Annotated in this window: 59 protein-coding genes and 1 other annotated feature (2 of these 60 running past the window's edge); of the genes, 3 read left to right on the plus strand and 56 right to left on the minus strand. The window is 36.8% G+C overall.

Annotation, left to right across the window (positions count from 1 at the left end):
- The 8 genes from fabD to JR050_RS12525 form a co-directional block, all read right to left on the minus strand.
- A protein-coding gene (fabD, locus tag JR050_RS12490; protein ID WP_204203827.1) for an ACP S-malonyltransferase crosses the window boundary here: on the minus strand, positions 1-153 show its start. The gene continues 789 nt to the left of window position 1, outside the view; the window shows 153 of its 942 coding nt (coding positions 1-153); the start codon lies at positions 151-153; the stop codon falls past the left edge of the window.
- Positions 154-180: 27 nt separating this feature from the next.
- Positions 181-1167: a phosphate acyltransferase PlsX gene (plsX, locus tag JR050_RS12495; RefSeq protein ID WP_204203828.1), complete on the minus strand. Its 987-nt coding sequence runs from the start codon at positions 1165-1167 to the stop codon at positions 181-183.
- Positions 1168-1186: 19 nt separating this feature from the next.
- Positions 1187-1765: a transcription factor FapR gene (gene fapR, locus JR050_RS12500; protein ID WP_204203829.1), complete on the minus strand. Its 579-nt coding sequence runs from the start codon at positions 1763-1765 to the stop codon at positions 1187-1189.
- Between the two features lie 191 nt (positions 1766-1956).
- Positions 1957-4005 (minus strand): ATP-dependent DNA helicase RecG, encoded by a 2049-nt coding sequence (gene recG / locus JR050_RS12505; RefSeq protein WP_204203963.1) that lies wholly within the window; start codon positions 4003-4005, stop codon positions 1957-1959.
- Positions 3998-4885, minus strand: a complete 888-nt coding sequence (gene sdaAA / locus JR050_RS12510; protein WP_204203830.1) for an L-serine ammonia-lyase, iron-sulfur-dependent, subunit alpha — start codon at positions 4883-4885, stop codon at positions 3998-4000. Before sdaAA ends, recG begins: the two co-directional genes overlap by 8 nt.
- A 51-nt stretch (positions 4886-4936) precedes the next feature.
- Positions 4937-5599, minus strand: coding sequence for an L-serine ammonia-lyase, iron-sulfur-dependent subunit beta (sdaAB, locus tag JR050_RS12515; protein WP_204203831.1), 663 nt, complete (start codon positions 5597-5599; stop codon positions 4937-4939).
- Positions 5600-5699: 100 nt separating this feature from the next.
- Positions 5700-7382, minus strand: a complete 1683-nt coding sequence (locus JR050_RS12520; RefSeq protein WP_204203832.1) for a DAK2 domain-containing protein — start codon at positions 7380-7382, stop codon at positions 5700-5702.
- Between the two features lie 15 nt (positions 7383-7397).
- Positions 7398-7760 (minus strand): Asp23/Gls24 family envelope stress response protein, encoded by a 363-nt coding sequence (locus JR050_RS12525; RefSeq protein ID WP_204203833.1) that lies wholly within the window; start codon positions 7758-7760, stop codon positions 7398-7400.
- 346 nt (positions 7761-8106) lie between these two features.
- On the opposite strand from JR050_RS12525, the gene rpmB reads away from it, so the two are divergent.
- Positions 8107-8295: a 50S ribosomal protein L28 gene (gene rpmB / locus JR050_RS12530; protein ID WP_149219258.1), complete on the plus strand. Its 189-nt coding sequence runs from the start codon at positions 8107-8109 to the stop codon at positions 8293-8295.
- A 135-nt stretch (positions 8296-8430) separates the two neighbouring features.
- On the opposite strand, the gene spoVM is transcribed toward rpmB, so the two are convergent.
- The 16 genes from spoVM to JR050_RS12610 form a co-directional block, all read right to left on the minus strand.
- Positions 8431-8511 carry a stage V sporulation protein SpoVM gene (gene spoVM, locus JR050_RS12535; RefSeq protein ID WP_149219458.1) on the minus strand — a complete coding sequence of 27 codons (81 nt, stop codon included), beginning with the start codon at positions 8509-8511 and terminating at the stop codon, positions 8431-8433.
- An 81-nt stretch (positions 8512-8592) separates the two neighbouring features.
- A complete protein-coding gene (locus JR050_RS12540; RefSeq protein WP_204203834.1) occupies positions 8593-9243 on the minus strand; it encodes a thiamine diphosphokinase in 651 nt (216 codons plus the stop codon).
- A gap of 223 nt (positions 9244-9466) precedes the next feature.
- A complete protein-coding gene (rpe, locus tag JR050_RS12545; protein WP_204203835.1) occupies positions 9467-10114 on the minus strand; it encodes a ribulose-phosphate 3-epimerase in 648 nt (215 codons plus the stop codon).
- A 1-nt stretch (position 10115) separates the two neighbouring features.
- Positions 10116-10997, minus strand: a complete 882-nt coding sequence (rsgA, locus tag JR050_RS12550; protein WP_204203836.1) for a ribosome small subunit-dependent GTPase A — start codon at positions 10995-10997, stop codon at positions 10116-10118.
- A gap of 19 nt (positions 10998-11016) precedes the next feature.
- Positions 11017-12960, minus strand: coding sequence for a Stk1 family PASTA domain-containing Ser/Thr kinase (pknB, locus tag JR050_RS12555; RefSeq protein ID WP_239454344.1), 1944 nt, complete (start codon positions 12958-12960; stop codon positions 11017-11019).
- The gene (locus JR050_RS12560) at positions 12960-13718 is read right to left on the minus strand and encodes a Stp1/IreP family PP2C-type Ser/Thr phosphatase (RefSeq protein ID WP_204203965.1); all 759 of its coding nucleotides are present in this window, start codon (positions 13716-13718) and stop codon (positions 12960-12962) included. The genes pknB and JR050_RS12560 overlap by 1 nt, the downstream gene beginning before the upstream one ends.
- A 4-nt stretch (positions 13719-13722) precedes the next feature.
- Entirely contained in the window at positions 13723-14838 is a 1116-nt protein-coding gene (rlmN, locus tag JR050_RS12565; RefSeq protein ID WP_204203837.1) for a dual-specificity RNA methyltransferase RlmN, read from the minus strand.
- Positions 14817-16178 carry a 16S rRNA (cytosine(967)-C(5))-methyltransferase RsmB gene (gene rsmB, locus JR050_RS12570; RefSeq protein WP_204203838.1) on the minus strand — a complete coding sequence of 454 codons (1362 nt, stop codon included), beginning with the start codon at positions 16176-16178 and terminating at the stop codon, positions 14817-14819. The genes rlmN and rsmB overlap by 22 nt, the downstream gene beginning before the upstream one ends.
- Positions 16162-17124, minus strand: a complete 963-nt coding sequence (gene fmt / locus JR050_RS12575; protein WP_204203839.1) for a methionyl-tRNA formyltransferase — start codon at positions 17122-17124, stop codon at positions 16162-16164. Before fmt ends, rsmB begins: the two co-directional genes overlap by 17 nt.
- The gene (def, locus tag JR050_RS12580; protein ID WP_204203840.1) at positions 17125-17598 is read right to left on the minus strand and encodes a peptide deformylase; all 474 of its coding nucleotides are present in this window, start codon (positions 17596-17598) and stop codon (positions 17125-17127) included.
- 15 nt (positions 17599-17613) lie between these two features.
- Positions 17614-20031: a primosomal protein N' gene (priA, locus tag JR050_RS12585; protein ID WP_204203966.1), complete on the minus strand. Its 2418-nt coding sequence runs from the start codon at positions 20029-20031 to the stop codon at positions 17614-17616.
- Positions 20028-21227: a bifunctional phosphopantothenoylcysteine decarboxylase/phosphopantothenate--cysteine ligase CoaBC gene (gene coaBC, locus JR050_RS12590; RefSeq protein ID WP_204203841.1), complete on the minus strand. Its 1200-nt coding sequence runs from the start codon at positions 21225-21227 to the stop codon at positions 20028-20030. Before coaBC ends, priA begins: the two co-directional genes overlap by 4 nt.
- Positions 21228-21393: 166 nt before the next feature.
- On the minus strand, positions 21394-21630 hold the full coding sequence (gene rpoZ, locus JR050_RS12595) for a DNA-directed RNA polymerase subunit omega (protein WP_204203842.1): 237 nt from the start codon (positions 21628-21630) through the stop codon (positions 21394-21396).
- A 1-nt stretch (position 21631) separates the two neighbouring features.
- Entirely contained in the window at positions 21632-22246 is a 615-nt protein-coding gene (gene gmk / locus JR050_RS12600) for a guanylate kinase (RefSeq protein WP_204203967.1), read from the minus strand.
- A gap of 12 nt (positions 22247-22258) precedes the next feature.
- The gene (gene remA / locus JR050_RS12605; protein WP_149219269.1) at positions 22259-22522 is read right to left on the minus strand and encodes an extracellular matrix/biofilm regulator RemA; all 264 of its coding nucleotides are present in this window, start codon (positions 22520-22522) and stop codon (positions 22259-22261) included.
- Positions 22523-22581: 59 nt separating this feature from the next.
- A complete protein-coding gene (locus tag JR050_RS12610; protein ID WP_346726750.1) occupies positions 22582-23463 on the minus strand; it encodes a YicC/YloC family endoribonuclease in 882 nt (293 codons plus the stop codon).
- Positions 23464-23679: 216 nt separating this feature from the next.
- On the opposite strand from JR050_RS12610, the gene JR050_RS12615 reads away from it, so the two are divergent.
- The gene (locus JR050_RS12615) at positions 23680-24375 is read left to right on the plus strand and encodes a cyclic nucleotide-binding domain-containing protein (protein WP_204203843.1); all 696 of its coding nucleotides are present in this window, start codon (positions 23680-23682) and stop codon (positions 24373-24375) included.
- 259 nt (positions 24376-24634) lie between these two features.
- On the opposite strand, the gene hmpA is transcribed toward JR050_RS12615, so the two are convergent.
- From hmpA to JR050_RS12630, 3 genes are all read right to left on the minus strand, one after another.
- The gene (gene hmpA / locus JR050_RS12620) at positions 24635-25879 is read right to left on the minus strand and encodes an NO-inducible flavohemoprotein (RefSeq protein WP_204203844.1); all 1245 of its coding nucleotides are present in this window, start codon (positions 25877-25879) and stop codon (positions 24635-24637) included.
- A 164-nt stretch (positions 25880-26043) separates the two neighbouring features.
- Entirely contained in the window at positions 26044-26331 is a 288-nt protein-coding gene (locus JR050_RS12625) for a hypothetical protein (RefSeq protein ID WP_204203845.1), read from the minus strand.
- A 252-nt stretch (positions 26332-26583) separates the two neighbouring features.
- Entirely contained in the window at positions 26584-29265 is a 2682-nt protein-coding gene (locus tag JR050_RS12630; protein ID WP_204203846.1) for a calcium-translocating P-type ATPase, SERCA-type, read from the minus strand.
- A gap of 173 nt (positions 29266-29438) precedes the next feature.
- On the opposite strand from JR050_RS12630, the gene JR050_RS12635 reads away from it, so the two are divergent.
- On the plus strand, positions 29439-31148 hold the full coding sequence (locus JR050_RS12635) for an Rqc2 family fibronectin-binding protein (protein WP_204203847.1): 1710 nt from the start codon (positions 29439-29441) through the stop codon (positions 31146-31148).
- A gap of 63 nt (positions 31149-31211) precedes the next feature.
- Here JR050_RS12635 and JR050_RS12640 read toward each other — a convergent pair whose 3' ends face one another.
- From JR050_RS12640 to spoIIGA, 29 genes are all read right to left on the minus strand, one after another.
- Positions 31212-31439, minus strand: coding sequence for a hypothetical protein (locus tag JR050_RS12640; RefSeq protein ID WP_204203848.1), 228 nt, complete (start codon positions 31437-31439; stop codon positions 31212-31214).
- Between the two features lie 68 nt (positions 31440-31507).
- Complete coding sequence (locus JR050_RS12645; protein ID WP_204203849.1) at positions 31508-32305, minus strand: hypothetical protein; 798 nt, start codon at positions 32303-32305, stop codon at positions 31508-31510.
- A gap of 131 nt (positions 32306-32436) precedes the next feature.
- Positions 32437-32892, minus strand: a complete 456-nt coding sequence (locus tag JR050_RS12650) for a hypothetical protein (protein WP_204203850.1) — start codon at positions 32890-32892, stop codon at positions 32437-32439.
- 25 nt (positions 32893-32917) lie between these two features.
- Positions 32918-33058 carry a cysteine peptidase family C39 domain-containing protein gene (locus tag JR050_RS12655; protein WP_204203851.1) on the minus strand — a complete coding sequence of 47 codons (141 nt, stop codon included), beginning with the start codon at positions 33056-33058 and terminating at the stop codon, positions 32918-32920.
- A 27-nt stretch (positions 33059-33085) separates the two neighbouring features.
- The gene (locus tag JR050_RS12660; protein WP_239454349.1) at positions 33086-33523 is read right to left on the minus strand and encodes a GNAT family N-acetyltransferase; all 438 of its coding nucleotides are present in this window, start codon (positions 33521-33523) and stop codon (positions 33086-33088) included.
- 389 nt (positions 33524-33912) lie between these two features.
- On the minus strand, positions 33913-34554 hold the full coding sequence (pyrE, locus tag JR050_RS12665; protein WP_204203852.1) for an orotate phosphoribosyltransferase: 642 nt from the start codon (positions 34552-34554) through the stop codon (positions 33913-33915).
- On the minus strand, positions 34551-35270 hold the full coding sequence (gene pyrF / locus JR050_RS12670; RefSeq protein ID WP_204203853.1) for an orotidine-5'-phosphate decarboxylase: 720 nt from the start codon (positions 35268-35270) through the stop codon (positions 34551-34553). The genes pyrE and pyrF overlap by 4 nt, the downstream gene beginning before the upstream one ends.
- Positions 35240-36184 (minus strand): dihydroorotate dehydrogenase, encoded by a 945-nt coding sequence (locus JR050_RS12675; protein ID WP_204203854.1) that lies wholly within the window; start codon positions 36182-36184, stop codon positions 35240-35242. Before JR050_RS12675 ends, pyrF begins: the two co-directional genes overlap by 31 nt.
- A complete protein-coding gene (locus tag JR050_RS12680; protein ID WP_204203855.1) occupies positions 36181-36960 on the minus strand; it encodes a dihydroorotate dehydrogenase electron transfer subunit in 780 nt (259 codons plus the stop codon). The genes JR050_RS12675 and JR050_RS12680 overlap by 4 nt, the downstream gene beginning before the upstream one ends.
- On the minus strand, positions 36957-40169 hold the full coding sequence (gene carB, locus JR050_RS12685) for a carbamoyl-phosphate synthase large subunit (RefSeq protein WP_204203856.1): 3213 nt from the start codon (positions 40167-40169) through the stop codon (positions 36957-36959). The genes JR050_RS12680 and carB overlap by 4 nt, the downstream gene beginning before the upstream one ends.
- Positions 40162-41256, minus strand: a complete 1095-nt coding sequence (locus JR050_RS12690) for a carbamoyl phosphate synthase small subunit (RefSeq protein WP_204203857.1) — start codon at positions 41254-41256, stop codon at positions 40162-40164. The genes carB and JR050_RS12690 overlap by 8 nt, the downstream gene beginning before the upstream one ends.
- Entirely contained in the window at positions 41253-42542 is a 1290-nt protein-coding gene (locus JR050_RS12695; protein ID WP_204203970.1) for a dihydroorotase, read from the minus strand. The genes JR050_RS12690 and JR050_RS12695 overlap by 4 nt, the downstream gene beginning before the upstream one ends.
- 2 nt (positions 42543-42544) lie before the next feature.
- A complete protein-coding gene (locus JR050_RS12700; RefSeq protein WP_239454367.1) occupies positions 42545-43474 on the minus strand; it encodes an aspartate carbamoyltransferase catalytic subunit in 930 nt (309 codons plus the stop codon).
- Positions 43475-43639: 165 nt separating this feature from the next.
- Positions 43640-44947 carry a solute carrier family 23 protein gene (locus tag JR050_RS12705; protein WP_204203858.1) on the minus strand — a complete coding sequence of 436 codons (1308 nt, stop codon included), beginning with the start codon at positions 44945-44947 and terminating at the stop codon, positions 43640-43642.
- Between the two features lie 149 nt (positions 44948-45096).
- The gene (pyrR, locus tag JR050_RS12710) at positions 45097-45639 is read right to left on the minus strand and encodes a bifunctional pyr operon transcriptional regulator/uracil phosphoribosyltransferase PyrR (protein ID WP_204203859.1); all 543 of its coding nucleotides are present in this window, start codon (positions 45637-45639) and stop codon (positions 45097-45099) included.
- A 189-nt stretch (positions 45640-45828) separates the two neighbouring features.
- Complete coding sequence (locus tag JR050_RS12715; protein ID WP_204203860.1) at positions 45829-46743, minus strand: RluA family pseudouridine synthase; 915 nt, start codon at positions 46741-46743, stop codon at positions 45829-45831.
- Positions 46718-47206, minus strand: coding sequence for a signal peptidase II (gene lspA, locus JR050_RS12720; RefSeq protein WP_204203861.1), 489 nt, complete (start codon positions 47204-47206; stop codon positions 46718-46720). Before lspA ends, JR050_RS12715 begins: the two co-directional genes overlap by 26 nt.
- 360 nt (positions 47207-47566) lie before the next feature.
- A complete protein-coding gene (locus JR050_RS12725; protein ID WP_204203862.1) occupies positions 47567-47896 on the minus strand; it encodes a TraR/DksA C4-type zinc finger protein in 330 nt (109 codons plus the stop codon).
- A 280-nt stretch (positions 47897-48176) separates the two neighbouring features.
- Entirely contained in the window at positions 48177-50945 is a 2769-nt protein-coding gene (gene ileS, locus JR050_RS12730) for an isoleucine--tRNA ligase (RefSeq protein WP_204203863.1), read from the minus strand.
- A gap of 112 nt (positions 50946-51057) precedes the next feature.
- Positions 51058-51283 (minus strand) — a binding site (T-box leader).
- Between the two features lie 67 nt (positions 51284-51350).
- Positions 51351-51857 (minus strand): DivIVA domain-containing protein, encoded by a 507-nt coding sequence (locus tag JR050_RS12735; RefSeq protein ID WP_204203864.1) that lies wholly within the window; start codon positions 51855-51857, stop codon positions 51351-51353.
- Positions 51858-52001: 144 nt separating this feature from the next.
- Positions 52002-52775, minus strand: coding sequence for a YlmH family RNA-binding protein (locus JR050_RS12740; protein WP_204203865.1), 774 nt, complete (start codon positions 52773-52775; stop codon positions 52002-52004).
- Between the two features lie 293 nt (positions 52776-53068).
- Positions 53069-53338, minus strand: coding sequence for a YggT family protein (locus JR050_RS12745; protein ID WP_204203866.1), 270 nt, complete (start codon positions 53336-53338; stop codon positions 53069-53071).
- Positions 53339-53358: 20 nt separating this feature from the next.
- Positions 53359-53802: a cell division protein SepF gene (locus JR050_RS12750; RefSeq protein WP_204203867.1), complete on the minus strand. Its 444-nt coding sequence runs from the start codon at positions 53800-53802 to the stop codon at positions 53359-53361.
- Positions 53803-53814: 12 nt separating this feature from the next.
- Positions 53815-54492, minus strand: coding sequence for a YggS family pyridoxal phosphate-dependent enzyme (locus JR050_RS12755; RefSeq protein WP_204203868.1), 678 nt, complete (start codon positions 54490-54492; stop codon positions 53815-53817).
- A 6-nt stretch (positions 54493-54498) separates the two neighbouring features.
- Positions 54499-55320 (minus strand): peptidoglycan editing factor PgeF, encoded by an 822-nt coding sequence (pgeF, locus tag JR050_RS12760; protein WP_204203869.1) that lies wholly within the window; start codon positions 55318-55320, stop codon positions 54499-54501.
- A 133-nt stretch (positions 55321-55453) separates the two neighbouring features.
- Positions 55454-55720 carry a YlmC/YmxH family sporulation protein gene (locus JR050_RS12765; RefSeq protein ID WP_204203870.1) on the minus strand — a complete coding sequence of 89 codons (267 nt, stop codon included), beginning with the start codon at positions 55718-55720 and terminating at the stop codon, positions 55454-55456.
- A gap of 125 nt (positions 55721-55845) precedes the next feature.
- Positions 55846-56625, minus strand: coding sequence for an RNA polymerase sporulation sigma factor SigG (gene sigG / locus JR050_RS12770; protein ID WP_204203871.1), 780 nt, complete (start codon positions 56623-56625; stop codon positions 55846-55848).
- A 160-nt stretch (positions 56626-56785) separates the two neighbouring features.
- The gene (gene sigE, locus JR050_RS12775; protein ID WP_149219462.1) at positions 56786-57505 is read right to left on the minus strand and encodes an RNA polymerase sporulation sigma factor SigE; all 720 of its coding nucleotides are present in this window, start codon (positions 57503-57505) and stop codon (positions 56786-56788) included.
- A gap of 16 nt (positions 57506-57521) precedes the next feature.
- A protein-coding gene (spoIIGA, locus tag JR050_RS12780) for a sigma-E processing peptidase SpoIIGA (RefSeq protein ID WP_204203872.1) crosses the window boundary here: on the minus strand, positions 57522-57671 show its end. 768 nt of this gene lie beyond the right edge of the window; only the last 150 of its 918 coding nucleotides appear in the window; the start codon falls outside the window, past its right edge; the stop codon is at positions 57522-57524.

The following is a 57671-nucleotide window of genomic DNA, read 5'->3' on the forward strand; positions in this document are numbered from 1 at the left end:
CCCTTCGAATATGAGCTTGGATAATGAAATACCAAGCTTTTGATCAGCTCTATTAAAAATTTCTTGGACTTCTAGATATTGGTCAGCGAGCTCTTTCCCCATGCCTACAGTTTGTGATCCTTGTCCAGGAAAAATCAAGGCGATTTTATTCATATTACATTCCCCTCTCCGATATCTCTTCTATTCCTTTTGTGTGACTGCTGAAGAGATTGTCTCTATCATGTTATTTGAAAGCATATCTCTCGTTTGTCTAATTGCATGAAACATGGCCGTTGAATTGGATGAACCATGAGCCTTAACAACAGGGGCCTTTAAACCAAATAATGCTGCTCCACCATATTCTGAGTAATCCATCATTTTCTTTAATCCGGAAAGCTTTGGTTTAAGTACTGCTGCTGCTAACTTTGTTGTGACACTACTTGTTAATGTCGTCTTCAGCATTGAAAATAGCCCCATCGCGGTGCCCTCAATAGTCTTTAACGTAACGTTACCTGTAAATCCATCAGTAACAACTACATCTGCTACTCCATCTAACAAATCTCGTGCTTCTACATTCCCAACAAAGTTCAGGTTCGCTTCGGAAATTAACTGATAAGCTGCTTTAGTTAATTCATTCCCCTTTTTTTCTTCCGTACCAACATTTAGTAGACCAACTCTAGGATTTGCTACTCCTCTTACTTTCTCAGCGTAAATGGATCCCATCAACGCATATTGTAGTAAGTGTTCCGGCTTTGCATCAGCATTTGCACCTACATCTAGGAATAAAAACCCATCCCCATTAATAGTTGGTAAAGTAGGAGCTAAAGCTGGACGTTCAATTCCGTCAATACGTCCAACAACAAATAAGCCTGCTGTCATTAAAGCACCTGTATTACCTGCAGAGATACACGCATCCGCTCGTCCCTCACTGACTTCTTTTGCCATTAATACTAGAGATGCGTTCTTTTTTCTGCGAACTGCTCTAACTGGCTCATCTGTCGCTTCAATAACTTCTTCAGTATGTATAATCTCAATTCGTTCCTTATTACTAAGGAATGGTAGTATACGCTTTTCGTCACCAACTAATGTAAAAGATACGTCTGGAAATACCCCGGCAGCTTCCACTACACCTTTTACAATTTCGTCTGGAGCGTTATCTCCACCCATTGCATCTATAGCTATTCTCACTAATACTCATCCTCTTTAATTATTCATTTTCTTCCGTAACACTTGATCGGAACATATGGAATTCACCTGAGAAAACAAGCTCACTCCCTACAAAACTGTTTACTTCAACAACAGTCCGATCCTTTTCCTTGCCAACTGAAGTGACTTTTGCTTTTGCAATTATTCTTTCGTTAACCTTTACTGAGCGAGTAAATCGAATATTTGCTTTTGCAGTTAATGCTAGTTCATCATTTATGACCGCAACAGCAAGCGAGTTTGCTTGAGCAAATAGATGATGACCACGCGCAATTTGGTTTCGCTTAAAGACATGCTCTTCCTTCACGTCAAAAATGGAAATAGCAGATTCATCTAATACAAGATCCACAATCTCTCCTATTACTTCTTCAATCGGTAGAGATCTGACCTCTTTATCAAGCTGTTTTTCAGCTACATGTTTTATTCTTTCTCTTAATTCAGGAATTGATAGCTCGAGTCGATCAAGTCTAATGGTTTGAATACTAACTACAAACTTATCAGCTAACTCCTCATCTGTAATAAAAGGATTATCAGAAATTGTTTCTTTAAGAAGGAGTTGCCTTTCTTTTTTATTTTTCTTCATAAGACACCTTCCGAGATACTAAGACTAGGTACTAAAAGTAGTATATAATTATAAAAAGCAGATTGCAATAGTTTTCATTGCAATCTGCTTTAATTTGATCGTATATCGGAACATTTATTTCACATTGTGGTTGATTTTCTCTTGGAAGTTAATCAACTCCAGATCCTTCTATATGGTCTACTATTCATGTATTAATCCAACTTCTCACCAGCTAATGCCCCTGATTGTAAGACCGTTTCTCTTAAACACTTGTATTCGTCACTTTCCCAAAAAGTTTTGGAGTTTATGAGTGTAACGGCATCTTGTCTTGCAACTTCTAGCGCTCTATAATCATGGACCATATCAGCTATTTTAAACTCAGGTAACCCGCTTTGTTTCTTTCCAAAGAAGTCTCCTGGTCCCCGGAGTTCTAAATCCTTTTCCGATAAAACAAACCCATCGTTTGTTTCTGTCATAATTGTCATTCTCTCTTTACCAGCTTCACTTTTTGGATCTGCCAATAAAATACAGTAAGATTGTTCCGCACCACGGCCAACACGGCCACGTAATTGATGAAGTTGTGATAAGCCGAATCGCTCCGCATCGTAAATTACCATAATGGTAGCATTCGGAACGTTAACACCAACTTCTACAACGGTTGTAGATACGAGTATATGATGTTCATTTGCACTAAATGCTTTCATAACATCCTCTTTTTCATCAGAGGATAACCTACCATGCATGAGTCCTACACGATAATTAGGAGCAAATGTATGTGACAGCATCACATGTACATCAATTGCATTTTGGACGTCCAGTTTTTCTGATTCTTCAATTAAAGGACAAATAACATATGCCTGTCTTCCTTTTTGAAGCTCTTTTTCAATAAACCCTATTACTCTATCGATCATATTATGCTTGACCCAGTAGGTTTCTATTTTCTTTCTACCGGCTGGTAACTCATCGATAATTGATACATCCATTTCACCAAAAGCCGTAATAGCAAGAGTTCTTGGAATCGGTGTCGCTGTCATAAATAATACATCTGGTGCCACGCCTTTCTCTCTTAGAATTCGACGCTGCTCTACTCCAAAACGATGCTGTTCATCAGTAATTACTAGCCCCAGGCATTTAAAATCGACTTCGTCCTGAATAAGTGCATGTGTACCAATTAATATATCAATTTTACCTTCTTTTAAATTTTCTAATAGAAGCCTCCGTTGTTTACCTTTGACAGAAGATGTTAACAACGCAACCTTAATGCCAACAGGTTCTAGTAGGCTTTTCAAACCTTCTTCGTGCTGCTCAGCTAATATTTCTGTTGGCACCATTAATGCACCTTGAAAGCCTGATAGGGTGATAGCATACAATGCAATTGCAGCGACCACTGTTTTACCTGAACCGACGTCACCCTGTAATAGACGGTTCATGCGATACGGAGAACGCAAATCATCTGTTATTTCTTTCACTACACGTTCTTGTGCATTCGTTAACGGGAACGGCAATCCTTGAATAAACGCATCTAACGCTTCTTCTTTATACGTATGAGCAATTCCTTTTGAATTTTCTCTCTCGTACTTTCTTAAAGCTTGCATTTTTAATTGAAAAAGCAAAAATTCCTCGTAAACCATCCTTCTTCTTGCTTGCTTCACATCATCAAAATTGCTAGGGAAGTGTAGCCTTTTCAACGTTTCCATTCGAGGTAAAAGCTTATAACGATCTCTTAGAGAAGCTGGTAGGTTTTCTTTTATTTCATGTTCGTATTGCTTAAAAGCATTTTGTATATATCTTTGCAGTGCTTTCGTTGTGACTTCACCCTTTGTGTGGTAAAGCGGTTTTAATTCTTCTGCTCGAGTAGCATCTCCAAGCTTCATTTCACTTACCGTCAACGTTTGACGATGCTTGTCCCACTTACCGGTTAACGTTACGACAGATCCTAGCGTTAGTTTACTTTTTACATAGGGCTGATTAAAGAATACAGCCGTTAGTAAGTATCGATCCACAAGGACTCTTGTGGTAATACGAGATTTTTTCCTCCCAAAATAAGAAGCAACCGGAGCACTATGAACGACGCCTTGCACTGTTACACGTTCATCATGCTTTACTTCTTCTAAATCTTTTAACCTGTAATCTTCATAGCGATACGGAATATGCTCTAATAGATCACCAACTGTAAAAAGCCCCATAATTTCTAGGGCTGTTTGTGACTCTGGACCAATACCTTTTACATTAATAACAGATTCGTTTAGAAAATTACTCACCTTTTGAAAGCGGTATTCCAAAGATCTTTGCTTCAAGCTCACGACCTGTTGGTGTAGCCGCTAAACCTCCCTCAGCTGTCTCTTTTAACGCTGTAGGCATTGTTAGACCGATTTTATACATCGCATCAATAACCTCATCACAAGGAATTCGGCTCGTAATGCCTGCTAACGCCATATCTGCTGCAACCATTGCATTTGCAGCTCCCATTGCGTTTCGTTTTACACAAGGCACTTCAACTAAGCCTGCAACTGGATCACAAACTAAACCGAGCATATTCTTTAATGTAATGGCCATTGCTTCTGCTGCTTGACTCGGTGTACCTCCAGCCAACTCGACAATGGCCGCTGCTGCCATACCCGAGGCTGAACCGACTTCCGCCTGACACCCACCAGCTGCTCCAGAGATCGAAGCATTATTTGCTACAACAAATCCAAAGGCACCTGATGTAAATAAAAACTCTATCATTTCTTCTCGAGTCGGATTTAACTTTTCTCTCACAGCAAACAACGTCCCTGGTACCACACCGGCTGATCCTGCAGTTGGAGTTGCACATATTGTTCCCATGGCTGCATTTACTTCGTTTGTTGCGACAGCTTTACTAACCGCATCTAAGATTGTTTCTCCTGAAAGAAACTTTCCTTTTTGAATATATTTTTGCAGGAGAACAGCATCTCCACCAGTTAAACCGGAGTGAGATTTAACCCCAGCTAATCCTCTTTCAACAGCCTGTTCCATTACTTTTAAATTTGCATCCATAAATGCGATTACTTCTTCTCTTGTTTTTCTAGTTACAGTCATTTCTTGTTGAATCATGACCTCCGAGATTTTACAACCTCTTGTTTCTGCTAACTCAACTAGTTCGGCTACATTACGAAACATAGTGAACCTCCTTAAATCTATTAATAGGAGAAATTGTAAGCGTTACCAATGTTAGTCTACAATTTTTGTTACTTGAAGAATATTCGGCAGGGATCTAAGTTCATTTAACACAGAGTCTTCAATTACCTGATCAACCTCTATCGTCATTAATGCCATCTTCCCTTTTTCTTTCCTTGAAACATCCATATGTCCAATGTTAATTTGATATTTTGCTAGTACGTTGGAAACAGCTGCTATCGAACCATATCGATCATTATGAACGACTAATATCGCCGGATTTTCGCCTGTTAGTTTTAATTCAAATCCGTTTAGCTCAGTAATTTCAATTTTCCCTCCGCCAATGGAGATACCAACTAATTCTAGTTCACTAGCCTCGTCTCCTATACGAACTCTTGCTGTATTCGGATGATCTGTAATTGCCTCTTCTTCTCTGAAGGTAATTTTAATACCAGCCTTATTAGCAATATCAATAGAAGTTTTTATTCTTTCATCCATTGTATCAAAATCAAGGATTCCTCCTATGATTGCAACATCAGTACCATGACCTTTATACGTTTTTGCAAAAGATCCGTAAAAAGATATATCAATCCATTTTGGTTCTTTTCCGTATAATGTTCTCGCTACTCTACCAATTCTAGCTGCACCTGCAGTATGTGAACTTGAAGGTCCAATCATAATAGGTCCAATAATGTCAAATACGCTTTTGTATTTCAAGTAAAGTCCCTCTCCCCTCGAATTCTATCGCAACTTCTATTATAAACCTTTATATACAAATTGAATAGAAGGGATCATTCCCTTCTATTCATTAGTTAATTTATTCAATTGAGAAAATATACGAATATAAAGGCTGATTTCCGTTATGAATTTCCACTTCAACATCTTCGAACTTCTCTTCGATATATTGAGCTAATTCATCCACTTCTACTTCAGATGCATCTTCACCATGTATGATTGTGATGATTTCATCATCTTCCGTAATCATAGTTGCAAGAAGATCTTTCGCAACTTGCAATTGCTCTTTAGCTGTTACAACAATTTTCCCATTTGCAATTCCCATGAAGTTATCTTTCTCAATTTCAAGACCATCAATTGTCGTATCTCGAACTGCATACGTAACTTGACCAGTCTTAACGTTACCGAGCGCTTCTTTCATTTGCTCAGAGTTTTGGTTTTGATCAATTGAAGGATTAAATGCTAATAGAGCCGCCATCCCTTGTGGAACAGTTTTAGACGGAATAACTACAACATCATCCCCTATTACTGAGGCTGCTTGTTCGGCTGCCATTATAATATTACTGTTGTTCGGTAGGATATACACTTTCTTCGCATTAACTTCTTCAATTGCTTTTACAATGTCTTCCGTACTTGGATTCATTGTTTGGCCGCCTTCGATTACCGCTCCGGCTCCAAGACTTGTGAACAATTCAGCAATACCCGAGCCCATCGCCACCGTAACAATACCGTATTCAGCTTTTTGCTTTTTCGGAGCAACAGCTACTGCTTGTTCATGCTTTTCATCTTCAGAAAGAATATTGCTATGCTGTTGTCTCATGTTTTCTATTTTAAGGTTGATTAAGCTACCATACTTTTGTCCATATGTTAGTACTTCACCTGGATATTCAGCATGAATGTGTACTTTAACAATTTCATCATCAGCCACTACTAATAATGAATCACCGTGTTTGCTTAAGTCTTCTCTAAAGCTTTCTTCTGAGAAAGGATTTAACGATGTTTTCTCATCTTCGAAACGAACCATAAATTCTGTACAATATCCAAATTCGAGTGCAGAAATATCGATATTACTTTGTACACTTTTATGGTGTTCTGCACTAACTAATTCAGTCATAGAAGGTCCAGTAACAGAAGCTTCTGGTAACTTTTCTCCTTTTAATTCAGCAAGGAATCCTTCATAAACAATGACTAAACCTTGACCACCACTGTCTACTACTCCAACTTCTTTTAGGACAGGAAGCAAATCCGGAGTACGACTTAATGATGCTTTCGCTTCTTTTAGTACTTCTTCCATCAATGCAATGATATCTGTTTCATTTTTCGCAACAGTTAACGCATGCTTTGCAGCATCCTTTGCAACTGTAAGAATAGTACCTTCAACTGGCTTCATTACAGCTTTATATGCTGTTTCAACACCCGCTTGAAGTGCGACAGCAAATTCTTCACTTGTGATTGTTTCCTTTTGCTCAATGGACTTCGAGAATCCTCTAAACAACTGAGAAAGAATAACCCCTGAGTTACCTCTAGCCCCCATAAGAAGACCTTTAGCTAAACTTGAGCCAACTTTACCAATGTGGGGATTAACATTATTTTTTACTTCTTTCGCACCGGAACTTATAGACAAGTTCATATTCGTTCCAGTATCACCATCAGGAACTGGAAAAACGTTTAAGGCATCCACCATTTTAACGTTGTTTGCTAAATTTTCTGCACCTTGGATCACCATTTGAGCAAAACGTTTTCCATCCAATTTTGTAATTGTCACAAAAACTTCCTCCTTCTATACGTTCGTAACACGAACTCCCTGCACATAGATATTTACTGTATCTACGGCAAGCCCTAGCGTTTTATCTAGTGTGTATTTTACTTTTGTTTGAACATTATGGGCAATCTCTGAGATTTTTGTGCCATACGTAACAACGATATACATATCAATATGTAAGCTATCATTTTCTTGGCGTACTACAACACCTTTTGTAAAGTTTTCTTTTTTTAGAATTTCAGCAATTCCATCTTTTAATTGCTTTTTAGAGGACATCCCTACAATTCCATAACATTCTACTGCAGCCCCACCTGCAATTGTAGCAATAACGTCATTGGAAATATCGATACTTCCAAATTGGTTTTTCATTTCTATTGACATTGCGCTTCCCCCTTTTAATTTTCGAACTTTCTTGTATATAAGTCCAGACTAGGAGACCAATATGTTTGGGTCATAAGACATAGCTGTCTTACATTTTACTATACTATAACATATTTTAAAAGGAAAATTGGCTAATATACATAGGAACTATATTCTATAGTATACAGCAATTAAAAAAATACTATGTCAAGGTTTTTTTCTTGAATGTATTATTGCAATCTTACTATTGTTGTGATAAAGTAAAAAAGTATTTTTATAAAGGCTATTCGCCTTACCCAACATGTAAAGTAGTACTTATGAAAATTGTCATAGGTCCTTGATTAGATAGTAGCAAGGAGGGAAAATAATGGCTCGCAAATGTGTAATTACAGGTAAGAAAGCATCTTTCGGAAACTCACGTTCACATGCTATGAACTCAAATAGACGTTCTTGGGGGGCAAACCTACAAAAGGTTCGCATTCTAGTAAACGGTAAACCTAAGCGTGTGTATGTTTCTGCTAGAGCACTTAAGTCTGGTAAAGTAGAACGCGTATAATAAAATGGAAAAAGACGATGGACATCCATCGTCTTTTTTATTTCCTATTCAATTTTCTGTCCACATGGCATAAAAGACGATTCATCCTCAAAGAAGGAGCACTTTCTAAAATAGTTGGAAAGTGCTTTGTACATATTAGTCCTTTTTAATTGAACCAAGCACCGCTTTTATAATACCACCTAAAAATTTCGGAAGCTTAATCGTGTAAAATTTCATAGTGTCCCTCCTCAAACATGTTACGGGTAAAATTAAACAAGCTCACACATTAAAGTATATTCATAAAAATTAAAATAGTGCCTATTCCATTAAATCTTTACTCTTTACCATTATGACTATGCCTTGTTTAAAAGAAAAAGTACCACTTTCTTCAATTATTTCATTACTCACACATAAAGTTGTACCCCATTTGATGTCCACATTTGTTAAAGGATACTTTACTCCCGTAATTGTTATACCTTTTACTTCATGAGAAAATGGTAAGAAGGAAACATATTTATAACCATTGTTTTTGGTTAACAGATGAAATCCAGGCTCTACTAGCTTCACTGAATTTTGAATATCAATGATCTCTATTTCTAATTTATGATGAGAGCCCTTTAATAACAATTGAATGTTTGATAAAGCATGGTCTAACCTTCCTCCTGTCGCACCAAATACAATGATTTTAGAGGGTTTTTGCTCAATTGCCCAATTTAGAGCTAGCTCTAGATCTGTTTCATCTTTTTCAGCTGGTGACAACATAAATTCTTTATAAGTAGTATTCATCCACTCCATCTCTGTTTCTGTGACTGAGTCAAAATCTCCAATACCTTTTATCGGTTTTATTCCTTGCTCTAGTAAATATAACAGCCCTCTATCGACTCCTATCCAGTACACATCCTCATTGTGATACTTGGTTAAGTCAGGAATCATATTTGACGGCCCACCAGCTACAATATGTATATGCATGTCTTCCCCCTTTTACACGTAACAATCTTGAATATCATCAAAGCCATAAGAAAAAAGCTATTGCCATTATTTTCTTATACGCTCTGTTAAACAAAAATGTTGATTTCCATGGAAGGCACTCGCCTTCACTCCAATCATCATGCTGCAAAAATCAACACTGTACTTTAACAAATCCTTCATATATGCAAAAAAAGAGACCGCACGAAGCAGTCTCCATTTTTCATTATGCTTGCTTAAGAGATTGAATCGCCTTTTGACGGTCTGCTTTATTAAAAACAGCTGAACCAGCAACTAATAATGTTGCCCCCGCCTCCGCACATAATCGAGCAGTTTCAGTGTTCACCCCACCATCGACCTCTAATTCAACCGATAGATTTCGTTCCTTTATCCATGATGAGATTTTTTTAAGCTTTGGAAGCGTCGAATGAATAAACCTCTGTCCACCAAAGCCTGGATTTACAGTCATAACTAACACTAAATCTATATCCTCTAAAATCGGCTCAATCATCTCAGCAGGAGTCGCAGGATTTAGTACAACACCCGCTTTCACACCACAGTCCTTTATAGACTGTATCGTCCTATGGAGGTGTGTGCACGCTTCTACATGGACAGAGATAACATCTGCCCCTGCCTTAGCAAACCCGGATATATAATGATCTGGGTTGCTGATCATTAAATGGACGTCTAAAGGTAATGATGTAATTGGTCGAATGGCCTCAACAATTAGTGGACCAATTGTAATGTTTGGAACAAAGTGCCCATCCATCACATCTACATGAATATAATCCGCCCCAGCTCTTTCTACGTCTTTAATTTCTTCACCTAGTTTTGCAAAATCAGCTGACAATATCGATGGTGCTATTTTAAGCATCTTAATACCTCGGCTTTCGATCTTTTATTTCTTGCAAGAACTCAACATAATCATCATAGCGATATTGAGTGATTCCTCCGTTTGTAAGAGCGTCCTTCACAGCACATTTTGGCTCTGATATATGGGTACAGCCTCTAAACTTACAATCTTGTGATAACTCTCTCATTTCCGGGAAACAATCAGACAGCTCCGTTACTTCAATTTCAGTAAACTCCAATGAGCTGAAACCTGGAGTGTCTGCAACCCATCCGTTACCGATTTCAATGAGTTCTACGTGACGAGTCGTATGCTTTCCTCGACCTAGATGTGAGGAAATTTCATTCGTTTTAATTTCAAGATCTGGACGAAGCACTTGTAAAATTGAAGATTTCCCCACTCCCGATTGCCCTGCAAACACCGAAATACGGTCCTCAAAGAACGGCAAAAGCATATCGATTGTTTTATTATCATCAGTAGCTGTTAAAAGGACTTCATAACCAATATGACGATAATCAGCAGCATATTTTTCAATTTTTTCACGCGTTTTCTGATCAACTATATCCATCTTGCTAATGCAAATAATCGGTAATATATGCTTTGACTCAATTAAAACGAGAAAACGGTCTAGCAGCAGAGGATTAAAATCAGGTTCTACAGCAGAGAACACTAATATGGCTTGATCAACATTAGCAATCGGTGGCCGAATAAGGTCGTTTTTCCTTTCATAAACCTCCATAATATATCCTTCTCGTTCATTTTCTGCTTCAAAGGAAACCTGGTCACCAACAAGGGGAGTTACTTTATTTTTTCGAAATATCCCTCTACCGCGACATTGTGTGATTCCATCCTCATTTACCACATAATAAAACCCGCTTAGTGCTTTAATAATTTTGCCTTTTGGCATACTTTCACCCCTTGATCAATCATTGCACATCTTTATATAGTACCGTTCTTTCAATTATGACATTGCCATCCCTTTCGACTTTATAGGTTGCGCTACCTTCATAAGGAATAATCAATTGAATTTGAAAGACTTGGTCTGCTGTAATTGTTTTATTCACAACCGGTGTACCGGTCAACTCATTTTCCATATCCTCAACATATATTCGAACAGTCTGAGGCTTTCCCTCTTCTGTTGGCTGATATTGAACTAATATTTCTTGTGTTGAGGTCTTAGGCTTTTCTTCAGGTCCTTTTGAAACGACAACTGAAATGGAATCGCCTGCCTTCAACTCTGTACCCGGCGCAGGTGTTTGCTGAATAATAATATCCTTTTGCGCTTCCTCTGAATTGATATATTTTGGCTTATCAAGCACTAGACCCCATTGCGCAACATAATTTTCAACTTCTCTAATTGTGTACCCAACGAGGTTACCTAGTTCAAAGGTGGGTGGTCCTGTACTAACAAAAAGTGTAAGCTCTGTATCTTCTAAAACATAATCACCTGTTTTTGGAAATTGATCAATAATCTCTCCAGCTTGTACTTCTGAAGAAGACTGGTTTTTTATAATGACTTCTTTAAATTTCTCTTTAAGGGAATTTGAAATGTCTTCATAATTTTGACCAATATAGTCTTCAATTTCCGCTTTCTCTTTTCCTTTACTCGTATAAATCGTAATCATAGAGCCTTCTTTCGCAACGACACCTGATTTGGGGTTCGTTCTTACAACTTTACCTTCTTCAATCTCGTCATCGAATACTTCTTTAGGTTCACCAATCACCAGTCCTAATTTATCTAATTCACTGTACGCAGCTTCATAACTCTTTCCGGATACATCTGGTATGGTCACATCACTAGGTAATAAAAATGAAGGAACTATAGTAAATGCTGCGATGATCCCTACTATTAATAGAAACAAGGTGGTAATTACCCTTACCACTATTTTTTTACCCTTTTTCTTTTTAGGCGTTTCTTTATCTTTATCATGATGAATAATCGTATCGTCAGCATTTTTTACCTGTGCTGTTTTTTCATCTCTAATAATGGGTATTGCTTTCGTTGCTTCACCGTCTAACTCAGGAATTTTAAAAGGCACTTCATTCACTCTACTTGGATCTAACGAAGTTCGTAAGTCCTCTTGCATCGCTTCAACGTTATCATAACGATAAAAAGAATCCTTTGCCGTTGACTTTAATATAATATTTTCAATACTTTGTGGTATGTGTGGATTCCATCGTTTTGGTGAAGGTGTTTCGTTTTGCAAGTGCTTAATGGCAATTGAAACAGCGGATTCACCGAAGAAAGGCAATCTACCTGTAATTAGCTCAAACATCACAATTCCGAGTGAGTATAAATCTGACTTTTTAGTTGCCATTCCTCCTCGTGCCTGTTCTGGTGATAAATAATGTACAGAACCTAAAAACGAATTTGTTTGAGTAATTGTCGTTGAACTTAGTGCTACTGCTATACCAAAATCCGTAACCTTCACAACACCATTTTCATCAATCAGTATATTTTGTGGTTTAATGTCACGGTGTACAATATGGTTTTCATGTGCATGACTAATTGCAGATGTTAATTGAAGCATAATGTTCACACTTTCTTCATTCGAAAGTGGTCCGTTCTTTTGTATGTATTGCTTCAATGTATAGCCATCAATATATTCCATCACTATATACAGAATCTGTTCATCTTCTCCCACATCATAAATGCTTACAATGTTTGGATGGTTTAAGCTAGTTGCAGCTTGAGCCTCTCTATGAAAACGACGGATAAACTCTTCATCATTTGAAATATCAGGTCTAAGTACTTTTACGGCAACGTCTCGCTCTAAGATCATATCTTTTGCAAGGTATACGTTAGCCATTCCTCCGCCGCCAATAGAATCGATAATTTTATATCTGCCGCTTAATCGTTTTCCAATCATTATTGTTCACCACTTTCTTGCTGAACGTTTGGGAATTGAACGATTACAAGCGTAATATTATCCTCTCCACCATTATCATTTGCCAATGTAACAAGCTTAGTACCCTTTTCTTCTAAGCTACTATCATCTACTAAATGACTACGAATCTCGTCTTCCGTCATTTTATTGGAGAGACCGTCCGAACATAATAATAAGTACTCGATATCTTCATTTGGGAACGTTTTTATATCTACTTGAACATGTGTATCTGTTCCTAACGCACGTAATATAACATTTTTACGTGGATGATATTCGGCATCTTCCTTACTAATTTGACCAGACCGAACAAGCTCATTTACAAGAGTGTGATCTTCTGTTATCTGGCTAATCTCGTTTTCCTGTATCATGTAACAACGACTGTCCCCAATATGTGCTATGGTGACAGAATCTTGTAAACAGATGGAGAGAACTAACGTTGTCCCCATCCCTTCACATTCTTGGTTTTGTTTTGAATGGTCAAATACAAGTTTATTAACGGTTTTCACATGATCTTGAAGCCACTTTTCCGCTTCTTCTGGACTCGTAATTGAATTTGTTTCTTTCCAGTGTTTCTCAAATAGCGACGTAGCCATAGTACTTGCTACATCTCCCGCACGATGTCCGCCCATACCATCAGCAACAACCACTAATAATTGACCTGATTTATTTACGAACGCTCCACCATTATCTTCGTTATGTTGTCTAACTCTTCCCCTGTCAGTAAGAAAAAACGTCTTTATCATATTATTTCGTCTCCTCTTTGCGCTCCTTTGCTCTCAATTGACCGCAAGCAGCATCAATATCGGAACCATGTTCTCTTCGAATCGTTACGTTAATTCCATGCTTCTTTAATGTACGTTCAAATTCAAAAATCTGATCTTTTGGCGTACGAACATAATTACGTTCTGGTACATAATTAACTGGGATTAAGTTAACGTGACACTTGATTCCTTTAATAAGTGCAGCTAATTCCTCAGCATGCATGACTGAATCATTCTCACCACCAAATAATCCATACTCAAAGCTGACACGTCTTCCTGTCTTCTTAATGTAATAGCGAATTGCCTCCATTAAATCTGGCAGCTTATAAGCACGATTAATTGGCATTAACTTACTTCTTAATTCAGTATTCGGTGCATGCAATGACAATGCAAAGTTAATTTGTAACTGTTCATCAGCAAATGCATAAATTTTTGGAATGATCCCACTTGTGGAAACTGTAATATGACGCGCACCAATGTTCAAAGCTTTATCATGATTAATGATCTTTAAAAAAGAAAGCATATTATCGTAATTATCAAACGGTTCCCCTATACCCATTATTACGACATGACTTACTCTTTCTCCTTTTTCATCTAACGCTTTTTGTACATTTACAACTTGAGCAACAATTTCTCCAGCTTCTAGATTTCTTTTTAATCCACCTAGAGTAGAAGCGCAAAACGTACAGCCGATTCGGCATCCAACTTGTGTTGTCACACAAACAGAATTTCCATAATCATGTCTCATTAATACAGTTTCGATTGAATATCCGTCATGAAGCTCGAATAGAAATTTGATCGTTCCATCTTTTGATTCTTGCTTGACGATTGTCTTTAGCGTTGTAAGAGTAAATGCGTTTGCCAGCTTCTCCTGTAAGCCTTTCGAGACATTTGTCATCTCTTCAAAGGTAGAAATACGTTTTGAATATAACCATTCAAAAATTTGATTTGCTCTGAACTTAGGTTCGTCATTTCCCTTCAGCCAAGCTTCTAATTCTTCTATACGTAAAGAATAAATTGAAGGAATTTCCTTTTGCTCTTGTTTGTTTTCTAGTGTTGTTACTTCTTTTTCCACTATTACACCCGCTTTCGTAAACATGAGATGAAAAATCCATCAGTGCCAAAATGGTGTGGCAATATTTGAATTCGTCCATCCTTTATTTCTGCTTGTTCTCTAATTTTTTGAGGTAAACGATTAATAAATTCGACATCTAGTTCATAATCAGTATGGTCAATTAAGAACTTTTTCACAACCTCTTCATTTTCTTCTTTGTCCATCGTACAAGTTGAATATACGAGAGTGCCACCTTTTTTCAATAACGGTGCAACTGAGGATAATATTGTAGATTGAATAGTAGATAAGTGATGAATGTCTTGTTCTTTCTTTTGGTATTTAATATCCGGCTTTCTTCGTATAACTCCAAGTCCGGAACATGGAGCATCAACTAATATTCTATCAAACGTTTCTTCCTCAAACTTTTCTTTTAACTTGCGACTATCCATCGCTACAGTCTCAACATTTGATAGGTGTAATCTCTTAACTTGTTCGTCAATTAACTTTACTTTATGCTCATGTAAATCGACAGAAACAACTTGTCCACTATTATTCATCATTTCAGCAATATGTGTCGTTTTTCCACCAGGTGCGGCGCAGCTATCTAGGACGTATTCACCAGGTTTCGGGTCTAACGCTTTGGCAACTAACATGGAGCTTTCATCTTGGACAGTTAGGAATCCTTCTTTAAAGCTATTTGATAAAGCAAGATTCCCCTTTTCAACCTTAATCGCATCCTCTGCAAGATCACCAGGGTTCCCAATAACCCCTTCTTCCTCGAGCTTTGCTAGCAACTCTTCCTTCGTAATTCTCACCATGTTCACACGGGCAGTTGATGTGGGTGACTTCATTGTTGATTCACATAATAATTTCGTTTGCTCAAATCCATATTGATTGGTCCATCTTTGTACAAGCCATAAAGGGAAACTCATTTCAATTGAAAGTCGTTCAACAGGGTCCATTATAGAGTCAAAGGAAGGAGTACCTTCTCTCTGCATAGAGCGAAGTACTCCGTTTACCATAGAAGCAATTCCTTTATGTCCGCGTTTCTTTGCAATTTCCACTGCCTCAAAGATTGCAGCATGATCCGGAATTCTAGTTAAATAATGCATTTGATAGATAGTTGAACGCAATAGGACTATTACCCACTCTTGCACTTTATGTGGATTTTTCAAGAAGGGCTTCAAAAAGTAATCGAGCGTTAATTTCCGTTGAATTGTCCCATACACAATCTCCGTTAGTAGGCCAATATCTTTTTGTTGGATTTGACTACGTTTAATTGATTGATTTAGAAGTAGATTACTGTATGCTTGATTCTTTTCAATTTGAAGGAGTATATCTAGTGCCAACTCCCTCACATTTGTTGTTTTAGTTTGTGTCTTCATGTTCAACTCCTAATAGCGTTCCTACTGTTAATGTGGAACCCATTCCTCGTAAAAACTGTTCCGCACTCATTTTCGTTTTGCCAGATGGTTGGATTTCTGTCAGTTTAATGGCTACATTGTTTCCTGTTCCGACAACAATTCCGTTTGTTTCAATTCGAATAATTTGGCCAGGTTTTGACGTACTTTCAACGCTCAACTTCTCTCCCCACCATACCTTTAATGGCTGTCCATTTAGCGTAGTGTAGGCAACTGGCCAAGGGTGTAAGCCACGAATGTGATTATAAATAACTTCACCGCTTTCACTCCAATTAATTCGCTCTTGCTCTCTTTTAATGTTATAAGCAAACGTTGCTTCTTCTTCAACTTGTTTGATGGGGGTTATTTCATTATTAATAAGTTTAGGGATTGTTTGAGATAACAATTCCGAACCTGCAACACTTAACTTATCGTGTAAGCTTCCCACATGGTCATCCTCTAAAATTGGCACCTCTACTTGAGTTAAAATATCACCGGCATCAAGTTTCTCTACCATGTACATAATCGTAACACCTGTTTTCTCTTTCCCTTGAATTATGGAATAATGAATAGGTGCTCCTCCACGTAGCTCAGGCAATAAAGATGCATGTACATTAATACAACCTAATCTCGGTGCTATCAATAATGCCTTAGGTAAAATTTGACCAAAAGCTGCTGTTACAACTAAATCTGCCCCTAACTCTATTACTTTTTGATATTCTTCTTCAAGGCGTATCTTTTCTGGTTGAAAAACAGGAATGTTATGCTTTAATGCCTCTACCTTGACTGGTGGTGGCGTTAACACTTTCTTTCTACCTTTTGGTCTGTCAGGCTGTGTGACGACCCCTACTACCTCATAGCCATCATCTAGTATTCTTTTTAACACTGGAACGGAAAAATCCGGCGTGCCCATAAAAACGATTTTTAACATTTATTCATCCTCCTGACCTTCTTCTGGATATAATGATATTGCTTTAGATGGAAAGAGAATACCATTTAGATGATCTATTTCATGTTGAATCACACGGGCAAAAAAATCAGTTGCTTCAAATAAAATCGTTCTGCCCATTTTATCTTGAGCCCGTACTTTAATCGTTGTAAAACGTTCTACATCACCAAATAGGCCTGGAAAACTTAGGCACCCTTCAGGAGCAATTTGACTACCAGATTCCTTTAGTATGAATGGATTAATTAGATCAATGATTCTCCCGTCATCATCCTCTACAACGGCAATTCGTTTCGGTATACCGATTTGAGGTGCAGCTAGTCCTACACCGTCAGATTCAATCATTGTCGTATGCATATCTCTTAAAAGATTTCGCAATTCTTTATCAAAAACAGTAACCTTTTCACATTCTACTTGAAGAATTTCATCAGGATACATTACTATCGCTCGTTTACCCATGTTGTTTACCCTCTTTTACATCATCATATATGGATTCATATCAACGGTAATCTGCAAATCTTGGCCAATCTCTCGTTGATAATGATCAAGAACTTCTCTTAATACGTGCTTTAACCTTGGTTCATCCTTGTATTTTATCATGCATTGATAACGATATCTATTTTTGATCCTTGGAATTGGAGAGGCTGCTGGTCCTAGTACGATTGATTTACTAGATAGATGTGTCCTCATATATGAAGAGATTTTTTCAGTAACTCCAACAACTTTTGTAATCTCAGGATGGGAAACCGTTATTAATGTCATGAAATAAAAAGGTGGATATTGATGCACCTTCCTCATAATCATTTCTTGGTGATAAAAATCGTTATAGTTGTGTCCACTCGCAAGTTGGATACTGTAGTGTTCTGGAGTATAGGTTTGAATGACGACTTCCCCTGGAAGATCATGTCTACCAGCTCTACCACTAACTTGAGTAAGGAGTTGAAACGTCTTTTCACTAGAACGTAAGTCTGGAAGATGAAGCATTGTATCAGCGGTTAGAACTCCAACAAGAGTTACCTTCGGAAAATCCAATCCTTTTGCAATCATTTGCGTACCTAGGAGAATATCAGCTTTTCCTTCACCGAAGGCAGTCAGTAGTTTTTCATGAGATCCCTTTTTGCTGGTCGTATCCACATCCATTCGAATAACACGAGCTTCCGGGAGGAGTTTCCCTATTTCTTCTTCTACTTTTTGCGTTCCTGTTCCAAAGAAACGAATATGCTCACTATGACAAGATGGACAAGTGCTCGGTGCTCTCTCTTCATGTCCACAATAATGACATTTCACGAGGTTTTGACTTCTGTGATAAGTTAGTGAAATATCACATTCCGTGCAATTCACAACAAAACCACAATCACGACACATAATAAACGTTGAATATCCCCGTCGATTTAAAAATAAAACAGTTTGTTCACCCTTTGCTAGTCGATCTTGTAGTTTCTCAAACAAAACTTCCGAGAACATGGATCTGTTTCCAGTTCTTAATTCTTCTCTCATATCGATGATGTCTACTTTCGGCATCTCTCGTTCATGCATACGTTTTGATAAGGTTAATAAGTGGTAGACACCTTTTTTTGCTCTAGCAAACGACTCTAATGTTGGAGTGGCACTGCCGAGAACAACGGGACATCGATGATATTGACCACGATAAATTGCTACATCTCTCGCATGATAACGTGGATTCTCTTCTTGTTTATAACTAGATTCATGTTCTTCATCAATAATAATAATCCCAATATTCTCAAACGGGGCAAATATTGCAGACCTTGCTCCTACAACTACATTGACTTCTTTTCGATAAATCTTTCTCCATTCATCATACTTCTCGCCAACTGAAAGTCCGCTATGCAAGACAGCGACACTTGAACCAAATCTTCCTTTAAATCGCTCGACCATTTGAGGTGTTAAAGAAATCTCTGGCACTAGCACGATTGCTTGTTGTCCTTTTTTCAACACTTCTTCAATTGATTGTAGATAAACCTCTGTTTTGCCACTACCTGTTACTCCGTAAAGTAAATAGGTTTGGTGTTGGTTTGATTCAATGGATGATAATATTGGTGAGATCGCATTAGTTTGCTCTTCAGTCAACTGAAGAGAGCTTGTACGTTTAAATTCTCTATGTGAATATGGATCCCGGTAAATTTCTACGTTTTTTTCTACTAGAATTCCTTTATCAATTAACGTTTTAATAGGAGAATCAGTCGCCCTTAATCGTTCTTTTAAATCAATACGAGAAACTTCTTGCATATCATTCAAGATAAAATATTCAATAACTTCCTTTTGTCTCCCAGCTTGAGAAGGTAACGAACTAACAAGTCTTTCAGCCTCATCCTTCGAAATGTTAATAGATAACACCCGATGTGTCTTCTTCTTCCCTTTTGCCTTTACAACATAATCTACTTCCAATAAGCCAATTTTCAAATCTTTTTGTATCGCACGAACAAAATCAGGCTCGTCCTCTACGTCAGTCCAATTTATTCGATCACTTTCTTGAAATAGTGGTTTTAAATTCTGAGATAACGTTGAAAACTCTTCTCGGTTTACTAAAATAATTTCCTTTTCATACTTCGCCTTCAATGCAGCAGGAAGCATGGCTTGAAAGGATGAAATTTGATAACTTAATGTTTGTTCAGTTACCCACTGGCCAAGTTGTAGTAATTCTTCATTTAAGATTGGTTCTACATCTAGAAGTTTTTGAATAGGCTTTAGCTTCTTCACTTCTGTCTTTGCTTCAATGGCAATTACAAACCCCTGTAGGTTACGAGGACCAAATGGAACAATGACACGAACACCTGGCTTGATAATATCTTGATAATGCTCAGGCACTAAGTAATCAAACGGCCTATCCGTTTGCATAGCAGGTACATCTACGATTACTTTGGCAATCATCATTTCTTTTGTTTCCATAGCCTTTCAACCTCTTGCAATAAGTGTAGAGCTACCTCTTTTTTGGGCATCTTCGGTAATACTTCCATCGTTTCATCCTTGCGATAGAACGTAACAATATTCGTATCTGTTTGGAAGCCTGCTCCCTCTACTGTTACGTTGTTTGCCACGACTAAATCGAGATTTTTAGAATGAAGTTTCTTTATCGCATATTCTTCAACATTTCCTGTCTCTGCCGCAAAACCTATTAATACTTTCTGCCCCTTCATCGTCCCAAGAGTTTTTAATATATCAATTGTTCTTTCAAATTCAACAGACAATGTGCCTTCTTGCTTTTTCATTTTTTCGTTATATGAAACAGCTGGGCGATAGTCTGCAACAGCTGCTGACTTAATCACAACATCTTGATATTCATAATTCTCCATTACCTTTTCATACATTTCTTGAGCAGATTCTACCTTCACTACCTTCACATTAGTTGGGGTAGGTAAATTAGTTGGTCCAGTTACAAGAGTAACAGTCGCACCGAGCTTTGCTGCTTGTTCAGCAATGGCAAATCCCATTTTTCCTGACGATAGATTTGAAAAGAAACGAACAGGATCAAGTTTTTCACGAGTAGGTCCAGCTGTCACTAATAAATTCAATCCCTTAAACCTTGAAACGTTCATCGTAAAATAATCTTCAATTAAACTTGTAATCTTTTCTGGTTCTTCCAGTCTTCCTTTTCCTACATACCCACATGCCAAATATCCTTCAGAAGGCTCTACAAAACGGTAACCGTCGTTATATAAAATATCAATATTTCTCTTTACAGCCGGATTATCATACATGTTTACATTCATAGCCGGAGCAATCCATATTGGAGCTTTTGTTGCTAGAATAGTTGTCGTTACCATATCATCAACAATTCCGTTCGCAAGCTTACCGATCATATTTGCAGTTGCTGGTGCAACTACGACTATATCTGCCCAATCAGCTAAATCAATGTGAGCAATTTTTGATGCATCTTTTTCATAAAAAGTATCTGTATATACTGGATTTCTTGATAAAGCTTGAAACGTAAGTGGAGTGACAAACTCAGTTGCTGACTGTGTCATAATAACTTTTACATTAAAATTAGCTTGCACTAGTTTACTTGTTAACGCAGCCGCTTTATAAACGGCGATTCCCCCGCTAACACAAAGCAAAATATTTTTATTCAACGCCGATTCTCCCCTTTATTAAAAAAGCGTAAGCGCCATGTTCAGCCTCAGACAAGGATTCCTTATTTCTCTTCTTGTCTTTGACCTCCCGTATGCTTGGCGCTAAAAGCCTATACAAATATTAACGTGCCTTAATATTGAAAAAAAACAACCTAAGTTTAGGTTGTTATAATTTTGCTTCTTCTGCCATTTCTTCTGGAGATTTCGTATCATCTACACGGATCAGTAACTCACCAGCTGAAATTTCTTCCAATGCTTTACCTACGAATTTATGAGATACAGGCTTATCAATGAGTAGTCCTTCTTTTTCTTGTAATTTACGAGCACGCTTTGCTGCTACAGTTACAAGCTTGTATTTAGAATCAACTTTATCCATTAATTTATCGATTGATGGGTATAACATATTATTCTACCTCCAACATTTGTTTATATCGATTTGCAACACGCTCGCGTTTACAATGTTCTGCAACAACGATTGCTTTAATTCGTTCACAAGCAAGCTCTACCTTATCATTTTCAACAACGTAATCGTATGCATCCATCATTTCTAATTCTTCCTTCGCGACAGTCATACGATTGTTAATTAATTCTTCTGTTTCAGTACCTCTTGTTTGTATTCTGTTTTTCAGTTCACTTAAAGACGGCGGTGCTAAGAAAATAAATAATCCTTCTGGAAACGCTTCTCTTACTTGAAGTGCGCCTTGAACTTCAATTTCTAGCATAACGTCCTTACCTGACTGCAATGATTCTTCTACGTAATCAATTGGAGTACCATAGTAATTTCCAACGTATTCTGCCCATTCAAGAAGTTTTCTTCTTTCAATTAAGTCTTCAAACTCCTCACGAGATTTAAAGAAATAATCTATACCATCTACTTCTCCTTCTCGTGGTTTACGGGTAGTCATCGAGATGGAATAGTATAAATTTGTATCCTTTTGACTAAATATTTCTTTTCTAACTGTTCCTTTTCCAACACCAGATGGCCCTGAAAGAACAATAAGTAACCCTCTTTCTTTCATTAGCTTCAATTCCTACCCTTCATCAGATAAATCATCTTTATTTACAAATCGCTGAGCAACCGTTTCTGGCTGAACAGCAGATAATATAATATGTCCACTATCTGTAATAATAACGGCTCTCGTTCTACGACCATACGTTGCATCAATTAATACATTACGGTCTCGTGCTTCTTGAATCGTTCGTTTGATTGGAGCGGATTCAGGACTTACAATGGCAATAATTCGATTTGCTGAAACAATATTACCAAATCCAATGTTGATAAGCTTAATACTCATTACGTCCTCCTAAAGTCACAAGTCTATTCTATCCTTGTTAGACAAGGAATATAAGCCAATTATTCAATGTTTTGAACCTGTTCTTTAATTTTTTCAATTTTTGCTTTCATATTAACAACACATTCAGCAATTTGTATATCATTTGCTTTTGATCCTATTGTATTAACTTCACGATTTAATTCCTGTACTAAGAAATCTAGCTTTCTTCCGATCGCTTTCTCCGTTCCATGAATCGTTAGATTAAATTGCATAATATGACTTTTAATTCTTGTTATCTCTTCATTAATATCAGCACGATCAGCAAATATAGCTACCTCTGTTAAAATACGAGTTTCATCCATTACACCATCTGTAAACTCAACAATTTTCTTATGCAGTCTTTCTCGATACTGTTCAATGACTACTGGTGCTTGTTTTGCAATCTTCTCACAACATTCTTCTATGTATAACAAGTTAGATTGTATATCTTCTAGTAATTCTTGGCCTTCAAGGTGTCTCATTTCAACAACTTCTTGCACCGTTTCAGATACTGTATTTAATACATGCAGTTGTATATCTTCGTTATGTTTTTCTTGTTCTACAATCTCAAAAAATTCATCTTGCTTAAATAAACTTTCTAGACTTATTGGTTCCGAGATTTCGTATCGTTTTTTTGCTGTTTGAATCGTTTCGTAATATTGATCAACTAATGACCAATCTACTTGTAATTCTCTTGAAGTAAGTGTTTTTCCTTCTATTGTAATAAACACTTCAATTCGTCCACGTTTCATTTCATGTGAAATTAGTTTTTTTATCTTTTCCTCAAGAAACAATAACTGTCTAGGTAATCGAATTGTCACTTCACAAAATCTATGATTCACAGACTTTATTTCAACTGTAATTCGATAATCTCCGTACTGATTTTGAACACGTCCAAATCCAGTCATACTAGCTAGCATCATATCACATCCTAACTCCTAGTCAATTCATTTTATCACCAAATAGAAGAATTATATAGTAAAAAGACGTAGACACCGTATTATTCACAAAAGACTGAAATTTCTAAACAATAAACTTATCTTTGATTATAGGTCATAATCAACTTTCATAGCAGGTGTAATAGTGATACATTGATGTATATCAATGATGTTTATGTTTCTTAAATGAGGTGAGGGATAGTGGATAATGTAAGGAAGTCCATAACGGAGACGTTACGAAACTTTACGATATTTAAAAAATTGAATGAGAAAGAACTTGAATCCATTATTGATATTTCTAGTGTTCGTTCCTACAATCAGAAAATGATGGTCTTCATGCAGGATGAAGACCTTGATCGAGTTTTCTTTATTCAATCTGGAAAAGTTAAAATCTATCGAACTGATATAAATGGGAATGAACAAATTGTTTCTATATTAGAAAACGGAGAAATGTTTCCACACGTAGGTTTCTTCAGGAAAGGCAACTTCCCTGCTCATGCTGAAGTCATTGAAAAAGCGTCATTAATTGTGATTCCCATCGATGAGTTTGAAGGTGTATTACTTAATTCACCAGAGATGTGTATAAAATTATTTAATGTACTTGGGGAAAAAATCGTGGACCTTCAAAATCGCTTAGAAGAGCAAATATTGCATAATACTTTTGAGCAGATTGTGATGCTATTATTAAGACTTTGTAAAACTAATGGTGTAAAGGTAGATAAATATTACCGTCTTTCTACACAATTTACAAATCGTGAATTTGCAAATATGATTGGTACTTCACGGGAAACGGTGAGTAGAACACTCACCCAATTAAAGAAAGACAGTTTTATTAAAGTTGATTCAGATGGTTATTACTTAATTGACTATGATCAATTACATAGTGAAATTTTATAAAATAGGCTCAGTTAAAGTAGAATGTTGATTTTTAAACCTTTGTTGTTGATTGCAGTGGAAGGCGACGACTCCTGCGGGATATCCGGCTTGTCCTTGTGAGACCCCTGCAGGAGCGGAGCGACGAGGAGGCTCAAGGACCGCCCGTGGTATCCGGCGCCTGAGTGAAACGGAAATCAAAAATTAATTTTAACAGAGCGATAAAATTAAAGAGGATAGGGGGTGATTCCCTTATCCTCTTTTTATTCAGTAACTTTCTTTTTTATCTATTTGTTACTAGATCATTTTTCGAACTAGATAAATCTGACTTTGGTCCAAAGAATTCAAAGTGTATGTTTTCTTCCTTAAAACCTATGTCTAATAGTGATTCATTTATTGCTTTCATAAATGGAATCGGCCCACAAAAATATACATCAGCTTCAATTGTTGAAATTATCGACTTCAACCATTCTTTATCGATATATCCGTCTTTATCAAAGTTTTGATCAAGACGGTCTTGTTCTGTTGGTGATTCATAGCATACAAATGATTGAATTGTTGGTTTCTCAGCTAATACAGCAACTTCTTCTCTTAATGCATGAACCTTACTATTAACAGCTGCATGTATAAATACGACTTCACGCTCAGGTTGTTGTTCAGCTAATGTATGAAGCATACTTACCATTGGTGTTAATCCTACACCACCGCTAATTAAAACTACTGGGTTCGTTTTAGCTGTATTTAATACAAAGTCTCCAGCAGGTGCACTAATTTGTAAGACATCCCCAACGTTTACTTGATTGTGTAGATAAGTTGATGCCATTCCTTCTGCTTTATCTCCTATTGCATCTTCTCTCTTTACGCTAATGCGATAATACTGTTCATTCGGTGAATCTGATAGACTATATTGTCTAATCATCTCATATTGTTCACCTGGGGCTTTTAGTTTTACGCTGATGTATTGCCCTGCTTCGTATGATGAAATTGTCTTTTTATCTTCTGGCTTTAAATAGAAAGATGTAATCACATCGCTTTCTTGTACTTTACGATCAACGATAAAGTTTCGGAAGCCTTCCCAGCCTCCACTCTGTGTTTCTGCATGTTCATACATTTCATTTTCAACAGAAATAAAAACATTTGCAATAACGCCATATGCGTCTGCCCAAGCACTTATAATCTCATCTGTTGCCGCATCACCTAAAACATCTTTTATAGCTTGTAGTAAATTCTCCCCTACACTCGGATAATGTTCTGCCTTCACCCCTAAGCTTCGGTGTTTATGTGCTATTTGCTTTACAGCTGGTAAGATTGCTTCTAATTGATCGATGTGAACTGCTGCTGCATAGACTGCATTAGCAAGAGCAGTTTGTTGTCTTCCTTGCTTTTGATTCACATGATTAAAAATGTTTAATAGATCTGGATTCTTAGAAAATAAAAGCTCATAAAAGCGAGTCGTAATGGTAGTTCCATGCTCCTTTAATACCGGTACTGTTGATTTAATGATTTCTATCGTTTTTTCGTTTAACATTGATATCCCTCCAACTACTTTTGTGATATACATAAGGATACAAAGTTAATAATTGCCTTGGAGTGATTTAAATCACTACTGTGGTGACGATTTTGTTACAGATCCTAAATATAAAAACAAAGGTAGCCTATTTTTTTTGGCTACCTTTAAAATTTACGAGCTTATTACTGTTCAACTATTACAGACTCTGTAATTTTTTTATAATCTCCTAAACTACTATCGTAGTTGTCAGGAATAGCTCCATACGTAAACACATATGCTTTGTCTTCGACAATAAATGTACGTTGATTTAACTTAACGGTACCTTGTTCAGAATGATTAAGACTAATTGCCTCATTCCATTCAATACCATTTGAAGTATAATTTTCATTGCTCAAATACTCATATCCCGTATTTGCTGTTGCATACTCAATATATTCATCTAACTTCATTGGTTGTGGCAGAGTTATCATGAACAAAACTAGCTCTTTACTCGTAACATCGTAGGTTAATTTGGTTTGAATGTTTACTGGAAACACAAATCAAATAAGAGCTACATTACGGAAGAAGCTAGTTATTATGAAGAATTCCATAAAATATGTAGTTTTAGACCTAAAAAAAAATTGCATTGGCAATTGCAAATGAGGGACGAGAAGTAGAAAAAATGAGGCTGGGCCAAAAGTCATCTATTCCTGACTTTTGGCCCAGCCTCTTCTTTGCATCAGTTATTTCGATCTTTTTCTCGTTAAAAGCGATCCTGCTAACATGAATGTTGGAATTGCCGATAATCCTAGAATTAATAACCAATCTCTTAGTGCAATGGCAGTTGTATGGAAGATTGGCTGCAGTGGTGGATAGTAGATTACGACAAGCATAAGTAATATTGAAGAAATTACTGCGAATACTAGGTATTTATTTTCAAAAGGATTACGATGGAATACAGATCTTTCACTCCGGCAGTCAAACACATGAATTAATTGAGCCATAACTAGTGTAGCGAAAGCAATGGTTTGAGCGTACATTAATTCATCTGGTTGTCTATTATAAACGATCATAAAGGCAGCCAGTGTCACAATACCAATTAAGAAACCACGGCTGATAATCTTCCATCCTAGCTTCCTAGCAAAAACGCCCTCTTTTGGACTTCTAGGAGCTCTTTTCATCACATCGCTTTCTGCTTGGTCAAGTCCTAACGCCATAGCAGGTAAACCATCTGTTACTAAATTAACCCATAAAATTTGGATTGGAACTAATGGCAATGGTAGAGCAAGGAGCATTGCAAATAACATGACTAAAATTTCTCCTACGTTCGATGCTAGTAAATAACGAATAAACTTTCTAATGTTTTCGTAAATGTTTCTTCCTTCTTTAATTGCTGCTTTAATAGTAGCAAAATTATCATCTAATAACACAAGCGATGATGCTTCTTTCGCAACGTCAGTTCCTGTGATCCCCATAGCAATTCCAATATCAGAAGCCTTAATAGCTGGAGCATCATTGACACCGTCACCTGTCATCGCTACAATATGTCCATTCTTCTGCAGAGCTCTGACTATTTTCAACTTATGCTCTGGAGAAACACGTGCAAATACATAAACGTCCTCAACAATACTTTCTAGTTCTTCATCCGTCATGTCTGAAAGCTCACTACCTTGGATCACTTTTCCATTTTCAGGTAGGATTTCTAATTGTTTAGCAATGGCTTTTGCTGTTACGATATGATCTCCAGTAATCATGACTGTTTTAATACCTGCTTCTCTACATTCAATAACCGCTTGCTTAACCTCAGGTCTTGGCGGGTCTATCATCCCTTGTAGACCAATGAAAATTAAATTACTTTCTGCATCCGCTTCACTATATACTGTTTGCGAGGGCCCTAATGCTTTAAACGCAATCGCAATGGTACGTAATGCTTGTTTACCTAAGTCTTCAATTGCGCCTTCTACTTCATCTTTTAATCGAGTTGATAAAAACTGTTGCTTCTGATCCCATAAAATAGATTCACTGTTTTGTATAAGTACATCTGGTGCACCTTTTGTTACGACAAAACGTTTACCATTTGTATCTCTTACTATAATTGACATCATTTTACGGCTTGAATCGAACGGAAATTCTTTTTCTATAATGAATTGTTCTTCTAATAGCTTCCTCGTCATGCCGGCTTTCATCGCTGATACAACAAGTGCCCCTTCAGTTGGATCACCATCTAATATGAATTCAGATTTCTTTTGCTTAAGTTCTGCATTGTTACATAATAAACCAAAGGTTAACAGTTGTTGCAGGGACTTTACCTCTGATGGATTAACATCCTTATCCCCTTCGTAAAAGCGGCCTGATGGTTCGTAACCAGTTCCACTTACATTCCATGTCGTACCACCAGACCATAAATGTGTAACCGTCATTTTGTTTTGTGTCATTGTTCCGGTTTTATCAGAACAGATTACAGAAGCACATCCTAATGTCTCAACTGCAGGAAGTTTACGAACAATCGCATTATTTTTAATCATTCGTTGTACACCTAGTGAAAGTGCTACTGTTACAATAGCTGGTAATCCTTCTGGAATGGCTGCTACTGCAAGTGATACACCGGCTAAGAACATACTGTAAACGTCATGACCTTGCATAACACCAAGTACGACCACGATAAATGTTAATGCTAATGCAACTGTAATTAAAATCTTGCCTAGTTGCTCAAGCTTTCTTTGAAGAGGTGTTATCATTGTTTCAGCTGACTGAAGTAAGTCTGCAATTTGCCCCATTGCCGTTTTCATTCCAGTAGCAACGACAACACCCACACCTGAACCTCTTGTGACCAATGTACCCATGAATGCCATATTCTCTTGGTCACCAAGACCAATGTTTGTTCCGGAAATTGGCTCAACTCGTTTTTGAACAGGTACTGATTCACCTGTTAAAGCAGATTCTTCAATTTCTAAGCTATTGGAATTTATAACACGAAGATCTGCACTAATTCTGTCTCCACTCGAAAACTTTATCACATCTCCAATAACTAGCTCTTTCGAAGGAATTTTCGACCAAGCTCCTTCACGTAAAGCCATAACTTGAGGGGCTGATAATTCCTTTAATGCTTGCAAGGATTTCTCTGCTTTTCGCTCTTGGAAGAAGCCTAAAAAAGCATTAATAATGACAATCGCAATAATTGCAATGGCATCGATATATTCACCAAGTAGCCCTGAAACAAGAGTAGCAGCAAGTAAAACAAGTACCATAAAATCCTTAAATTGTTCTAAAAACATTAAGAACATGTTTGGTTTTTCAGCTTCTTGAAGCTCATTATAACCAAACTTTTCAATACGACTCTTTACCTCCTTACTGGTTAAACCTTGGTCATAATCTGTGTTGACATGCCTTTCTACATCTTCTGATTTCAGCTCATACCACTTCATCTTTGCATTCTCACACCTTTTCTTCTGAATAATCAAGACGCATGATTGTCCTCTCTCAAGGAAATCTTATTCAGACAAGTTATAAAAAATGCTATACTTATTACAATTGTTACTTTCATGGGGACTTTGGCCATTATGAAAAAACAGTGTTACCTTTTGAAAGGATGTCAAACATGTCATTTGATGGAATTGTTACACGATCAATCACAAAAGAACTTAAAGAAAAACTAACTGGTGGTAGAATTTCGAAGATTTATCAACCATATAAACAAGAGCTATTATTACATATACGTGCAAACGGACAAGCCTATAAACTATTAATTTCTGCCAATCCTTCCTATTCACGCGTTCACTTAACAAATGAGTCGTATGATAATCCTTCAGAGCCGCCGATGTTTTGTATGCTTTTGAGAAAGCATCTCGAAGGAAATGTGATTACATCAATTAAACAAACCGAGATGGAACGTATCATTTCGATTGAGACTCGTGGGCGAAATGAGCTTGGTGATGAAACAGCAAAAACGATAATCATTGAAATTATGGGTAAGCATAGTAACATCGTACTCGTTGATCAGGAGCGAAATATGATACTAGACTGTATCAAACATATCTCTCCTGCTGTCAACCGTCACAGAACTCTATTACCTGGATATGAATATATGAGCCCACCGGCTCAAGATAAACTAAATCCACTTGAAACTGATGAAGAGACTTTTTTGCGTAAAATCGACTTTAATGCAGGAAAAATCAGTCAACAAATCGTATCGATTTATAGCGGTATCTCTCCATTGTTTGCTAATGAAGTTATATCTATTGCAGGTATATCAGGGAAACAAAAACTAGCAAGTACATTTACTAGTTTAGTCTCTAAAGTGAAGAACGAAGAGTATGAACCTGTTATGGTTTCTACTAAGGAGAAGGACTTCTTTTACGTTCTGCCACTTACACATAAAGACGGGGAAGTAAAACAGTTCACTTCTCCAAGTGATATGTTAGACCGTTTTTATTATGGAAAAGCAGAACGAGATCGAGTTAAGCAACAAGGTCATGATCTTGAACGATTTATCCGGAATGAAAAAGAAAAAAACGAAAAGAAAATTAAAAAGCTAGAAAGAACATTAACAGACGCGAAGAAAGCAGAGGAACTTCAGCTATTTGGTGAGCTTCTAACAGCCAATATGCATTTGATCAAAAAAGGCGATACTTCTATAGAGGTTATGAATTATTACGATGAAAATAATGAGATGGTTACTATTCATTTAAATTCTCTCAAAACACCATCTGAAAATGCACAAAGCTACTTTACTAAATACCAAAAAGCGAAAAAGTCCGTTTCGTTTGTGTTAGAGCAAATTGAATTAGCAAAAGCAGAAGTGACCTATTTTGAATCGTTGCTTCAGCAAATGGAAGCAGCATCACCAAAGGATATACAAGAAATTCGCGAAGAATTGCAAGAAGAAGGCTATATTAAAGCCAGGCAAGCAAAAGGAAACAAAAAAAATAAGCCAACAAAACCTATCCTTGAAGAGTATCACTCTACTTCAGGTATCACCATTTTAGTAGGGAAAAACAATAAACAAAATGAATACCTAACAAATAAACTGGCTCATCGTGAGGAACTATGGTTTCATACGAAAGATATTCCTGGATCTCATGTGGTTATACGTAACCAAGAACCAGATGACCAAACGATAATTGAAGCCGCAACCTTAGCAGCCTATTTTAGTAAAGCTAGAAACTCAAGCTCTGTACCTGTTGACTACACAAAAATAAAGCATGTAAAGAAACCAAATGGTTCAAAGCCTGGGTATGTGATTTATGACAATCAGCAAACACTTTATGTAACACCGAGTGGAGATGCTGTGTTGAAATTGAAAAAGTAATGAAAAAGGATAGATTTTGCAGCATGAACACTGCCTAATCTATCCTCTTTTATGCGCTAATATTTAGTTTTTTCGCTTTTTAAGTAAATAAATAATATACATGATCAATCCAACTGACCCGATGAACCAGAATAAAGTACTGATCAATATCTCTGCAATCATGTGGCCAGTTGGATATTTTAAAAATAAGACATAGGTTACGGTGTAAACGATAACTCCTACTAAATATAAGGTTAATGCAATCTTTCCAAATTTAGTAGTCGGCTTTAAAAACTCAAGTATTTTTTGCATGATTAAACCTCTATTTCTGATTCTTTATTTACAGTAATTATACAATAGCATAGAAAGGTCTATCAATTTTATAGATTAACAGGTAATTTATGAGTTTCTATAATCTTCACTGCTGATTTTATTGAACTGTTTGAGAGGTTATTCTTATTGGTAGATTTCAATATCGTCGTTAATGTATCACATAAATGGATTTCACTCGTCTGGCTGTTAATTTGTTTTAGCGCTTCAGATAGAGCAATTAATGGACGTTTATTTCCCGCCATAATACCTTTATTATTTTTAACGATATACCATTGTTCATTTTTTCTAACTGCCTTAAGTTGAATTTTAATTTTCTTACTCTCTACCTTTGTCTCCTTCTTTTCTCGCTTGTTCTCCTCATTTATGTATTTTCTACTAAGCAAGTGTGCCTCTTGTAAAAACTTTTTGTCTTCTACATCATCTTTATAATAAATTTTAACAGTCGGCCTTGCTTCCTTTGTTTTTAAACAATGGTACATAGGTAAGTTGGTGTTTCTAGAAATTAATCCAATATACAGATTGCGTAAATAGTGATAGTAGTTATTTGTTTCTTGCTTCGCAAAAAAGCTACTCCTATTAAACTCTACATTTACGTGATAGAAAAATGAATTGTGTAGATTTTGATTGTCAGTGTAAATATTAATAAGCTCATTTTTTTCACTATCATTCTTTTGGATCAACTCAAATGCTTTCTGTAAAGCAAAGCCTTCAGCAATATTGGAAGTAGGTTTAATGTTCTCAATTGAATAGTGAAACTTTTCTACAAAGCCAAATTCGTTTACTTTCACAATTCCTACTCCAATAATATTCTCTTTGGCTGATCCATCAATAAAGTACTCTATCATTTTCTACACCTACCATTTTGATGTCACTTAGATATTAAGAAAGGGCTGCATCAGCAACCCTAATCATTGTCCTAAAATTAAGTAAGTTTATTATAACTTTACACACATTCCTTGAGTATCCATCAAAGTAACTAGTTAGTTTCATTTTCTAGTAACCAAGGTAATTCAACCTTTATATACAAATCAATTACACTGTTTCCACTCGATTCGATTGTTTGAATACCAACCTTAAAATAACCTTCTAGATTTGGATTACCTATTTCTATTAGTTCTAGCTCTGGCTTTGATAGAATCTTTCCAAAAACCTTATAGGAAGAAATGTAGTAATGCTTATTATCTTCGAAAAAATGACTCACATATGCGTCTTTTCTTAAGTCAGCTCCAAGTTCATGAAACAAAACTTGAACAGATTCTGGAAAACTCAAAATAGCTTCAACGTAGTTTCTGCAATACATACAACCACAATGTTCTTCCTCACCAATAAAGGGGAGGTTTTGATAATAAGAAGATGTTTTAGGAAAATCAATTAGTAGTTTGTAACCTTCGAAGCGTACTGTTTTCTTTCTAGAAAAAGTCCAATCTTGCATAGTTTGAACTCCAGCCTTTTCCATTTTAATTTGTAATATTTGCTATGAACTCACCAATCCCGACTCCTAAATGATAGGATCCAAACCAAATAAAAATTGTTAAAGCTACAGAAATTAAAACTGGATGCTTTTCCATAAGTTTATCAATCTCTTTTATTAAATCCATGTAACCCCCCCACCTTCACCAAAATGATTATTGCTCTAATGTTTTTGCAAATCCTATACTTTTTTCAATAAATCCCATTTTTCGATAAAAAGAGTGGGCTTCCTTTCTTTCAGGGGGATTGCCACTATTTAGGCCGATGCCAGAAGAACCTATACTGATTGCCCACTTCTCCGCTGCACGCAATAATTCTTTCCCAATTCCATTACTTCTATAATCTGTGTCCACTACAAATGCAACTACTCGAACATAGCTACCGTTCATTTCGTAATAGTAACTCGAAACAAGCCCTATCATTCCAACAACTTTTCCATCTATTATTGCAACTAATGTATTGGAATTTCCTCTTAATTGTACTTCCATTTCCTCATTCGTAGTTGGATAACCGAGTTGTCCCATCAGTAACGCTAACTCGGCAACATCGTCTTTAGTTGAATTTCTAATTTCCATCTCTTCGTTTATATGCAACTTGTTTGTCACCTCTTAATACAATTATTAATTTTCATATGACTATTTGCTGAAGAAAGGGAAAATACAATATGAAAATAAAATTATTAACATTTGTATGACCATTCGTAACATCAAGTTAATTGGGTAATAAAACAGAAATATAGCGTTTGTAATAAAAACTATTATACCAATAATAAAAGCTTCTAACGTTTCGATGAGAACATTTGTTTATGCACTGTTCCACATTTGCTGCACTCTATTTTCCTATTCCAACATTGCCTATAGGGAAATGGTGAATGACATTTTTCACACTTTTGCATTCTGTCCCCTCCATGTTGCATTTTACTTAATCTTACCATATATAGTAAAAAGAGTGGAATTAACTCCCACTCTTTTTACGTTTCATTCTATACTACCAACGATGTAATCCATGATTCATCAGCTGGATTTTGTCTCCACTGCTCAAGTCTACCTAAATCCTCTGTTGAGATGAAACCAGTATTCTTCGCAACTTGTGCAAGAGACGTGAACGTTGTTATTGAATGTGCTTCAATCCCTGCTTCTTCAAGTGATACTTGAGATGCTGCTAATTCATACGTAAAAATAGCAGCAATTCCAAGGACTTCACAACCTGCTTCTCTTAGGGCTTTAACAGAGACTAACGAACTACCTCCTGTTGAAATTAAATCCTCGATTACCACGACTTTTTGTCCAGGTTTAAAGGCACCTTCCACTTGTTTTCCTTTTCCATGTCCTTTTGCCTTTCCGCGAACATAACACATTGGTAAATTCAATTTTTCACTTACCCATGCTGCTGGTGCAATTCCACCCGTCGCTGTTCCGGCAATAAGTTCAACGTCAGGAAAATGAGTTTCAATAATATCTTGAAGACCCTTTGCAATGTCTTGGCGAACGTGAGGGTATGACATTGTTAATCGATTATCACAGTATATAGGTGACTTAATACCAGATGACCAAGTGAATGGATCCTGTACTTGCAGTGCAACTGCCCCAATCTCTAATAAGTGCTTTGCAACGAGTTCTCTCATATTGTAATACCCTCCCATTGTAGTTTCATGGATTCATATTTTTCTACTGGATTTAATGCCTTTGTAATACTTCTACCTACTACAATCATACTAGAACCTACTTGATTTGCTTGAAGAGGTGTTGCTATTCTCGTTTGATCATTTGCAGCATCTTCTTGATTCCGTATACCTGGAGTAATCGTTAAAAACTGTTCGCCACAAACTTCTCTTATCATCGGCACTTCCCATACAGAACAAACAACTCCATCTAAGCCGGCTCTCTTAGTAAGATTTGCATAAGATTTTACTGTTTCTTCTAATGATTGTGGAATTAGTAATTCTTGAAGTAACATCTCTTCAGACGTACTTGTTAATTGCGTTACAGCGATAAGCTTAGCTCTTTCACTTCCTAAAGATGTGCCTGCCTCAAGTCCTTCCAGTGCTGCCTCCATCATTCTTCTTCCACCTGCTACATGTACATTCACAAGATCAACACCAAGGGATGCTAAGCTTTTCATTCCTTGCATCACCGTATTTGGAATGTCGTGAAGTTTTAAATCGAGAAATACATTATGCCCTTGACTTTTTAAATAATGAATGACTTCGGGTCCTTCTTTATAAAATAGCTCCATCCCCACTTTTACAAATAGTGATGTTGAACCAAAAGGTTGTAAAAATGCTTTTACTTCCTGTAGGCTATTAAAGTCTAACGCGATGATAAGGGGACGTTTTTGCATTGTCTATTCCAGCTCCTTCCGACACATTCAGAAATATGATCGAATCCTAACTTTTCTAATAAAATTGGGAGTTCATTAATGATCGTAGGACATACAAGTGGATCAACAAAATTGGCTGTTCCAACTGCTACACTGCTAGCACCTGCATACAAAAACTCAATAACATCCTCGGCTGACTGTACTCCACCCATTCCAATTATCGGAATGGAAACAACTTGACTCACTTCATAAATCATACGAATCGCAACTGGCTTAATGGCAGGACCTGAGAGACCACCTGTTTTATTTGCTAAAATGGGCTTCCCAGTTTTCAAGTCTAATCTCATACCGAGTAATGTGTTAATCATCGTTAAACCGTCAGCTCCTGCATTTTCAACAGCCTTGGCCATTTCCACGATGTTTGAAACATTAGGTGAGAGCTTAACATACACAGGCACTTCAGATACTTCTTTTACTTTTCTCGTTACTTCTGCTGCCACTTCTGGAATTGTTCCAAAGGCAATTCCACCTGTTTTCACATTAGGACAAGAAATATTTAATTCTAGTGCCTTAACATTTTTCACCGTTGATATTTCAGAGGCTACCTTTACGTAGTCATCAACTACAGATCCGGCGATGTTTGCAATGATCGGTGTTTCGAACTGTTCAAGCCAAGGTAATTCTTCGCCCATCACTTTTTCTAGACCTGGATTTTGTAAGCCAATTGCATTTAGCATCCCTGATGAAGTCTCTGCAACTCGGGGTGTTGGATTTCCGAACCTTGGTTCAACAGTTGTTGCTTTAATCATAATTGCACCGAGCAAATTTAAGTCATAAAGAGAGGCGTACTCCCTGCCAAATCCAAAACAACCTGATGCAGGCATGATCGGATTTTTTAAGGACAAACCAGGAAGCTCAACTGATAATGTATTCATATAACAACCTCTCCAATCTTGAAAACTGGCCCGTCTGTACATACCTTTTTATATGCATATCCTGTATCATCGTTTGGCACTTTGCACACACAAGCAAAACAAGCTCCAATTCCACAGCCCATTCTCTCTTCTAACGATAGGTATACATTTTGTTCCGGATATCTCATTTCTAATGCACGAAGCATTGGATTCGGTCCACAAGCGTATAGAGTATCAAAGGTAATATGCTTTTCTGTTATTACATTTGTGACAAATCCTTTTATACCATAAGTTCCATCCACGGTTGCTACATACGTATCACCTAGCTGATGAAACTTGGATTCATAGAAAACTTGCTCAGCTGATTGAAACCCTAAAACGTGAATAACGTTAACTCCTCTTTTTACAAGCTGTTTAGATAGTTCATACAGTGGAGGAACTCCAATCCCTCCACCTACTAATAATGCAGTTTCTTGAACGTTCGTTTCATGTACTGGAAAACCATTTCCCAGTGGTCCGAGAACATGGACTTTGTCACCGATTCCTTTTTCAGATAACAGCTTTGTTCCAAACCCTTCTGCTCTAAAAACAATCGTAAATTGTGACTGACTATGATTAATTGAACAAATGCTTATCGGTCTTCTAAGTAAAGGCTCAATGCCTTTTGATAGTTTAATATGAACAAATTGTCCTGGTTCATTCATATTCCCCACAAGCTCTCCTTGTAGGGTTAACTCGAAAATGTTTGATGCTATTTTCTTATGCGAAGTGATGGTCATCCACTCCATGTTGATCATAAAACAGCCACCTCTTTAGCCTTCTGCACAGGCAACATGGATTCAGTATAGAACGTCATAGACTCGATTACTCGTAATATGGCATAGGCTGTATCCAATGAGGTAAGACAAGCGACACCATTTTCAACTGATTCACGGCGAATTCTAAAGCCGTCTCTAGCTGGACGCTTTCCTTTTGTTAAAGTATTAATTACAAATTGTGCCTCTCCTTTTCGAATCACATCTAATAAATTTGGTGTTTCTGATCCAATTTTATTTACTACCGTTACTGGAATGTTGTACTCACTAATAAATGCAGCTGTTCCTTCTGTCGCCATAATGTTATAGCCAATTTGATGAAATCTCTTTGCAATGATTAATGCTTCTTCCTTATCTTTATCAGCAACAGTTAATAAGACAGAACCATACATTGGGATTGAGATACCGGAAGCAACTAAACCTTTATACAATGCTTTTTCTAACGTTACATCTTTACCCATCACTTCCCCAGTTGACTTCATTTCTGGTCCCAACGTGATATCAACTCTTCTTAATTTTGCGAATGAGAAGACTGGAACCTTTACGTATACACCTTCACTTTCAGGGTGATATCCTGTTTCGTACCCAAGTTGCTTAAGAGATGTGCCTAAAATAGATTTTGTTGCCAAGTTCGCCATTGGTACTCCCGTAATCTTACTTAAAAAAGGTACAGTACGACTGGATCTTGGGTTAACTTCCAGTACAAACACTTCATTATTGGAAATAACAAACTGAATGTTTAATAGTCCAATAATATTTAATCCTCTAGCTAGTGAGATTGTATAGTCTATAATTTGTTGCTTTAAATTCTCAGCTAAACTTTGAGGAGGATATACAGCAATGGAATCTCCAGAGTGCACACCTGCTCTTTCGATATGCTCCATAATGCCTGGAATATAAACTGTTTCTCCGTCTGAAATAGCATCTACTTCAATTTCTTTACCTGTTAAGTAACGGTCTATTAACACTGGATGCTCTGGATTAATTCTCACAGCATTTTCCATGTAGTGAAGTAACTCTTCTTCGTGATAAACGATTTCCATCGCTCTTCCACCTAATACATATGATGGACGAACGAGAACTGGATAACCAATTCTATCTGCTACTTTTACTGCCTCATCAACTGATGTTGCCGTTTTTCCTTCAGGTTGTGGAATTCCTAACATTGTTAAGGTGTTTTCAAACTTATCACGATTTTCTGCACGATCTAAATCTTCAAGTGAAGTTCCAAGAATTTTTACACCTTTTTCAGCTAATCCCGCTGCTAAGTTAATCGCTGTTTGTCCACCGAATTGAACAATGACACCTATTGGATTTTCACGTTCCACTACGTGCATTACATCTTCAACTGTTAGCGGTTCAAAATACAACTTATCAGACGTACTAAAATCTGTTGATACTGTTTCTGGGTTATTGTTAATAATAATTGCTTCATAACCCGCTTCTTTTATCGCCCATACAGAGTGCACGGTTGCATAGTCGAACTCGATTCCTTGACCAATTCTTATAGGTCCAGAACCTAGAACTAGTACACTTGGCTTTTCTGTTAAAAGTGATTCATTTTCGTCCTCATAAGTACCGTAATAGTATGGAGTAGAGGATTCGAATTCAGCTGCACACGTGTCTACCATTTTATACACAGGCATAAGTCCATTCTGTTTACGAAGCTCGTATACTTCTGTTTCCTTCATATCCCACAGTTTGGCAATCGTACTATCTGCAAAACCTTTTTTCTTTGCTTTCTTTAAGACATCTAGATTCAATTTATTTTCTTTTAGTTCATCTTCTAATAAGATAATGTTCCAAAACTTTTGCAGGAAAAAGACATCAATCTTACTCCATTCAAAAATTTGCTCAATTGTAACTCCTCTTCTTAATGCTTCTGCGATCACAAACAATCGTTCATCATCAGCTTTTGTAATTCGTCTTTGCAAATCTTCATCAGTTAAGCTTTTCATGTATTCTTGTTCGATATGATATACACCAGCTTCTAGTGAGCGAACAGCTTTTAACAAGGACTCCTCAAGCGTTCTACCTATTGCCATTACTTCTCCTGTTGCTTTCATTTGAGTACCTAGTTTGCGATTTGCAGACTCAAATTTATCAAATGGCCATCTTGGAATTTTTGAAACAACATAGTCTAGTGCAGGTTCAAAGCACGCATATGTTTTACCAGTCACTGGGTTAATCATTTCATCTAGTGTAAGACCAACCGCTATCTTTGCCGCCAGCTTCGCGATTGGATATCCAGTAGCTTTGGAAGCAAGTGCAGATGAGCGACTTACCCTTGGGTTTACTTCAATTACATAATATTGAAAGCTATCAGGATCTAAGGCTAGTTGTACATTACAGCCACCTTCAATTTTAAGCGCACGAATAATTTTAAGAGATGCATTACGAAGCAGCTGGTATTCTCTGTCACTTAATGTTTGGCTAGGTGCTACAACAATAGAATCTCCTGTATGTATTCCAACAGGATCAATGTTCTCCATGTTACAAACGACAATGGCATGATCCGAACTATCACGCATTACTTCATATTCAATTTCCTTGAAACCTGCGATACTTTTCTCTAGTAAACATTGATTTACTGGACTGCTCTTTAATCCACCCACAACTATTTCCTGTAATTCTTCTTCATTTTCACAAATTCCTCCACCAGTTCCCCCTAAGGTATATGCAGGGCGAACAATAACTGGATATCCTACTGTTTTTACAAATTCATAGGCTTCCTCTAATGAATGTATAATCTCACTTTCTGGAACTGGTTGGTTTAACTCGTTCATGAGCTGTCTAAACAAATCACGATCTTCTGCTTGTTTAATAGCGGAAAGCTTTGTTCCTAATATTTCTACTCCACATTCATCTAGTACTCCAGATTCCGATAGTTCAACCGCAAGATTTAAACCAGTTTGCCCACCTAACGTAGGTAAGAGCGCATCAGGACGTTCTTTACGAATAATTCTACTTACAAATTCTACCGTTAATGGTTCAATGTATACTTTATCTGCCATTTCTGTATCTGTCATGATCGTTGCGGGGTTAGAGTTTACAAGAATAACATCATATCCTTCTTCTTTTAATGCTTGGCAAGCTTGTGTTCCAGCATAATCAAACTCTGCTGCCTGACCAATAATAATAGGACCTGAGCCAATTACTAGTATCGTTTTTATATCTTGTCGTTTAGGCATTTGTTAAAACCCCTTCCTTTTTGCTTTTTTCAATCATGTCCAAGAATTCATCAAATAGCTCACCTGCATCCTCTGGACCAGGTGATGCCTCAGGATGGTACTGGACTGTAAATGCTGGATAATCAAGATGGCGTAAGCCTTCAATTGTTCCATCATTCAATGCTGTATGAGTAACCTCTAGTCTCGTTCCTTCAAGAGATGTATCCTCAACTGTGTATCCATGATTTTGTGAGGTAATCGCAACTTTACCAGTTCTAAGGTGTTTTACAGGGTGATTGGATCCGCGGTGTCCGAATTTCATTTTTTCAGTGTTTGCTCCACAAGCTAAAGCAAATAATTGGTGACCTAAACAAATTCCGAAAACAGGAACCTTCCCTAACACATCCGAAATCATTTCAATTGCTTCTGGGACATCTTTTGGATCTCCTGGACCGTTGGAAAGCATGATTCCATCTGGATTTAGCTGAAGGATTTCTTTTGAAGTCGCATTATAAGGTACAACAATCACATCACAATCTCGATTATTTAACTCTCTCAAGATTCCATGTTTCATTCCAAAATCGACAAGAACAACACGATTACCTCTACCTGGACTTGGGTATGGATCCTTCGTTGATACTTGACTAACTTGATTGATTGGTAAGCTTGTAGCCTTTAATTGATCAATCACTTCCTCTGGTTTCATGTCGATACTACAAATTGCCCCTTTTAACGTGCCGTGCCTACGAATAATTCTTGTTAATTTTCTTGTATCAATACCCGCTAAGCCTGGGATATCTTTTTCTTTAAAATACTCATCAAGTGTGAACTGACTTCTCCAGTTAGATGGAATTTCACATACTTCTTTCACAATAAACCCAGAGATTGCTGGTCGTATTGACTCAAAATCATCACGGTTAATTCCGTAATTACCAATAAGAGGATATGTTAATGTTACGATTTGCCCACAATAAGATGGATCAGATAAAATCTCTTGATAGCCAGTCATTCCTGTATTAAATACAACCTCACCTATTGAATCTGTTAAACTACCAAAGCCCTCTCCTATAAAAACAGTACCATCCTCTAAAATGAGTTGTCTTTTCATACTGTAGCACTCTCCTTTTCCCATACAACTTTTCCTGAAACGATTGTCATTACAGGCCAACCCTTACAATTTAGTCCTGTAAATGGTGTGTTTTTTCCTTTAGATACAAAATTAATAGGGTCTATTCTGTTTTCTGCATCTAAATCAATGACTGTCAAATCTGCCTCAAAGCCAATTTCAAGTCTTCCAAATGGTAATTGAAAAGCTTCTGCTGGTTTTATTGTCAAATATTCAATTAGTTGTTTTAATGTTGATTTCTTTTTCTGTACAAAGTATGTGTATAGAAGTGGAAAAGCTGTTTCGAGTCCTACAATTCCAAATGGCGCGAGCTGCATTCCTTCCGCTTTTTCTTCTTTTGTATGAGGTGCATGATCAGTTGCAATAAAATCGATCGTTCCATCTAGTAAACCGTCAATTAATGCTTGCTGATCTTCTTTAGAACGTAATGGTGGATTCATTTTGAAGTTTGGGTCTAATCCAGGGATATCTTCTTCACATAGCAATAGATGGTGAGGTGTTACTTCTGCTGTGACCTTGATTCCAGCTTTTTTTGCATCTCTAATAACACGAACCGATTCCTTTGTGCTTACATGGCATACATGGTAGTGTACACCTGCTGCTTCAGCTAATAGGACGTCCCTGGCAATTTGGACGCTTTCACAGATTGAAGGAATACCATTCATGTTGTGTTTACGTGAGAATTCACCTTCATGCACAGAGCCCTTGTTAATCAGTGTATTGTCTTCACAATGTGCGACAATTGTCATATCAAGTTCTGCTGCTTTTTTCATTGCTTCATACATAACTAAAGCTGATTGCACACCTACTCCGTCATCTGTAAAAGCAAAGGCTCCTGCTGTTTTCAGTCCATCAAGGTCAGTAATGGTTTCTCCTAACTGGCGGATTGTAATTGACCCATACGGAAGGACACGTACATGTGCTGTTTCTTTTATACGTGTTTGTAACCATTCCATTTGTTCCTTTGTATCTGGAACTGGCCTAGTATTCGGCATTGCTGCAATCGTTGTAAATCCACCTTTTGCTGCTGCTAACGTACCTGTTTCAATCGTTTCCTTGTGTTCCCCACCCGGCTCACGTAAGTGAACATGTAAATCTACTAAACCAGGGATTAAAAGATTGTTTTCTAAGTCTATGATGTCTTCTATACCTGTTGGTTGAATGTTGTTACTAATCTCTGAAATGATTCCATCCTTGATCTTTACTTCAATTGCTTCCATTTCTCCATGTTCGTTAACCATCAAACCATTTTTTAGTATTGTCTCCATCATTAATCTCCCCTTTTGCTTAATAATGCTCTCTTAAGTACAGCCATTCTAACAAAAACACCATTTCTCATTTGTGTAAAAATTCTAGAACGCCCACATTCTACTAAACTATCTGCAATTTCTACATTTCGGTTTACAGGTGCTGGATGCATGATGATGCTACCAGACTTCATCGTCTTTTCTCTCTCTACTGTTAATCCATACATGTGATGATACTCCAAAGAAGTAAGACCCATTTTTTCTTCATGTCGTTCATGTTGGATTCTGAGAAGCATGACGACATCTGCTTCTTGAACTGCATCATCTAGTTGAACATAAGAACCATAAGAGTTATTTACATCTTGCCATTGCTTCGGACTGGAGAAGCTTACTTTTGCCCCTAATCGTGTTAAAGCTTCTGCATTGGATCTAGCCACTCGGCTATGAACGATATCGCCAACAATGACAACATTTAATCCTTCAAATTTTCCATATTCCTGTTTAATGGTATATAAATCGAGAAGAGATTGAGTTGGGTGATGCCCACAACCATCTCCAGCATTTAAAATGGGAATGTTTATGAATGGCAAAAGGTCTTTGAAGTATTCATCTTGGCCATGTCTAATTACTAGTGCATTCACTCCGAGAGATTCGAGAGTTTTGACGGTATCGTAAAGTGTCTCACCTTTTTGTACACTTGATTGATCTGCCTCAAAGTTTATAACCTGCAGACCAAGTTTCTTCTCAGCAACTTCAAAGCTTACTTTTGTTCGAGTGCTATTTTCAAAAAATAAATTCGCAACAAACTTATCCCTTTCAGCAATCCATTTTTCACCTTGTTCAAACCTTGTCGCTTGCTCCAGAAGTTCGTGGATTTCTAAAACGGATAAATCACTCATCTTTACTAAATGCTTCACGGTTACTTTTTCACTTTGACTCAGTAGTTTTTCCATCAATATAGCCCCTCCATCTTCGCAGTTGCCTAGAAATCCTTATAAAAAATACACCCTTTCAGTATATAGAAAGGGTGTGATTGTAGGGCGAAGACTAGAAATGAATAGTCTTCTCCCATTAACACCCTTTTAAGCCTCTCTGGACCTGTTTAAAAGGTGAATCTTTTATGCAGATTTTTTTCCAATGTTGTACATATCGCCTGCTACTTCTTCTCTACCAGGTAAAATTACATTTAAGATAATTCCTAGAATTGCGGCAAGTGCCATACCGTGTAGTTCAAAGCTATTAGAGAATTTAAGCATTGCTCCTCCGATTCCAATTACAAGGATCACTGATGATACGATTAGATTACGGTTGATTGCTAAGTTCACTTTAGAATCAATCATCATTCGTAGTCCAGATGATGCGATAATACCGAACAGTAGAATCGATACCCCTCCCATTACTGGTGTAGGAATTGAACTAATTAGTGCACTAATTTTACCGATAAATCCGAATGCAATTGCGAATATAGCAGCTCCTGCTATTACAAACACACTGTACACTTTTGTAATTGCTAGTACACCAATATTTTCACCATACGTTGTATTTGGTGGTCCACCGATAAGTGATGCAATAATTGTCGCTACTCCATCCCCCATTATAGAACGATGTAGACCTGGCTTTTGAATTAAATCACGTTCTACAACTTTACTTAATACCATCTGGTGTCCGATATGTTCTGATAAAGTAACGATCGCAACAGGAACCATTAAGGCAACAATCGTCCATGAAAAATCAACTCCAGTATAAAACGTTACGAATTCTGGAATTTGAAACCATTTTGCATCTAATACTAGATTAAAATTAACAAGTCCTACAAATATTGAGTAAATGTATCCACCAACGATCCCTAATAGTACAGGAATTAAGCTTAGGAAACCTTTCTTCAAGAAAACTGAGAAACCAATTACCAGCAAAAGTGTTACAAGAGCTGCAGAGAAATGTAATAGGCTGTACGTAGTTGAATCACCTGGGTTTTCTAACATAGCCATATTAACTGCTGTACCTGCGAGACCTAATCCGATTACAATAATGATGGGGCCAACAACGACTGGTGGTAATAAGCGCATTAACCATTTGTGTCCTACGCCTTTAATTATAAGAGCAACGATCGCATATACGATACCTGACAAGAAGCTTCCTAACATTGCTGCTTCTGGTCCACCTAACGCTTGCGCCGAGATTATAGGTGCGATAAAGGCGAAGGATGATCCTAAATAGGCTGGTACTTGACCTCTTGTTATTAGCAAGAACGCTAGTGTTCCAAGTCCACTTGAGATTAATGCAACTGCTGGACTTAATCCTGTTAAAAACGGTACTAATACTGTTGCTCCGAACATCGCGAATAAGTGCTGAAAGCTTAATGAAAACCAATTTATTGCTGAAGGCTTTTCGTGAATGTCTAATACAATATCTTTTCTTGATTTCATATGTGTAACCCCCTAAATTATGAATCTACCTTACTTGCTTTTACAAAAATAAAACCTCTTTGCTTGTACGCAAAGAGGTAGAGTACACTTCCTATACTAGAAGTGAGTTTTCTACCCTTTGCTAGCCTCACGGGACTACCTTAAAAGGGTTATATTTCATGAATAGTGACTTGCTCAACACCATCATTTTCTATTAATTCAACTTCAATTTTTTCTGAACTTGATGTCGGTATATTTTTACCTACGTAATCAGCTCTAATCGGCAATTCGCGATGACCACGGTCTACTAGAACTGCCAGTTGGATTGTAGCAGGTCTACCAATATCCATGATTGCATCCATCGCCGCTCTAACAGTTCTTCCGGTAAATAAAACGTCATCTACTAAGATCACCTTTTGATTTGTTATATCAACTGGAACGTTTGAGCCTCTTACTAAAGGTTCATTGTCTTCTGTTTTCTTCGTTAAATCATCACGATATAGTGTAATATCCACTTCACCAACAGCAACCGCATTTCCTTCTATTTGCTCAATTCGTTCAGCTAATCTCTTTGCAAGTGGAATTCCTCTCGTTTTGATTCCAACGATTACACAATTTTCAATCCCTTTATTTCGTTCAATGATTTCATGCGCAATTCGAGTTAAAGCACGTCTAATTGCTTGTTCGTCAAGTAAAATAGCTTTTTGTGTCATAAACTTTCACCTCTCTTCTTAACCCTGAAGGGACAAAAAACCCTCTCACCGAAAGTGAGAGGGTTTTAGGGCAAACAAAAGGCTAGAGTAATCCTCCTGCTTGTCTAATCCGTTTCCTTCTCAGCCTCACGGGACTGTGTTAAAGGGTCTATGCTATTGAAGTTATTATCTCAGTGAACGCGAAGTTTGTCAACTTCTTTTTCGTAACCAATCTAATACGTCTTCAAATTCTTGTGGAAGTGGTGCTTCAAATTGTAAATATTCCTTAGTTCTCGGATGCTCGAAACCAAGAATACCAGCGTGAAGTGCTTGACCGTCTAGTTCTATTGTTTTCCTCGGTCCATACTTTGGATCACCCGCTAATGGATAACCAATATATTTCATATGAACACGAATTTGATGTGTTCTTCCAGTCTCCAATTGACATTCTACAAATGTAAAGTCTTTAAAGCGTTCAAGAACTTGGAAATGGGTTACGGCTTCCTTACTGTTCTTTTCCGTTACAGTCATACTTTGACGATCTTTTTCATCTCTACCAATTGGAGCATCTATCGTTCCTTTATCGTGTGGAATTACACCATGAACAATTGCTTTATATCTTCTTGTTACTGTTTTTTTCACAAGCTGATTAACTAGCGATTCATGTGCCATGTCATTTTTGGCAACCATTAGTAAACCTGAAGTATCTTTATCAATACGATGCACAATACCTGGTCTCATTACACCATTAATACCAGATAAATCTTTGCAGTGAGCCATTAATCCGTTTACAAGTGTACCGGTAGTATGACCTGGAGCTGGATGTACGACCATACCGCGCGGTTTATTCACAACGAGAACATCTTCATCTTCATAATAGTACTGTAGGTCCATTTCTTCAGGTAAAACGTCAAGCGGCTCTGGGTCTGGAATGTTTATAACGATTTCATCGCCAGTTTTCCCTTTATAATTTCCTTTAATCGGTTGTCCATTCACACTTACTTGATTATCTTTAATCCATTGCTGAACTTGTGAACGTGACCAACTTTCATTTAAAGTAGAAAGAACTTTATCAATTCTTTCTAAATGCTGTTCTTCATTAATTGTGTATGTCACCTGTTCCATGTTGTTTCTCCTTTTCTTGCTTGCCTTCAAGGATTGTATGAATAAAGAACAATCCTACACCAATTACTAATGCAGAGTCTGCGACGTTAAAGATCGGAAAGTCATATGAAAAAATGTATGTATTTATAAAATCTACGACTTCCTTACGAAATAAACGGTCTATAAAATTTCCAATTGCTCCGCCTAGCATTAATCCAAGAGACCAGCCCATTAATTTCTCATCATGCTTTAAACGTTTAATAAAAACAATGATTCCTGCAACAACAATAATTGTTACTACATAAAAGAACCACATTTGTCCTTGTAGAATCCCCCATGCAGCTCCTCTGTTACGGTGAGAAGTTAAGTATAAGAAGTTCTCTATTAATGTAATATTTTCTCCATATTCCATATATTTAACAACAAGCCATTTTGTAAATTGATCAATGATGATTACAATTAGCGCAATTAAATAATATACCAACACATGCTCCCCCGATTCTATAAGATACGTTCTGATTTTAACATACAAAACAAGGTACATACAATGAATACTGGTTTCATAATTCTTGATAGACCTCTTATTCAAACTGTGGAAGCAAAAATCATTCTTTTAATTTTACGAGCTTATTTTCACTTTGTCGTCCAAAATAGATGATTTACGAGCGAATCTGTTATATTTGCGATCCGATATAGAAATTTATGAGCAAATTACTTTATATATATAATTTTTAATGAAAGAGGCTTGTCTCTGTTTCTAGAGATTACAGATGATCATGGAGCTTCTGCTATTCAAATAAAAGAATAGACGCCTCAATTGATATGAAGCGTCTACCTATAATAATCATATCCTTACTAAATCTTGGAAGCTAAAGTCAAAAATACTGCGTGCTGTGGGGAGTGTTTTTAGTTTGTTTAGAGGAATTCTCTCACCTGTATCCTCACATATACCATATAATCCATATTCAAGTTTTAATAGTGCTCTATCAACATCTTGAAGGTCATCATGAATATGTTTTTGGATAAGATGCTTTTTTTCATATAATGAATTTGTAAATAGGGGCTCGTTAAAAAAATGTTCCGTTGTATTTGTTTCGTCCTTCATTAATCGACTTTCGAGTTCTTGTTTCATCATGAGAAGTTCAGAGTGAATTTCAGTAAATTCAATGTTCATTCAGCAAGCCTCCTCTTCGATGTATCTTACGTACTAGTGTGTCCGAGTCGCTAAAAAAAACAATCTACAACTTTTTCCTTTGTACATACATTTCGTTCTCTAATCCTTGGTTTTTGACGGTAGACCTCTTTAAACATGATCTATTGTAAGTGACAATTAAGCCCTTTATTTGAATCCAAACTACCTATTCCCAAATCTCTAATGAAGTTAAACATATTGGCCCTGTCAAAAAAAAAGAAGAGGCAATGGAGCACTCTTTGCCTCCACAGCCTCTCTATTCTTATGCAGTATAGCTAGTGTTTATAACAGTTGCACAACGAGTACATAATGTTGGATGCTCTTCGTTCTGTCCTACTGTTGGTGTGACAATCCAACATCTATCACACGTTTCACCTTCCGCTGCCGATACAACAATCGCAACCTCTTCAAATACTTGTGCATCTTCAGGAGCTTGATCAAGAGAACCGCTCTTTTCCACATGAGAAACGATAAAGAGTTGTTTTAAATCTTCTTTGATTGAGTCAAGTAATTCATTTGAACGATCATTTGTGTAAAGCTTTACACTTGCTGTTAATGATTTACCGATGATTTTTTCATTTCTTGCTACTTCTAAGGCTTTTAATACTGAATCACGAAGCTCCATGAACTGATCCCATTTCTTTTCTAACTCATCGCTATTTGCGATTTCCATTGAGTTTGGCATATCGACTAGTTGAACGCTTTCTTCCTTCATGTTAGGAATGTATGCCCACACTTCATCTGCTGTATGAGAAAGAATTGGAGAAACAAGCTTTGTTAATGAGAGTAATGATTCATACAGCACTGTTTGAATACATCTACGATCATGTTGATCTTCTGCCTCAATATATAAAATATCTTTCGCAAAGTCTAAATAGAATGAACTTAGTTCAATCGTACAGAAGTTATGAACCGCATGATATACTGCGGCAAAATCATACGTTTCATAAGACTTTTTAACTTTATCAATTAACTTGTTAAGCTTCACAAGCATATATTGATCCACTTCTCGTAAATTATCAAATGAAACAGCATTTGTCTCATGGTTGTAATCAGCTAAGTTTCCAAGTAGGAAACGGAATGTGTTACGGATTTTACGGTATACCTCTGCTACTTGCTTTAGGATAGCATCTGATACACGAACATCTGACTGATAATCAACAGATGCAACCCATAGACGCAGGATATCGGCACCTAGTTGGTTCATTACCTTGTTAGGTACAATTACGTTACCAAGTGATTTACTCATTTTACGACCTTCACCGTCTAGAACAAATCCGTGACTTAATACTCCTTTATATGGAGCTTTACCTGTTACTGCAACGCTTGTGGACAGGGAAGAGTTAAACCAACCACGATATTGGTCAGAACCTTCTAGATATAAATCAGCTGGTCTTTGTAAGTCTTCTCTTTCTTCAAGAACTGATTGATGAGAGGATCCTGAATCAAACCAAACATCCATAATATCTGTTTCTTTAGTAAAATTACCATTAGGGCTTGATGAATGTGTAAAGCCTTCTGGTAATAAGTCTTTGGCTTCTCTTTCAAACCAAACATTTGAACCATGTTCTCTAAAGAGTTTCGAAACGTGCTCAATTGTCTCATCTGTGATGATTGGTTCACCTGTTTCACCGTAGAAAACGGGAATCGGAACACCCCATGCACGTTGACGAGAAATACACCAATCTCCACGATCGCGAACCATATTAAAGAGTCTTGTTTCTCCCCAAGCTGGAACCCACTTTGTTTCCTGAACTGCTTCTAATAATTCTTCTCTTATATTTGCAATAGACGCAAACCATTGAGCTGTAGCTCGGAAAATTGTTGGCTTCTTCGTTCTCCAGTCATGTGGATAAGAGTGAGTGATAAATGATAGCTTTAACAATGCTCCAACTTCTTGAAGTTTTTCTGTAATTGGCTTATTTGCTTCATCATAGAATAACCCTTCAAAACCAGGTGCTTCGCTCGTCATATATCCTTTCTCATCAACAGGACATAATACGTCTAATCCATATTTTTGACCAACAATAAAATCGTCTTCACCATGACCAGGCGCTGTGTGTACACATCCTGTACCTGATTCAGTTGTAACATGTTCACCAACCATAACAAGTGAATCACGATCATAAAGTGGGTGTTTTGCAACTACTTGTTCTAATTCAATACCTTTTACTGTTTTTACAACTTGAACGTCGTTCCATTCAAGCACTTTTGTTACTTCTTCTAATAATGCTGAAGCGACAACATATTTCACACCATCTACAGCTACGACACTGTATTCTAATTCTGGATGTAAAGAAATCCCTAGGTTTGCTGGAATTGTCCATGGAGTCGTTGTCCAGATGATGATTTTTTCCTCTCCATCAAGAACTCCTTTCCCATCCTTCACATCAAATGCAACATAAATGGATGCAGAACGCTTATCTTGATATTCAATTTCAGCTTCAGCAAGAGCTGATTCACTTGAAGGTGACCAGTAAACGGGCTTAAGTCCTTTGTAGATATAACCCTTTTTGGCCATTTCACCGAATACTTTAATTTGCTGTGCTTCATATTCAGGTTTCAGTGTGATGTAAGGATTAAACCAATCGCCACGAACTCCTAAACGCATAAATTGTTCACGTTGATTATCAATTTGATCATATGCATATTCTTCACAAAGCTTACGAAATTCTGCTACTGATAATTCTTTTCGGTTTACTTTCTTATTTTTCGTTAGTGCAGTTTCAATCGGAAGTCCATGTGTGTCCCAACCTGGTACGTAAGGAGCACAATATCCTGTCATTGATTTGTATCTTACAATAAAATCTTTTAGGATTTTATTTAGTGCATGCCCAATGTGGATATCACCATTTGCATAGGGTGGTCCATCGTGTAAAACATATAATGGTTTATCTTTTGTGTGTTCTTGAACTTTTGCATAAATATCCATTTCAGCCCATCTTGACTGAATTTCCGGTTCACGAGCGGGAAGATTTCCACGCATCGGAAATTCTGTTTTTGGCATAAGTAACGTATCTTTGTAATCCATTTCAATTCCTCCAATTTTCTATCATTCTCATCATTTCCTAAAGGTACTTGTTGTAATCTTTACCTCGGAGATGAACAATCGTAAAAAGAAATAAAAAAAGCCCTTCTCTCCCAAAAGGGACGAGAAGGACTCGCGGTACCACCCTTATAGACCTATTTATTTAAAGCATAAGTCCACTCAGCATTCGTAACGGGAATGAATCGCCATGTCCTACTGCAATGTTCAGCATGGAACTCAAGGGTGATTTTCGTTCTCTTAGTCTGTATCGAGCTCACACCATCCTCGATTCGCTTACACAGTGGGTTTAAAAGAAGTACTGTCCCTATCAACGTCTATACATTTCTTCACTTATTCACAATTGTTGTTAATGAATTATATGAAAAAAAAGGTATTTCGTCAAGAGAATTAATCAATATCCGCATCCAATTGTGGAACTTTAACTTCCTTGTTCAATTCCATTAATTCATCCCAGTCATCCGTATCAAGCATTTCCAACTGAGCTTGAATTAGCATTCTGAAACGATTACGGAACACTTTAGATTGCTTTTTTAACTCGTCAATTTCAATTGCAACTTTTCTAGCTTTTGTTAATGATTCGTTAATGATTCGATCAGAATTCTTTTCTGCCTCTTTTACGATAAGCTTTGCTTCTTTTGTTGCATTTCGTTTTACTTCTTCAGCTGTCTCTTGCGCGATTAAAATAGACTTATTTAATGTCTCTTCAATATTAGAGAAGTGACCAAGCTTTTCTTTTTGCTCGTTTAGCTTCTCTTCTAGCTCTTTTTTCTCACGAATAACCATCTCATAGTCTTTAATGACTTGGTCTAAAAACTCATTCACTTCGTCTTCATCATAGCCACGAAATCCTCTAGAAAACTCTTTGTTATGAATATCCAATGGTGTTAAAGGCACGTATGCCACCTCCAGCTAATCTCTTTTATATGAAACTTAGAATTTCACCCTTTGGCACAAGGTGCTGCCAAGTTTTTATACAATTTCTATCTTAATTCGACAAAAATATTCAATTTCCTTCTTATTATGAAATTTTTTATAAAATTATTTGGATTTCGTAACTTTTATTCTCCACTTGTCTCTCTTTGTTTTACCTTCAATGGTCGTTAACTTACATCTACCATAACCTCTTACAGAAATCATATCTCCTTCTTGACATTCGAAGGCTGTTTCCTCAACCTTTTTCCAATTCACTTTTACTAGACCAGCGTTTATAAGGGGGGAGGCCTTCGATCTAGAAAGATTAAACGCTTCTGCAACGATTACATCTAATCTCATAGATGAAACTGTACACGATTCCTCTTTCCAACTTTCAGCTATATGAATGATTGCGGAAAGATCCTTCTCAATGAGCTTAATCTTCGCTTTTCCAATCGATTGTAAGTTCATTAAAATATAGTCTGCTACTTCTTTTGCTACTATAATTTGTATTTGTTGTTCTTCAGCTAAAATATCACCAAATTTAGATCGTTTTAAGCCAAGCGACATTAAAGAACCTAATACTTGAGGATGTTCAATATTCACAAACTTATGAGGATAATCAATTTCAAATAACTTTATCGAATAGTCATCTGTTTCTGGTGTATAATAGCTCGGATAAAGAAGTGCCCTTTTTCGTTCAACATAATCAGCACCACCAAAGAATTGAACGACCACATCTGTTGATGAACCGATAATACTAGTTACAATCTGCTGTTCCCTCGGATCTAAAAAATCCGTCAATTTCGGACTATAGGAATGTAAGGCATATTCTTTCCATTCTAGAACATGATCAATAAAAGCATGCTCTTCCGGCCGAAAATGTTGATATATAGACATGTGTTTCTCTCCAATACTTAAACCTTAGCATTTTAATGTTTGTTCTAAGAAGAAAAATTAATTCTTCTTTAAATCAAGGCTCTTTTAAACAATAATGTTGATTTCCATGGAAGGTACTCGCCGGATACCGCGGACGTTGTTATTCTACTCGTCGCTTGATCCTGCATGAGTCTCAACAGCCTCAGCTGCACCCGCAGGAGTCTCGCACCTTCCATTACAATCAACATATAGCTAAAAATCATCTTTAACATAGCCTGAATCTAAAAAAGAGAATCGATAAGTAGATTCTCTTCTTAAATTAATCCTAGCATCCTAAAAAGTGCAATTAGACCTTCACTTGCAAAGTTCAATAAGAAAATGGCTACGATTGGTGAAATATCGATCATACCTAAAGGTGGAATAAACTTTCTAAACGGCTCTAAATATGGTTCACAAATCTTTGATAAAAATCTACCGAATCCAGTTTCTCTAGCATTAGGAAACCAAGATAATAAAATATAAACAATCAATGCATAAGAGTAAAACTTTAAAAGGTTTAGTAATAATAATAACAACGTATCCACTTGCTAAACCACCTCAATTCTTAATATTCTAATTCTGTATCGCCTTCATAATTCGAAATGTTACCTGAGACATCTACATTATCAGGAGTACAAAGGAAAATATTCATTCCGATTTTTTGCATATCCCCGCCTACTGCATAAACGGTTCCACTTAAAAAGTCCACAATACGAACTGCTTGATCATGTGAAATTCTTTGCAAATTAATGACGACAGAGCGCTTGTTTCTCAGATGATCTGCAATCTCTTGAGCTTCTGAATACGATCTCGGTTCAAATAAACTCATCTTAGATATGGACTTAGGGACACTTTGCAAGTTTACAACATTTTGTTTGTTACTTACTTGGTGCTTTTTCGAACGTGATGCAGGAACAATTTCTTCTTCCTCATACATATCATCCTGCTCATTGTAATCATATTCCTCTTCTAAAGCAAAAAAATTCTTTAATTTTGATTTCATTGTCATTTTAAAATCCTCCTAGAATTCCTTTCCAACTAATGATGTTCCAATACGTATGTATGTTGCACCCTCTTCAATGGCAATTTCATAGTCATTTGACATCCCCATCGAGAGTTCGGTACAAGGTGCATATTCTAAGTTTAGAGCTTGTACTTCTACCTTCAATTCCCTTAAGGATGAGAAACAGTTTCTTATCAGTATTTCATCATCAGTAAAAGGAGCCATTGTCATTAAGCCAACTACTTTTACTTTATCAAACTGACCTACTTCTTTTATGAATGGTACTACCTCTTGCAAAGATAAACCATGTTTAGAGTCTTCTCCTGAAGTATTCACTTGAACAAAACAGTTAACTGGTTTTTTAGCTCTTTTTTGAATTTCATTTGCAAGAGAGATGCGGTCTAAGGAATGTATATAACTTACTTCATTCACAATATTTTTAACTTTTCTCGTTTGAAGTGAACCGATGAAATGCCATGTAGCTTTTTCTCCTAATTCACTTTTTTTCTGCAATAACCCTTCTTCTCTATTTTCACCAAGGTGAGTAACTCCAGCTTTCAAGCTTTCTTTTGCAGTGTTTGTACTTACATACTTTGTTACAGCAATTATAGAGATTTCATTAGGATTACGGTTAACTTTTTCACATGTATGTGTAATTTTCTCTTGAATGCGCTGTAAGTTTTCTTTAACAGACAAAGAATTTCAATCCTCCCTGTAACCTATAAAACTCATCATTCTTCCAGTGATCCCCTTGTCTCTTCGATGTGAGAAAAACTTATCTTCCTCGCAGGAAGTACAATAAGATGAGAAGCTAATGTTTTCAGACTTAACACCAGCTCTTATCAGTATCAGTTTATTCAATATTGCTAGATTTAAACGATATTGTCCAGTTGAAACTTCACTATATACGGAAGAATCTTCAGTACTTAGTACATTTTTCACTTCATTTATCACAAAATCGTCAACTATATAACAACAATCTCGGATTGACGGACCAATAGTAACTAAGATTTCGTCAAGTCTAACACGTTCATTTTCTACTATATTTTGAATCATATTAGAGGCTATTTGTTTGACTGTTCCTTTCCACCCTGCATGAGCTAGTCCAACAATCTTTGATCTAGGAACATAGAAGTAAAGTGGAACGCAGTCTGCATAACAAGAGGTTAGCAATAGATTCGGTTCATCTGTATAAATACCATCAGTACTCGGAATAGCGCTCTCATAGTCTAGTACACCCTTACCGCCATCTAGGCTTGTAACCTTTATTACCTTAGCGTCATGTACTTGATCGGAACAAATAAATTGTGTTGTTTGAAATCCTGTTAAATTACCTAATTTTTTTCTGTTTTCAATTACGTGTTCTTTATTGTCGTTTACGTGTAAGCCTAAATTAAATGATTGGTAAGGTGCGGTACTCACTCCACCATTCTTAGTTGTAAATCCTGCTACCAGGTATGAGTCTAAGTTTTGCCACTCGGAGATTAACATAATTTCGGATTGATTCAATGTGAAAGGCTCCATTGTTAGCTCCTTATGCGTAGTTTTTTCTACAATATCGTACATTTTTCATATAAAGGGAAAATATCCCTCGACACTATTCTATCATAAATGACGAATAAGAGGTGAACTCATTTTCCCTAATGATTACTTTAAATTAATTGGTGATTTCCTTGAAGTCATCTTGAGATTGATAAAATCTAACAAGAATAACATCAGTACCTATTTTTACAATATTTCTCCATGGAATTACGACTTCTTCATCTCTACCAATAAATCCAAACATTTTTGCCGAAGTCGCAATGATGATAGAATCAATCTTTCCTGTTGTTGTATTAATTTCTAGATCATTGATATTTCCCAGTTTCTTCCCATCCGCTACATTTACGACATCCTTTAGCTGAAAATCAGATATTTTCAACATACCGTCACAACCTCTCTTAAATCCGTTTATATTTCCGATTTCATCCTCCATTCATTATATGTTGCAAGTTTCATTAATCATTCGAAAAATAGACAAAAATAAAAAGAACTGCCTTTAAGACAGTTCTATGATTGAATGTTTTTATTCATTTGTCTAATCGCAGCTTTTTCTAGTCTCGATACTTGAGCTTGAGAGATTCCAATTTCTTCAGCAACTTCCATTTGTGTTTTACCTTGGAAGAAACGTTTCCGTAAAATTAGCTTTTCACGGTCATTTAGACGTCTCATACCTTCTTTTAATGCGAGCTCTTCAATCCATTGGATATCCTTATTCTTGTCATCACTTAGCTGATCCATGACATAAATAGGATCACCGCCGTCATTATAAATCGGTTCAAATAGAGAAACTGGATCTTGAATCGCATCAAGAGCAAATACGATTTCTTCATGAGGAACACCTAACTCCTTGGCAATTTCAACAGCTGTAGGCTCCTTTGAAGTTTCGCTCATTAATCGCTCTCTAACTTGAAGAGCTTTATAAGCAATATCTCGCAATGATCGTGATACTCTAATTGGGTTATTGTCACGTAAATAACGTCTAATCTCCCCAATTATCATAGGTACAGCATATGTTGAGAACTTAACATTTTGGCCTAAATCAAAGTTATCAATTGATTTCATGAGCCCAATGCATCCAACTTGGAACAAATCATCAACATATTCTCCTCTATTATTGAATCGTTGAATGACGCTGAGAACAAGACGCAGGTTCCCATTCACTAATTCTTCCCTTGCTGAAAGATCTCCATTTTGCATTTTCTTGAAAAGCTCTCTCATTACATCGTTTTTGAGTACTGGAAGTTTTGAAGTGTCTACACCACAAATTTCTACTTTATTTCGAGTCAATTCTTTCCCTCCTAACAGGAGTTGCTGTACAAAGTAAAGTATCTCCTTTGAAGGGAAATTTATGCACATCGTTTCATGAACGATTTACCCAAATTGGTAAAAATAGTCTGATCAATGCTTGATATTCCTACTATTTGTCCTCTAAAAAAAAAAATATGTACTATACCATTTTGTTGAATTCTTTACGAAGTCTTTTTATGATTCTCTTTTCTAGCCTTGAAATATAACTCTGAGAAATTCCCAACATATCTGCTACATCTTTTTGTGTCTTTTCTTCTCCGCCAATTAGACCAAATCGAAGCTCCATAATTTGTTTTTCTCGGTCGTTTAATTGGTCCAATGCTTTAATTAATAACTTCTTTTCTACATTTGCTTCTAAATCTTTCGTGATAATATCTTCTTCAGTCCCAAGTACATCGGATAACAATAATTCATTTCCATCCCAATCAATATTAAGAGGCTCATCAAAGGATACTTCAGATCGAATTTTATTATTACGTCGTAGATACATTAAAATTTCATTTTCAATACAACGTGACGCATATGTTGCAAGTTTGATCTTCTTTTCAGGATTAAATGTATTAACAGCTTTAATTAAACCAATCGTGCCGATACTAATTAGATCTTCTATATTAATTCCCGTATTTTCAAATTTACGAGCAATATATACAACTAACCGGAGATTACGTTCTATTAAGATTGATCTTGTTGCTTTGTCTCCTTGAGGGAGCTTTTTTAATAGTACTTCTTCTTCTTCCTTTGTGAGCGGTGGAGGAAGAGCCTCGCTACCACCAATATAATATATTTCGTCAGTCTTCAATCCAAATTTCATTAAAAGCTTATACCACCATACTGTTAGGTGAATCTTCCAATGTTGCATTCTCTTTTCCTCCTTATTAAGCAGATTGTATTGAAGATTGCAGTAGCATTTTCGGATGGATAATACAGTCAAATTCATCATCTGATGATAATGTAGATTTACTTAAACCAATTAGCACTTTCTTCACATAAATGTCATCTTCATTTTGTCTGATTGTAACGAAATC

The organism is Bacillus suaedaesalsae (assembly GCF_016890225.1).
GTDB lineage: Bacteria > Bacillota > Bacilli > Bacillales > SA4 > Bacillus_BS > Bacillus_BS suaedaesalsae.

Bases quoted from the DNA above. Each gene is read 5' to 3' on its own strand.
- fapR (WP_204203829.1), bottom strand. From the start codon at position 1,765: ATGAAGAAAAATAAAAAAGAAAGGCAACTCCTTCTTAAAGAAACAATT.
- sdaAA (WP_204203830.1), bottom strand. From the start codon at position 4,885: ATGTTTCGTAATGTAGCCGAACTAGTTGAGTTAGCAGAAACAAGAGGT.
- JR050_RS12525 (WP_204203833.1), bottom strand. From the start codon at position 7,760: ATGTCAATAGAAATGAAAAACCAATTTGGAAGTATCGATATTTCCAAT.
- rpmB (WP_149219258.1), top strand. From the start codon at position 8,107: ATGGCTCGCAAATGTGTAATTACAGGTAAGAAAGCATCTTTCGGAAAC.
- spoVM (WP_149219458.1), bottom strand. From the start codon at position 8,511: ATGAAATTTTACACGATTAAGCTTCCGAAATTTTTAGGTGGTATTATA.
- JR050_RS12540 (WP_204203834.1), bottom strand. From the start codon at position 9,243: ATGCATATACATATTGTAGCTGGTGGGCCGTCAAATATGATTCCTGAC.
- rpe (WP_204203835.1), bottom strand. From the start codon at position 10,114: ATGCTTAAAATAGCACCATCGATATTGTCAGCTGATTTTGCAAAACTA.
- rsgA (WP_204203836.1), bottom strand. From the start codon at position 10,997: ATGCCAAAAGGCAAAATTATTAAAGCACTAAGCGGGTTTTATTATGTG.
- pknB (WP_239454344.1), bottom strand. From the start codon at position 12,960: ATGATTGGAAAACGATTAAGCGGCAGATATAAAATTATCGATTCTATT.
- rlmN (WP_204203837.1), bottom strand. From the start codon at position 14,838: ATGTTTACGAAAGCGGGTGTAATAGTGGAAAAAGAAGTAACAACACTA.
- rsmB (WP_204203838.1), bottom strand. From the start codon at position 16,178: ATGAAGACACAAACTAAAACAACAAATGTGAGGGAGTTGGCACTAGAT.
- fmt (WP_204203839.1), bottom strand. From the start codon at position 17,124: ATGTTAAAAATCGTTTTTATGGGCACGCCGGATTTTTCCGTTCCAGTG.
- def (WP_204203840.1), bottom strand. From the start codon at position 17,598: ATGGGTAAACGAGCGATAGTAATGTATCCTGATGAAATTCTTCAAGTA.
- priA (WP_204203966.1), bottom strand. From the start codon at position 20,031: ATGATGATTGCCAAAGTAATCGTAGATGTACCTGCTATGCAAACGGAT.
- rpoZ (WP_204203842.1), bottom strand. From the start codon at position 21,630: ATGTTATACCCATCAATCGATAAATTAATGGATAAAGTTGATTCTAAA.
- gmk (WP_204203967.1), bottom strand. From the start codon at position 22,246: ATGAAAGAAAGAGGGTTACTTATTGTTCTTTCAGGGCCATCTGGTGTT.
- remA (WP_149219269.1), bottom strand. From the start codon at position 22,522: ATGAGTATTAAGCTTATCAACATTGGATTTGGTAATATTGTTTCAGCA.
- JR050_RS12610 (WP_346726750.1), bottom strand. From the start codon at position 23,463: ATGATGCTAGCTAGTATGACTGGATTTGGACGTGTTCAAAATCAGTAC.
- hmpA (WP_204203844.1), bottom strand. From the start codon at position 25,879: ATGTTAAACGAAAAAACGATAGAAATCATTAAATCAACAGTACCGGTA.
- JR050_RS12625 (WP_204203845.1), bottom strand. From the start codon at position 26,331: ATGATAACTCTGCCACAACCAATGAAGTTAGATGAATATATTGAGTAT.
- JR050_RS12630 (WP_204203846.1), bottom strand. From the start codon at position 29,265: ATGAAGTGGTATGAGCTGAAATCAGAAGATGTAGAAAGGCATGTCAAC.
- JR050_RS12635 (WP_204203847.1), top strand. From the start codon at position 29,439: ATGTCATTTGATGGAATTGTTACACGATCAATCACAAAAGAACTTAAA.
- JR050_RS12640 (WP_204203848.1), bottom strand. From the start codon at position 31,439: ATGCAAAAAATACTTGAGTTTTTAAAGCCGACTACTAAATTTGGAAAG.
- JR050_RS12645 (WP_204203849.1), bottom strand. From the start codon at position 32,305: ATGATAGAGTACTTTATTGATGGATCAGCCAAAGAGAATATTATTGGA.
- JR050_RS12650 (WP_204203850.1), bottom strand. From the start codon at position 32,892: ATGCAAGATTGGACTTTTTCTAGAAAGAAAACAGTACGCTTCGAAGGT.
- JR050_RS12655 (WP_204203851.1), bottom strand. From the start codon at position 33,058: ATGGATTTAATAAAAGAGATTGATAAACTTATGGAAAAGCATCCAGTT.
- pyrE (WP_204203852.1), bottom strand. From the start codon at position 34,554: ATGAGAGAACTCGTTGCAAAGCACTTATTAGAGATTGGGGCAGTTGCA.
- pyrF (WP_204203853.1), bottom strand. From the start codon at position 35,270: ATGCAAAAACGTCCCCTTATCATCGCGTTAGACTTTAATAGCCTACAG.
- JR050_RS12675 (WP_204203854.1), bottom strand. From the start codon at position 36,184: ATGAATACATTATCAGTTGAGCTTCCTGGTTTGTCCTTAAAAAATCCG.
- JR050_RS12680 (WP_204203855.1), bottom strand. From the start codon at position 36,960: ATGATCAACATGGAGTGGATGACCATCACTTCGCATAAGAAAATAGCA.
- carB (WP_204203856.1), bottom strand. From the start codon at position 40,169: ATGCCTAAACGACAAGATATAAAAACGATACTAGTAATTGGCTCAGGT.
- JR050_RS12690 (WP_204203857.1), bottom strand. From the start codon at position 41,256: ATGAAAAGACAACTCATTTTAGAGGATGGTACTGTTTTTATAGGAGAG.
- JR050_RS12695 (WP_204203970.1), bottom strand. From the start codon at position 42,542: ATGGAGACAATACTAAAAAATGGTTTGATGGTTAACGAACATGGAGAA.
- JR050_RS12700 (WP_239454367.1), bottom strand. From the start codon at position 43,474: ATGGAAAAACTACTGAGTCAAAGTGAAAAAGTAACCGTGAAGCATTTA.
- JR050_RS12705 (WP_204203858.1), bottom strand. From the start codon at position 44,947: ATGAAATCAAGAAAAGATATTGTATTAGACATTCACGAAAAGCCTTCA.
- pyrR (WP_204203859.1), bottom strand. From the start codon at position 45,639: ATGACACAAAAAGCTATTTTACTTGACGAACAAGCAATTAGACGTGCT.
- JR050_RS12715 (WP_204203860.1), bottom strand. From the start codon at position 46,743: ATGGAACAGGTGACATACACAATTAATGAAGAACAGCATTTAGAAAGA.
- JR050_RS12725 (WP_204203862.1), bottom strand. From the start codon at position 47,896: ATGAACATTGAATTTACTGAAATTCACTCTGAACTTCTCATGATGAAA.
- ileS (WP_204203863.1), bottom strand. From the start codon at position 50,945: ATGGATTACAAAGATACGTTACTTATGCCAAAAACAGAATTTCCGATG.
- JR050_RS12740 (WP_204203865.1), bottom strand. From the start codon at position 52,775: ATGTCTATATATCAACATTTTCGGCCGGAAGAGCATGCTTTTATTGAT.
- JR050_RS12750 (WP_204203867.1), bottom strand. From the start codon at position 53,802: ATGACAATGAAATCAAAATTAAAGAATTTTTTTGCTTTAGAAGAGGAA.
- pgeF (WP_204203869.1), bottom strand. From the start codon at position 55,320: ATGGAGCCTTTCACATTGAATCAATCCGAAATTATGTTAATCTCCGAG.
- JR050_RS12765 (WP_204203870.1), bottom strand. From the start codon at position 55,720: ATGTTGAAAATATCTGATTTTCAGCTAAAGGATGTCGTAAATGTAGCG.
- sigE (WP_149219462.1), bottom strand. From the start codon at position 57,505: ATGCAACATTGGAAGATTCACCTAACAGTATGGTGGTATAAGCTTTTA.